Raw genomic sequence first — 57,671 nt, 5'->3', positions numbered from 1 at the left:
ACCTGAAATTCCTGCGTGGGCTTTCAGAAGATCGTGACCGCCGTCTGGTCGACATCTGGCCGCGCGACCATCAGCGGTTTACCGCATGGTACAACATTCTCAACGAAGCCTACGTCAAGGCGCGCTACTCGAAGCACTTCGAGATTTCAGGTGAAGCCCTTCAATGGCTCCAGGAGCGCACCGCGGAACTTCATGCCCTGATCGAGACGCTCTGCCGGGAGCACATCGAAAAGCTTCAGCAGGCCGTGAAAAACGGTAGTTGAGGCTAGGGTCAGGACCTATTAATTTCGTTTGAGATGTGATTCAGAGTCTCCATTGAAGGGGTTCTGATGGTGATTTGTTACTGCTAAGCGCGCGCCAAATGGCTCGCATATCTCCGCATTTCCACTGTCGCATGGGTTGCGCGGGTTGATGACCAGCGTGTCGTCAGTGGTATCGTCTATGTGATCCGCAATGGTCTGTAGTGGAAGGATGCGCCTTTGCAGTATGGGCCACTCGGCGTGTTCGACAGGATTTTTGCCGCTTTGGCCGGCAAAGGCCCCCAGCCTGAGCGCATCATGATAGACGCATCTGAAGGCCCACCGCATCGCGGCAAGCCTTCTAGGTCGTGAACCCATAAACGCGAACGGCTATCTGATTTTTGCGACGACGTACCGTCGATTCCAGATCGTCACCGACGTGTTAGCCGTTTAGGGCAACTTCCTGGGGACGACGGACGGTCTATTTCTTTTGATTGCCAGCGAAAGCGGCTGTCAAGCCAAGACCGATATACACGAAACCACTGACCCAGCGTTCAGCCTTTAAGTACGCGGGACTGCGCTTCAGCCACTTGCCGGCCGTGCCGGCGGCAAGTGCGTAGGAGCTGTCCGTCAGAACGCCAATCGCTGTGTAAACAAGCCCGAGAAAAGCGATCTGCATAGCCACATGGCCATGGTTGACCTCAACGAACTGCGGCAAGAAAGCCAGAAAGAACAGTGCTGTCTTCGGATTGAGGAGATTAACGATAAAGCCCTCACGAAAGAGGCGCATGCGGCTCCGTGTCGGTAAACCGCCCTCAACGTTGGGAATGTCCGAGGGGCCAAAAAGCTTTTTGAGGCCAAGCCAGATCAGATAGGCCGCGCCGGCATACTTCACGACGCTGAAGGCGAGCGCGGATGACGCCAGGAGCGCCGACAACCCCACAGCAGCGGCGACGACATGAACAAGCGTCGCCGTATGGATGCCAAGGATCGAAACGAGCCCGGCAGAACGACCCTGCTCGACCGAGCGCGCGAAGATGTAAAGAACTGCCGGTCCCGGCACAAGAAGCAGCACCAGCGTAGCGCTGACGAACAGGCTGAGATTCGTTGCGCTGGGAATTGCCAGATCCATGATTGTCTTGCCCCGTTTCATATTGCACGAACGATAGCATTGAGCTGCCTCCAATGCGAGGTCGTCTTTTGCTTTTACGCTTTCACACCGAGGTCTTTCAGGAAGTTCACCTTTTCAACGAGTCGTCGTCGTGGAAGCGAGACAATCCCATGATCTCTCGCGAGCTCGGCAAGGCCGTGGATGACATCGATCGCGTCGGTGGCGCACAGTGGCCAACGCTAGCGAACGGCCGGATACAGGCGCGGAAGCCACCGCTCGATGATATCGACCGGGAAACCGAGACGCACCTTGCCCTTTGAACTCGGGGACGTGAGCACGCCGCAGTCCAACAAACTGGACAACACGGTTCGGGCCTGGCGCTCTTGATATCCGGTCAAAGACTGTGCTTGCGAGCGCGCGAACTCTCCCGTCAGTATGGCCTCGCGCAACAGAGGCCAGCTGCCCTTGGGAAGGCGCTGCATCTGCACCTCCTCATTGCACCACACCTCGACGCGGTTCAAGAGCTCCTCAGGTTTGAGGAGCTCTTCCATGAACGTGACTTGATCGAGACAGCACGAGAGGAAGAAGGCCGTGAACTCGGCGAGGCCTGCCTCAGTGAGGTTGCCACGTCCATCCAGATCGCCGCGTCTTGGCTGATCAGCTTGGGAGAGCAGACGCTTATAGTCGGAGACATTTCTGGCAAGACCGCGAGACACAGACCAGAGCTCCGAGCCAATCCCAAGGTCGCGCAGCAACGCGTGGGAGAACAGGCGAGAGACACGTCCGTTGCCATCGAAAAATGGATGGATCCATGCGAGACGATGATGAGATGCCCCAACCCCAACGATCTTCTGGAGTTTAGACAGCATCTTGAACGAGTAGGCTTCAACGAACCTTGCGAGCAGCGGTTCAATCATCTCCGGTTCGGGAGCGATGTGTTCGCCGACTTTGACGTGCCGCGTTCGCAGCTGCCCCGGGACCATAATGATTTCTTCGCCGGTATCGGAATTGCGAACAAGAAGCAGGTCATCTGGCAGCCGGCGGCAGAACTCGCCGTGCAACCAGCAGATGCCGTCGAGCGACAGCACAGGGAAGGGCATTTCGCCCCTGTCGATAAGCTGCTGCACTTCGATATGGGCCCGGGCCTCGAGCTGAAGGTTGCGCTTCTCTGGTTCTCGAGCGAAATCGCCCGCCATGGCCCGATCGATATCGATTGGTAGCGTGTTGTGTCCCTCGATGAGATTTGAGTAATAGCAGTTCATCGAGCGCACGAGATCACCGACGGAAGCACGCATGATGGGATGAAGTCGCGCTGCGAACCGACTGGCAACTGACGTCAGTTCGATCGCCAGATCTTCAAGTTCCCGGCTGCTGTCCGGAAGCAGGGGCTCCATGCTTGCGAGCGTAACCATTTTTGCCGCTTTCTATGCCGCTATAATTCTGTTTTGGAACATAGCGATAGGGCAACATTTTGGCAATGCATTTGCCGGTCTTCTTGCCGATCGAGTTCTAGCCTTTATCTGCATGTTCTGTCGGGGAGCAAACCTAACTATCAGCGATCCGGGATAACGAACACTTCTTTTGCGGATGACAACGACCGATACAGCAACACAACGTACCTTAGATCAGTTTCAGCTTTGTGGCCAACGCAGTCGTCTGGGGAAGGGTGACGGTCTTAAGTTTCTGTCGAATCTTCTTCATGTGAAAATTGACAGTATGGTGCGTCATGTTCTCGAGCAGCGCTATCTCTTGCGTCGTTTTCCCTTCAGCGGCCCACTTGAGCACCATTGACTGCCGCCCCGTCAATTCGATGGCCGGCGCTCTGATCGATGCCGCCTTGGTGGCCTCCACACACATATGGAGTAACGCCACAGCGTTTGCAGTCAAAACGGGCTGCAGTTGGTATTTGTGGGGCAACGTTACATCACCGGTGAAAAGTGAGAGGGTGAAGAAACCGCTGAATGGCGCCATCACGGGCATGCATATGCCGGCCCTGATGCCCGCCTCGTCGGCACTCGAATAGAATGTCTGCTGGGGTCCGCGTGCGACTTTCCCCTTATGCTCAAGGTTAAAGACAAACGGTGCCATTATTTCACGGGCATGGGTCAGGACTGGATCGATCCTGTCGAAATGCTCCTGCCGATATATGTCCAGCCACTCCTCTGGGGCATTGGACAAGATGGAGTTTCCCAACCCGGGGTGACGGACAGTCACCACATGATAAAAGTCAAACCCCAGTTCCCGGGTCAGGTGATCAAGCAGTTCGGCCGTCGCCCGACTGGTTTTCATCATGGGTGTCGTATCGATCAATTTGCGTAGCCAAGCGTTCATCTCGCGTCTTATCCCACCGGCTCGAGCGGCACCTTTGCCATTGAGCGCCATTGGAGGGTCCCGAGATTCTCGATTTTCGCCGGCCTTTTGACATGGTCCAGGCGTCGGAACCTTTGTACTACGGCCGCTCCCGCAGCCTTGGGCAAAGAGGGTGTGTATAAGGGGTGTGCAATTCGAAGGACTGTTCGCATTTGCTGAAGGGTTTCGTCTGAAACGTCGAACACGCCGCAACACACCGGGACCCGGCCGTAACCGTCAGCACGGCCAATCTCCTCCACGATCAATCCCGCTCGCCGGTATACTCTTTCCATTGACGGCTCGTAATTCGACACAAGTGTTTTGATGCCATGCGCGAAGGAGCATTCGAACAAGGCCAGCAAAAGGAACCCAAACGCTCTTGATGGGCTGAGTGTCGGTTGAGACTCTTTGAGGAGGTCGACATCAAGGCACATTCGCGTCCCCTCCCATGCGACGGGAGACACCAGATTCTTTCCCGCCAACGTTCGCCTGAACACATCATGCAGCAATGTCGGCCCTGTCGTCGGCATGAGCCGCACCGTGCCATAGAGATGTCGCGCGTCCTTGTCACACCAGACCAGGTAGACGGCGCCCAAACCGTCATAAGCGTCCCGTTCAAGGCCGCGATGCACATCGACCTGCCAGCCAAGACAATCGTGAAAAACCCGCTTCCGCAATCGGAACGATTGCTCCAGCAGGCCCGCGTACCGGTGATATTGATAGGGTTGGATAAGAAGGAACACGAGCAAACCTCCGATCATGTGTCGGACAGAATGCACGTAAATCCCGGGTTGCCCATTGCTACGGATGGGCACAAACAATTGAGGTATTGCGCCGAAAGTTAAAGGTCTATGGCTGTTGTGCGACGGGGTGGAAGGCCAGGTTCGAGCTGCTGAATTAAATGTTGATCAGCCTGAACTTCATCGCCTGGATGGCGGCCGATGAAATAGTTGCGCATCCGAGCTTCAACCGGCCAGACTTGAGGTAGCTCCTTGCCGTATGCTCGGAAATACCGAGAATGAGTGCAATATCCTTGTGGTCTTTTCCGCGTGCCACCCACGACAGGCACTCCCGCTCACGGGCGCTGAGGCCCGGAACAGGGTCTTCTCCTCCATGAATCTCCGTGATCGCCTTCATATGAATCTGATATGCGATTTCGATCCAGTCCGACCGATTGCCTGCAACGAGTTTGTCCCAGCTTTTCGGGTCGTGTGCCGCATTGACGGAGAAAATTGCGCGCCGGCCGCCCCGGTCAGTAATGGGGATCGAATAACCGGACTTTCCGACGCCATGTTGCCAGGCGTCATCAAAGAACGCTCCAATTTCGGGCGTCATTTCGAATTCACGCCAGTCGAATGGAAGCTGCCGCAAAAAGCCCTGTTGCACAACAGGATCTACCTGGACATATCGCTTCAGGAAATACCGTGCGATCCATTCCGGACTGTAGGTTGACTGAACAAAGGGTGCGTCAAGGTCGCTGATCACGGTTGCGGTCAAATGGTAGGTGACGAAATCTACGTCGTAAATTTCCTGAACAGAAAAAAGGGCCTCATAGACTGTGGGGGCATCTGTGATTGCCTCGATGGCTTCAGCGAGATTCGCAGATACTGTTTTCATGCGGGAACCCTTTCCGATGTGAGGGGGAGGTGTCACGGCGCAGAACGAGAGCATCTCGCTCCCCACAGGCGCTCAGCGGACAACGTGCCGGCGTTTTCGACCTCCCCGCCTCATGTTCTTGCCGCTCTCTTTCGGTCGAATCCGTGGCCGGCTGTTAGCACGTCTCGACTTATTGTTCGGCTGTCCGCGCAACTTTGGCGGAATGACCGGTTCGAAACAGGCACCGTACCAACATTTTTCCAGCTTTGGTCAGCGCTTGCCGCTCGGTTGCCATACGTGGTGCGTTGAGAGTCGTTGCGATAGACCGTCGTGGTCCGGCACCAACATCGTTCCGATGCGGCGATGGAACCTCCAACCACGCCGCAGCTATGGCGTGGTAATTGGGATACCCATTACCCGTTGGTGGTGAAATCCGGTTGGGCAGTACAAATCGCCGTTCCGTACAGACGTCTATCGTAGTTTGGGTGATGCGATGATTATTCAATGACAACGCCACGCTTGCGATATCGGCGCCAAGCGCGGCGTATGAAGCCCTTCCTGACATCTTTCCTCTTCAATCTCTTCAAATGTCCATCCTTGCAATGATCGTCTTGTGCGCAACAGGCACAGGCAACCTGTGTCGGTGGCCATCGTCTCCCCGTTGGCAAAGCCAAATTTAAAACATGTCACATTACGTCATATTTGGCGACTACTACTTCTAGTAGTCGATTTCACAGCCAAATTGAGGGAAATTGATATATCGATCGTAGAGAAAATGGCTCAACGCAGGGAACAACCGCCTTGCGTTCAGGGGCTGCTGCCGGCGCAAAGGGCATTTCATGAAAAAATTGATCCTGATCGGTTCGGTTGATGCGGACTTCTTTCTCCTCCTTTCACACATTCTGGAAGTTGAGGGTTATCAGGCTCGAATGGCCAGAGGCGTCGAGGAGATGTCCCATCTTGCCGACGATCACCAGGTCAGGGCTGTACTGCTTGACTGCCGGCCTGATCCCTTTCCGGCGGTTGAGGTGTGTGCCAGGATCAAGGAGAATCATCGCACGGCGAGCGTTCCCGTGCTCGCAATCATTGGTGCGGGCGGCGAGGGGCAATATGTCGATATGCAGCGGGCCGGCGCAGAAGAGTGTTTCGTTCGGCCCTTTGCACCGATCAAGCTGCTTGAATACCTGCACAAGACTAAGCTCAGCCGGACCCTGCCTCGAGCGCGATCAGGTCAGCTATCCTACGGCGGCATCGAGATTGATTTCGAGCATCATCGCGTTTCAAGAAATGGTCTGAACATCCACCTGGGACCACTGGAATTTTCTGTCTTGTCCTGCCTGATGGAGCGACCGACCGAGATTTGCCGGCGCGCAGAACTGATAACTGCAGTGTGGCCCGGCCTGCATCATGTCGAAGAGCGCACTCTGAACGTCCATATAGGCCGATTGCGAAAGAGACTGAACCGGAACGGCCAACCCGACCTTATCCGCACCGTCCGGGGGGTCGGCTACATTCTGGAATCCCCTTCGCCTGAAGCTCCAGCCGCTTTTGGAGACGATCGCAATGTCTAATCGGCTCGACAGGATCATACGCGGCGCCTGCGTGATAACGGGAGATGGCGCCACATTTCATGAAAATGCATCCGTCGGTATCGGAGAGGGCAGAATTGTTTTCGTCCAGCCAGGAAATATATCCTTCAATCCTGATGAGGTCGACGTCATCGACGCTCACGGCCACACGGTTATCCCGGGCGTTATCAACGCGCATGCCCATGGCTGCGTCAGCGGCCCATCCATGCCGAGCGGGTCGTCTCCTATCGATAGCGACGTGATCGTCTGGAACAGGAACAGGCACCTCCTCGAGGGGACGACCACGTTATTGAATGTATGCGGTTTGGCGTTGCCTGATGAGGCATTTGCGGGCGATGCACATCCGCTTGATGTCCATATTTCCACAGCGCACACCCCCTCCAATATCGAAGCGGCCCTGGCGATCGATGGCGCCGGTCTATCCGAACGGCATCGACATGCATCCATCGACGAAGCTTTGTCGCAAGGAGCAAAAGCGCTTGGCGAGGTAGGCGGGGGACAGACACTTGGCGGAGGTGCGCAGGAATATCGGTTCATTCCCGAAGCAATGAAACGGGTGACGGGACGGGAAGTGTCGCCTCTGGTTTCACGTCAGTTGCGAAATGCCGTGGTTGGCCGATACCTTAGAGTTGAGGATGGAGTTCCCGACGGGGAATTGGAGGCGATTCTCGACGAAGCTGGTCTGTCCGATGTCTGCAGCGCGCAAACCTGCCGTCAGGTCATTCTTGCCTCCGTGATGCCGTCCGTCGCTCTCGCGCTGAGAGGCTTTGAGGAAGTGGCCCGAGAAGCCGCGCGTGTGGGCTTCCCGGTGATTTTTCATAATTCGGCGCCGTCAGTCGAACGCCTGATTGAAGTCGCTGAGAAATACCCCAACGCAAACATTGTCGCGGGTCATTCGAACCATCCGATGTTCCTCCCGGATGAATCCGTTTCGTTCGCGCGCGAGCTGCGAAGGCGCGGCGTCACCATCGATGTCTCAACGCTCGACAGCGTCCAGACCCGCTGGCGGAATAACCCGGCGAATTTCGACGCCCTGATCGAGGCGGGATGCGTCGATACGATTTCGACGGACTATGCCGGCGGCCATTGGGACGGCATCCTCGTGGCAATCCAGCGCATTGTTCGCAAAAAGCAGATGTCACCGGCTGCAGCTGTCGCTTTGGCCACCGGCAACGTCGCACGCGCCTTTCCTCAACTGGCAGGCGATCGCGGTTTGATCGAGAAGGGCAGGCGCGCGGATCTCGTAATCATCGATCATGTTAATCTGGGCCGCGTCCGCCACGTCATCATCCATGGCAAGGTTGTGGTCTGGAATGGAGCGATTGGTGGGAAGGGTTGGGGCGCTTCGGCGGCCGAGCGAGCGGCGCGATAATCACAGGTCGGCCGAAATCTCTTGCAGGAACGGCAGAGGGTCGCCGGATTTGAGATGATCAATCGCCCTGTCGAAAACGTCCTCGCGGACTGCACTTATTTTTCCTCTGCAAACCTGCCGAAACTTTTCCTTGAGTTCGTCCCAAAGCATCGGTCGGCCCGCATCGCCACGCGGCATCGCGGTGGTGGACGTTATATCGCCCGAAGGCGCGGTCAATGTCACCCGCGCCAACGTTTCTGCCGGAAATTTCTGGTCAATCTGATCATCAATCGTCAAGGTAACCGCGCCGGCAAGGGAACAGACTTCCCGGTCGTCGAGAAGCTGCTCATCGATGGGCGCGAGCGCACATGCGCCGTGCCGGACGGCCGCGGCCAGACAAAAAGGCAGACTGTACTGAGCCTCCACGAGGTTTTTCGGGCCGACCTTGTTTTGCAGTCGTCGAGCCCATTGGAACGTGTGGACCTCGATTGACAGCACGTCTTCCGGCTGGAGTCCCCGGCTTTGCATGAGGTCCAGCGTCGCGTCGATGGCTGGATGGATATAGCGGCAACAGGAATACGGCTTGAAATAGGTCCCCAGGATTTCCCAGATCATTCCAAGTCCGCTCTCGATACGATCCCTGTCAAAATGGGAAGCGTGATCGAGAATGTCTTCTGGACCCGTAAAACCTTTTTCGGCGAGTTCGAGTGCGGTGAGGCCAGTGAGAACACTCCACGGGATCCCCTCTTTCGCATGATTCCCGGTGAGCATCGAATAGCCGGAACTTCCATTTGCGGCCTGATTGGGCGCCCACACACCACTGATCGCCAAGGCATGGGCGAGATGATCCCGGCCTGTGCGACGGATACTGCCGGCTGCAGCGACAGCCCCGTAGCCGGCCCAGAGACCGCTTTGGCGACTTTTTATGTTTTCAGGATTTTGTGCGGCGGCGATCCGGATGGCGATCTCGTAGCCGGCCACGATCGCAGCGACGAGTTGGTCCGGGTCGATTGCACTGTCCGTATAGGCGGCCAGAACAGCGGGGATCACCGCAGCACCTGGATGTCCGCGCGCGGCACGATGACCATCATCGAAATCAAGGGCGCACACAGAAGCCGAATTGGCAAAGGCGGCGCCGGTGGTCGATAACCGACGGTCTGAAAACCAGAGAGGTGCGTTTCCGGGACCAAAAATTCGGGTTGCGACCAATCTGGCGCTGGTCGACCCGGTGGCAAATTTGCCGGCGAGGGCGCAGGTCGCGGCGTCGAAGAGGCAGCACAGTGCCTTGTTCCTGACCTCCACAGGCACGGCATCGAAAACACGGTCAGCAATGCATTCGGCGAGAAGCTTCGTCATATACATGGGAGCATCTCTCAGTGGGTCGCTTCTGCAACCGTCGCTTCGCCTGCGCTATCATTTGTGATGCCCGACAAGGTCTCATAGACATGGGCGGCCACATAAAGGTCCAGCATGGGCAGACCGACACAGGTGATGTGGACAGGTTTTTCCTGTCCGATTTCCGAAGGATCCATGATCGCCGTGATTGGACGGATGCCCAGCACGGATCCCAATTGCTCCAGCGTCGTCCCCTTTCGCGAGAAGTGAAGCGCAAGGCTTTGCGAACCACGGCGCGACACCATCGCCACGTCGTCACACAGAACACGACCGCACCGCAGCGCTCGTTCCAGATGGGCAGGGGGTGTTTCATCCCCACCCAGATGAAGCACGGTAGCGTCGCCTATCTCACTGGCCTCGAAAACGGGAGCCTTCGCGTTTGATGCAGTAATCACAAAATCGCATCGACCGAGATCGCGGTTGTCCCGAGCAGGCATGATATCGAAGGTTACCGTCTCTCCCAGTGATCTCGCGAGCCGTATGGCTGAGTCAACTGTCCGGCTACGGATAAGGACCTCGCGAACCCTCTCCCCGTGGCATCGATCAAGCGCCAGTATAATTTTCTCGGCAATTGGTCCTGCGCCGAACAGGAAGACAGACACGTCCCGACGGGGCGCCAGCAATCGCTCAAGAACAAGCGTCGCATAACTCGCCGTCCGGGCGGCGGATATGTCGGTTCCATCGAGCAGGCAAAGAGGAAGGAGGGTAAATTTGTCCATGAGGACAATCGTGGACCGTGAGCGTGGCAGTCCGAGCTGGCGATTGAGGGCGTTTGCACCGACGATTTTCACCGCCCCGTAGCGGCAGTTGACGCTAGAAAGACAGGACAGCTTCCAGCCGAGGCGCTCCTCCAGCAAACCTGCATCCTTGATCAAGGGGTGCCTGTCAATCTCCTCGGGCGTGATGGAAAGCACCGATTTCGTGCCGTAAGCGGAACCGCGGGCAATGTCGTCCCATGCTTTGCCGGCGACCGCATGGACGATCTTTCCATCAAGCAGAGCCCTGTCCCTGGCGATCTCTGCTGCGGAGTAACACGGTATGTCTGACAGGCTTGGACTGATAATTCCTCCACTCATGCGAGCTCCTCCTCGAACATCGAACGAGAGGATTCCAGCAGGAATCGGCGGGAAATAAAGCCAAGATTAGCTATCTTTTATGCAACAATATGCATTCCGGTTATATAGGACTATTCCCAGATTGAGGCGAGCCTCCTGGTGCGCGGATCGTATCGAGCAGAAACCGCAGGTCGTCTTTCAACTCAAGATGCTTGAGGAACTGGAGCATTTCCAGTCTTCCGTTTCCGTGCAAACGCCCCGCAGACAGGCGCAAAAACTTCTCCTCCAGAAACGAAGGCGCAAGCGGATTGGCAGCATCGCCCTTTGCAACCTCGACGGTGGTCTCTACGACGCCGCCGTCGAGCAGGTGAAGACGAACCCTTGCCGCGTGGTGGTGGTGCGATCGATCGGTCGACCTCGGAAGGAAGAGCCGGATTTTTGCCGTCAGCTCGCGCACTGTTCGATCTGTAAAACGCGATGGTGCGAACCATTCCGGACCGGCCGCATGCCCGAGCACCACCATCGCGATTGCAAAAGGTGCGCTGAACTGTGCCGCCCAGATATCGCGGGGTTCGGGATCATTGAATGGAGGACGGCAGACAATCTCAGAAGCGAAGACCTCGATCTCCCTCACGTCATGACCGGTCTCTTCAATGGCTCCGAGAGCGAAAGCCTCAACAGCAGCTTCGACGCTGCTCTGAATGATCCTGCAGCAGCTGAACGCCTTGAAGCCGACGTCTCGTATTTCGTAGCGCATATCGGGACCGATCTTCAGCCGAGACAGGTCGGCGCCGTCGGCGCCCGCCATGCGCCAGAAACCGGTGTCCCCTTCGAAAACGTCAAGCGGCCCCTCAAATCCTGCACGAGCAAGAAACGCTGCGTTGACACCGCCCATTGCTGCGGTCGCAAAATTGTTCTTCGCCATTGTCGGTGTGGTCCCGTAAACGGTCTTCATGACCGACGCAACAGGGGCATTGACAGCCGCGATTGCCAGAGCATGGGCCGCTTGCTGATGATCGAGTTTCAGCAGTTTCGCCGATGCGGCGGCTGCGCCGAATATTTGCCAGGTGCCGTGGCCATGGACTGTCTTGCGCGGCGTGTTGTGGACGAGCGACATGCCGATGCGGCATCCCACCTCATATCCGGCGACGATTGCAGCAATCAGGTCGCGCCCTGTGGAGCGCGAGCGGTTGGCAAGCGCGAGTGCGGCAGCAACCACTGTCGCCCCGGGATGCCCCTTCCAGTAGATGTCATCAAGGTCAAGGGCGTTGGCCAAAGTCGCGTAATGAAATGCCTGCCAGGCGGGATCCGGACAGGGCGCGTTAGTGAAACCTCCGGGGATATCCGCCGAAAGCCGTTCCAGGCCCGAAGCGACCGGGGTTTGATGGCCACCGAAAAAGCACCGACCGAGTCCATCAGGCAGAGCTTTGCTTTCTCTACCACGTCCGGCGGAAGGTTCTCAAAACTCGCATTCACGATGTACCCGGCGAGGGTCTGCGTTGCGGGGGTGGTCATGGGGCCCTCTCGACTATCAAAAGGAGGCAGGGAGATCTGTTTTGTTGCAGCAAGTCGAACATAGCCCATCGCAGGCAACATGTTCGACTGCCAAATGTTGAGCTGTTGGCCCCGATGTTTCAGCAAGACCTACCCGGGATGCTGCGTTCGGAAACTGCTGACGATGGTGCGCCATCGGAATAAGTCGGCGCACATCATGTATTCGCTGGCTGTCCAGCCGTGCTGCCGCAATGCCCGTTCCGTCCGAAGCGCGGGCGATGACTTGCCCCCAGGGATCGCAAACCAGTGAGTTGCCGAAACACTGTCGGGTCTCGCCATCGGCGGCAAGGTAACTGCCCCACTGGCCGCACGCGGCGAAATAGACCTGGAACTCGATGGCGCGGGCCCTGCACAGGACCTCCCAATGATCCTTTCCGGTCTGCATCGTGAAGGCAGCCGGCAGAATGACAAGATCGACCTTGTTCTCCGCAAGTTGATCAAAGAGGCGGGAGAACCGGAGATCGTAGCAGATAGCGGCTCCGATCCGGAAGCCGCCAGCCTCGTAGACGAGCAGGTCGTGCCCCGGTGCGACTGTGGCGGACTCCCGATAGGCTTTGCCGTCCGGAGCCACGATGTCGAAAAGATGAATTTTGCGGTAGCGGCCGACCTCCCTGCCGTCGGGGTCGAACACAACGGTGGTGTTGTATATTAGCTCTTCCCCAGGGATGCGCTCGAGCATGCTGCCGGCGTGGAGCCATAATCCGTGCCGGCAAGCAAATTCCTGTGCCATCCTGTAAGCCGCACCACCAGGCATGTAGTCTGCTGCCGCAAGCTTTTCCGCGGCAGTACCGCCCGACCAGTCGAAATGTTCCGGCAGGACGATCAGATCCGGCACCTCCTCTTTGACGGCCTTGAGCATCAGAGCCTGCGCCTGACGCAGATTTGCCCTGCGGTCCGGCTGGGAATTCATTTGAATGAGCGATATTTTCATTGGGATTGCCCCTCATCGTACGCGAAGATTGAATGGCCTGCCGCAAGATGGGCACGCAGCCGGGCGGACCGTTCTTGACGCTGCAGCGCAGCCTCACCCAGGCTGCGCATCCGTGAACGGTCTGCGACGAAAATCCCGGAGTTGTCGGCGAGCACCGCGAAACCGGGAAGGATCGCCGTGCCGGCGCAGGCGACAGGAACATTGATGGATCCACCAATCCGGAATGTTCGGTTCGTGGTTTTTGCCGAGACTCCGCGACACCAGACCGGCAGGCCTGATGCGACAATTTCCTCGACGTCAGTGCACGGGCCGTCCACGATAATGGCAGCGGCGCCGCGCGCCTTTGCCGCTGTCGCGACACCGCCGCCGACACAGGCGATGTCGTCTCCGTCGATCCTCGAGATGACGAGAACGTCTCCTGGCTGGAGGAGGTCGATCGCCTTGTAGATCACAACGCCGTCACGGCCCGGAGCCGCGACGGTAAGGGCTTGTCCGATGACCTTCGCGGAGCAGACCGGGCGGAGACTCGTGCTGAGAAAGCCGAGATGTTCGGTATGTCCGATGGTTGCGGTCTCAACATCCTGCAGCAGGGCGCAGAGGTCCGTGGGGAGAGGAGGCTCTCCCGTTTTTGTCCGATACTGTTCCATGGAATGAGGTCGCTTTGCTGCGTCTGAAATGATCAGACCGGGCGTTCGCCGGCGGTCGTGGTCCGATGCATGATCCGAATCGTGTTCGGATCGAAGGAATCCCGACGATGCATGGTGCAGCGATTATCCCACATCATGATGTCGCCTTTCGTCCATCGCTGGACAAAAAACTCTTTCGTATCCGTCGTGTGGCGCCACAGGCGTTTCAGCAGATCGTCGCTTTCATCAAGCGGCATGCCGACAATCCAGGCACCCTCGGCCGTTCCTCCAAGATAAAGCACTTTGCGCCCGGTTTCGGCATGGGTCCGCACCAGCGGGTGGACGATACCGCTCCACTCACGGAAATCGCTGGTCCTCGGCTCCTGCTTGCCGAGCCGCAGCTTGCCGGTCTTGTCGTAGACATTCTGGAAGAATATCTGCCGGCTGTCGATTTCCTTTCGCACGTCGTCCGGCAACGAGTCGTAGGCCTGATAGGTGGAGAGAAAATAGGTGTCTCCGCCTTCAGCCGGCACCTCCACCGCCCGCAAAATGGCGCCGGCTGGCGGACGTTCGTAGAACCATGTATCCGTATGCCAGGTCGCCTCGCTGTTGCCCATGGCCCCAGATGGCTTGCCGTCCTTCATGGTGTTGGCGATCACCAGGATTTCCTTGTGCGTCGGATGTCCGCCTTCCTGCAATTGCTTGGGGTGGATCACGAACTCCCCGAAATGACGGGAAAAGTCGACCTGTTGCTGGTCTGTTATATTGGCACTCCGGAAGCGAAGCACGCCATAGTGGAGCCAGTATTTGCGAACCTCTGCAATGTCCTGTTCGTCATAGTCGTTGAAGTCGAAGCCAACGATATCCGCACAAACGTTGCTTCCGTCCTGGACCGCTGAAATTCTTCGAGTATTGAGCATATGTCTGTTCCTTCCTTGGATAGTTTTTCTCTGCAAGGGAAGAGTAACGCGACCGATCACTCCGTCTCCAATATCAATTTGAGTTCATTGATATGGGTTGACGATCAATCCTAGCTATCGAGAAGCTGCACCGCGTCAGGATCAATGGAGAGAACGACCGATTGCCCAACGCTCAAGTCCGGCAGTCTCGTCGAGCGGACAAGCGACTTGAGCACTGTCCCATTTGGCAGGGTAACAAAGCATTCCCGGTAGGCGCCGAGATTGACGATCCGGTTCAGGTTCCCGTCGATCCTATTGACTGGTGAGGGCACTTCCTCTCCCACAGGCGTGAGACGAACGGCCTCGGGACGCAGGCAACAGTAGTGGACGGAGCCTGGATTTTCTGGCGCCGCCGCCGTCAGGGTAAGACCGTCTTCGAGCACGACAGTTGTCGATCCCCCTTCCGCTCTCAAGGACGCAACCGGCAGAAGATTCGACTTTCCGATAAAGTCGGCAACGAAACGCGATCGCGGATGATCATAGATATCATCGGGCTTGCCCTCCTGGGCCACGAGGCCGCCATGCATGACCACGATGCGATCGGACATGGCCATCGCTTCGTCCTGATCGTGGGTAACATAGATGAAGGTCATGCCGAGCTCTTCCTGTATCTCCTTGAGCTCGATACGCATGGCCTCGCGCAGTTTGAGGTCGAGATTGGACAGAGGTTCATCGAGAAGAAGAAGGGATGGTTTGGGCGCGATCGCCCGGGCAAGTGCCGTCCTTTGTTGCTGGCCGCCGGACAGTTCTTTCGGATACCTCTGTTCAAACCCCTCAAGATGCACGCGTCTCAGTGCCGATCGGACCTCGGTCTCGGTCTCGGCGCGCGGAGTACCCTTCATCTTGAGGCCGAAGGCGACATTCTCGGCGACCGTCATGTGCGGGAAGAGGGCGTAGTTCTGAAAAACCAGTCCAATTCCGCGCTTCTCCGGCGGAACACCCAACTGGCTCCGTCCCCTGATCCTGATGTCTCCACCCGAAGGATCGGAAAAGCCGGCGATCATGTTCAGGGTGGTTGTCTTTCCGCATCCGGACGGCCCCAGAATACTGACGAATTCTCCGGCCGGAATGGAAAGATCGATATTGTCGACGACCCGATTGGCTCCATAGCTCTTGGAAACCGCGATCAGTTCTATGTCCATTGTGCTCATTTGCTTCCACCATGTATCTGTGTCGAAAAACCGCCGATCCGCTCAAACAGGAAGACGGCTGCAAGAATAAAAAGGAGGGAGGCGACGTTGACCGCCGCCAACACCGGATCGAGGCTGTATTCAAGATGATTGATGACCGTGATGGGCAGTGTCGTCTCGCCAGGCCGGACAAGGAAGACCGACAAGGGAATGTTGTTGAAGGAGAGAATGAAGGCGAAGGTCATTCCTGAAAACAGACCTGGTTTGATCAAGGGCAGCAGGATGTAGCGGATCCGCTGCAGCCTGTTTGCGCCTAAAACACGGGCGGCAAGGTCAAGCCTCTTGTCGACATTAAACATCGCTCCTGCGATCATCCTCACGACGAATGGCAGGGTGAGGATGACGTGGGCCATGATCAGGCCCGGCGTGCCAAGGAGAGTGTAAAATCCGGTCGACGACAGGAACAGGACGAGTGCTACCCCCTTGACGATCTGCGGCACGGAGAGGGGAGACAACAGGAAGGACATGATTGCAGCATGGCCGGGGCACTTCTCGTAGGCGACGGCAAAAGCAGCGAGCAGCCCGAACAGCCCACTGAGAACCGTGACGATCAATGCGAGTTCGACACTCAGCAAAAATGGGTCAATCCAGCGACTGGACATGAGGGCGCCGTACCATTTTGTCGTCCAGAGCGATGGCGTAAAGACAATCCTCGCCGTCGGACTGACGGAAGCCACAAGCACGACCAGCAGCGGCAGCGTGATGAATGCGAGGATGAGTCCAAGCGAAATCCTGAACGTCATCGATAAAAACCTGTTCACGACCGTCTCCTACAGATGCAGTTTATTGTGGAGCCGCGCCTCAATGCGCGAGCCGATGAAGACAGCAATGAGCATTGCCACAAGCAACACATTCGCCATCACGGCCGCGAACGGCCAGTCGATGTAGAAAAGCACCTGCTCGTAGACCATCGTTGCCAGAACCTTGAAACCCGCGCCGCCAAGCAGCGCTGGTGTCGCGTAAGCGCTGGCCGCCATTGTGAAGGCAATAAGCAGGGAACTGACGATCCCCGGAACGGAAAGCGGCAGAACAATGTGGCGCAGCACGGCTGGCCGGGAAGCCCCCAGAACCTGCGCGGCCTTTTCAAGATTGGGGTTGATGCCTTGCAGGCTTGTCATCAGGGAGAGGACGCCGAAAGGTAGAACGACATGCGTCAGACCGGCGACGACGCCAAACATGCTTCTCGACAACGGCAGCGGTTCGGAGATCAACCCCGCCCACAGGAGCATCGAGTTTACAAAACCCCGGTCCTCTAGGATCACGAGCCATCCATAGGTGCGCAGGACAACACCGGCGAGTTCCGGGGCAATTGCAAGGGCGAAGACAACCATGCGCCATCGGGACGTCGCACGAGCCAGATAATAAGCAATCGGATAGGCCATGACAGTGACGCAAATCGCGACGAGTCCCGACATCAGCATCGTTCGCCCGAGACCCGCCATCATCAGATCGTCAGCAAAGAACCTTTGATAATTGGCTATAGTCCACTCCTGGCCGTCGCTCCCATGGAAACTCATTCCGATCATCATACCCATTGGCAGAGCGAAGAAGAGCAAAAGGACGGTTGAAGGGGGAACCAGCGAGGCATAGGGCCTGAGTGTAAATCCCCGATGGCGGCTTGGTTTGATTGGCGACTGGAGTTCGATTGTTGTCATGATTGCCCCCTTATCGCGCTACCGCGATCACTTCACGCTCCCAGCGCGCACCCCATTCGGGCAACTTGGCTGCAAGTTCTGAAAGGTCAGGAAGAAGAAGTGTCTTCAGATCTGCGTCGGTGGTGATTTGACGCGCGCGGACGGCGTCGGGAACCTCGATATCGGTGCGGGCGCTGCCGACGTTATAGCCGGTCACCCACGCTTCCTGGCTCGATTTTTCAAGAAAGAAATTGACGAACCTGTATGCCAACTCCTTGTTTCGAGCGCCAACCGGCACATTCAAGGTTGCGACGAGGGGGATGGTCCCTTCCGCCGGCCTCACATAGTCAACCGGCAGGCCGCTATCGACGAGGAGCTGTGCACGCCCGTTCCAAAACGGCATGGCCCAGACCTCGCTCTCCTTGATGTAATTTTCCATAATCGACGAGGACTGCTCGAAGCCCATCGATTGGCCGGCGAGCCTGCCCATGGCCTCGAAACCTGGGTCAACGTTGTCCATAAGATCGCCGCCATTCGCGACGGACATGATCTGCATGAGATATGCCGCCATGATGTTCTGGAAAGTTGGAAGGATCACCTTTCCCTTTAGTTCTTCATCAAAGAACGCCGACCAGGAGACGGGCGCTTTCGCGAGCTTGTCCTTGCGCCAGAGAAGAGAAAGATACTGGACCTCGTGGACGGCTCCGCAGGCTCCGGCGATGCCGCTGATCTCCGGATTCAGTTTCGCGATGTTCGGTACGGTTTCGGTTGAGAACTTTTCGAGAAGGTTATCGCGACACCCGTCGAGCGACTGAGAGGCAGTCATGACGACCACGTCAAAGCCTGGCCGGCCGCGTGTCGCCTTGATTTTCGCGTAATCTTGCGATGCGGACCCCACGGCGTCATAAATAACCTTCACATTGAACTCTTTTTCGAAGGGTTCAATGATCCGGCTGCGGATAATGTCTTCGTAGGGCCCGCCGTAGCTGTTGACGATCAACTGCTCGGAACTCGCCTCGTCGGCCATAGTCATTGTTACACTTAATGTAACAAACAGGATTTTCCATTTCATCGTTCACCCTCACGTTTGTCTGATTGACTGGCGTTTCGGAGACTTTGCGAGAGAATTGCGTCCCGGTTCCAATATTAGTTTTCGATAATTGATCGTATTCGACGAATAATAGAATTCCCGATATTGTTGGACTGAAGCAGGCGATCGACATCGCCGCGCCTGCCGTTTGCAGACAGGAGATCGGTTTCTTCAGGGAGGAACGGCCCCGGTTTGGAGGCTGTGGGTGACATGAGAGAAAAGACAGGCGAGGCCTTGCGAAGTTCGCAAAACACGCCGAACCAGAAACGGTACCGGGCCTCATCACCTTGGGTGCGCGCATCGATGGCGCACCACGCCGCGATTGTCGCAGCCTGCAGGCTATATTGATCGCGCAGCACCTCGAAGGCGACGGCAGCATGTATCCCGTCGCAAATATCGACGGGTGCAAAGGGCAGGGATGGCAATGCAGCAGATAGTTCCGACATGACGACTCTCCATTGAGAGTCCGGCCGAATTTGGAAACCGCTTGTGGCCGGACATTGCCTTGGCGACCTTCGCCGTCCGGATGCACATCGACTGTCATGTCAGTTCCAAGGATAGATCAATCTGCCGGCAGGGTGAAGCCAATTTTCGTCAACTGGTGCACCTGTGATCGATTATTGAAGCGAGGAGACGATCTCACCCATCGGGATGCATTTCAAATACATATTGGACGTATTTTTACTTTAAATTGGACGGAAGATAGTTTAATGATAGACGAATGATAGATCGACTACGAACCAATCGAACACTTATCGAGCGCAAAGCGTATTCCCTGGTTGAAACATCGCTATCGGATACGCGCGTCGTTCTTATCGCCGGCCCGAGACAGGCGGGGAAAACGACACTTGCGCGGCAATTTGAAGGCCCTGACCGGGCCTATCTCACTTTGGACGACGCGGGTACGCTGCAGGCTGCAAGGGCCGATCCCGTAGGTTTCATAAGAGGTGTCCACCGCGTTGTGATTGACGAGGTGCAGCGGGCTCCGGAACTGATGTTGGCGATCAAGGAAAGTGTTGATCGTGACGAAACGCCAGGACGTTTCTTGCTGACGGGTTCTGCAAATCTAACGGCCATCCCATCGATAGCCGACTCCCTGGCGGGTAGGATGGCAGTCATTCCGCTGCTACCTTTAGCGCAGGCGGAGATTCAATCTGCACCGGGCCGCCTTCTGGATCGGCTGTTTGCGGGAGAAGCGCCGGTTGTAGAGACGGCCGCCGCCATTGGAACGGATCTGATCGACATTGTTTTAAGAGGGGGATACCCTGAGGCAATACGCAGACCGACACCGGGTCGACGGACTGCCTGGCTTGAGGACTATGTTGCACTCATTCTGGACCGCGACGTGCGGGACATCGCCAATATTGATCAACTCGATCGGATGCCACGTCTTCTGAACATATTGGCCGAGCACGCCGGACAACTGGTCAACCATTCCAGCTTTGGTTCGTCGCTCGGGCTATCGAGTGTCACGACACAGAAATACGTTGCGATCCTTGAACGCTTGTTCCTGATAAAGACATTACCCCCGTGGTCTAACAATCGACTTAGCCGTTTAATCAAGACGCCGAAGCTACACTTCATTGACACGGGATTGCTGGCCAGCATGCGAGAAGACGAAGCCGAGCGGTTACGGCAGGATCGCTTACGCTTTGGCGCTCTGTTGGAGAGTTTTGTTGTGTCGGAGTTGATGAAATTGGCGTCCTGGAGCGAGCGGCGTGTTTCATTCTCTCACTACAGGACGAAGGATCAGGATGAAGTCGATGTCGTTATCGAAGATCGGCGTGGTCGTATTATCGGAATCGAGGTTAAGGCATCGGCGACGGTGAGGGCGCAAGATTTCCGTGGATTGCGCCAACTGCAGGAGGCTGTTGGTGACCGGTTCGTCAGGGGGCTGGTGTTGCACGATCATGATCGCGTGACGCCGTTTGGTGAAAAATTGCAGGCAGCTCCTATGTCGGTTTTGTGGACGATGTAGATCGCATAATCTATCTTATGGAACTTTTGGCCCGCAGCAGTACACGAATCAAAGCGTTGATCGTTGATATGTGCAGGCCATGGGTGTTAGCTGAAGGCAGGTTTCCTGGACCTACTCCGCGGCCAGACCATGTTGATGGTGGCACGGATATCCTCGCCAAGGCTCTCGATGGGCATGGCAATGTCGAGGTGCTGTTCATCATGAGCCATCTGGCTTCCGCCGATGAACTCGATGCGACGCAAAACGCCGAACAGCTAGCGGAGATACGGCGCATTGCGTACGAGTTCGCTGGCTTCGACATCTCCTTTGCCAATTCCGGCGGCGTGTTCCTGGGCGACGCTTACCACGGCGTCCTCGCCAGACCCGGGATCGCGCTTTACGGCGGCGCGCCGACGGGCGGGGAGCCGAACCCTATGGAGCCGGTCGTCAGTCTTGAGGTGGCGGTTGTGCAGACACGCACCGTGCCCGCGGGCACTAAGGTAGGCTATAGCGGCGTTCATGTGACCGAAGGCGAGGCTCGACTTGCGACGATCGCTGCTGGCTACGCCGACGGTCTTCCGCGCGCCTTGAGCGGACGCGGCGCGGTCTACCTTGACGACATCCGACTGCCGATCGTAGGCCGGGTTTCCATGGACAGCATCACCGTCGATGTCTCCGGCCTGCCTGACGGCGCCTTGACCCTCGGAAGCCTCGTTAGGTCATCGGCCAGCATCAATCGCTCGAAGACGTCGCGCGCGACGCAGGCACAATTTCGTACGAGATCTTGACCGGCCTCGGCCACCGCTATTTTCGGCACTATCGCTAAGAGCCTCGTCGGCTCCCATCCTATGGGGAAATCATGAAAGTTGTTGTTCTCGGCGCCGGCATCGTCGGCATCACCTCGGCCTATCAGCTTGCCAGGAGCGGACATGACGTGACGGTCATTGACCGTCAGCCAGGACCGGCGCTGGAAACGAGCTTTGCCAATGCCGGCGAAGTCTCGTTCGGCTATTGCTCGCCCTGGGCGGCACCCGGCATCCCAATGAAGGCAATGAAGTGGCTGTTCATGGAGCACGCGCCGCTGATCCTGCGCCCGAAAATCGATGCCGCCAGGATTGGCTGGATGATCAAGATGCTTTCGAATTGCACGTCGAAGCGCTATGCGATCAGCAAGAGCCGCATGTTGCGGCTCGCCGACTATAGCCGCGTTTCGCTTGCCGCACTGCGCGCAGAAACCGGCATTGCCTACGACGAGCGCATGCAGGGCACGCTGCAATTGTTCCGGACACAGGCCCAGCTCGACGCCTCGGGCAAGGACGTCGAGGCGCTTGCCGCCGATGGCATTCCCTATGAAGTCCTCGACCGCGATGGCTGCATCGGCGTCGAGCCGGCGCTGAAGCATGTGCGCGAAAAAATCGTCGGCGGCCTGCTGACGCCGAAGGACGAGACGGGCGACTGCTTCAAATTTACCGGCGCCTTGGCGAAGAAGGCCGACCCAGGCCATCAAGGCCGGCAACCTGCTGTTCGTATCCGGACAGTTGCCGATCGACCCGGCCACGGGCGAATTCAATTCCGACAACGCAGTCAAGCAGGCCGAGCAATGCCTGAAGAACATGGGCGCCATTGCTACGGCAGCGGGCACAGATCTCTCGAACACGGTCAAGACAACGGTGTTGTTGACCGACCTTGGCGATTTCGCGGAGGTGAACCGCGTCTACGCCGAGTTTTTCTCCGAGCCGTTCCCGGCGCGGGCCTGCTACGAGGTGAAAGCTCTGCCGAAAGGCGCCAAGGTGGAGATCGAAGCCGTCATCGCTGTCGGCTGAGTTGCCTGCACCATGACGCGGCATATAGCCGGAGCGGTCGAAGGGCCGCTCCGGTTCTGTCGTTTGACGGCAGAAAAAAACGGGCAAGGCCCATTTAAGGAGGAGGACGCCGTGACCCTTACGCAGGCGCTCAAAAAGCATATCAAGAACACCAACACCTTCGGCGATCTTGCAGCAGCCGCTGGCCCCGTCGAAACCGCCAGACGCTTCCCAGTCCACAATCCCTCGACCGGTGAATTGCTGGCGGGGTTGCCGGATATGCAGGTCTCGGATGTGGCGCTCGCAATAGACCGGGCTGATGACGCAAGAGAGCGTTGGGCGGGTCTGACCGCGCGCGAGCGTTCCGACATCCTGTGGCGATGGCACGAGTTGATCGTCGATCACATCGATGATCTCGCTGCTATTCTGACCTGCGAAATGGGCAAGCCGCTTGTCGAGGCGAAGTCGGAGATTTCCCATGCCGCGGCTTATGTCCAATGGTATGCGGAAGAGGCGAACCGCATCTACGGCGAGACGATCGCGGCGCCGTCTACCGACAGACGACTGCTGGTGATCAAGCAGCCGGTCGGCGTCGTCGGCGCCATCACGCCCTGGAATTTTCCGGCCTCGATGGTTGCGCGCAAGATTGCGCCGGCGCTGGCCGCCGGCTGCACTGTAGTCCTCAAGCCCGCAGAACAAACCCCGCTTGTCGCAGGCGCCATGTTCGCACTTGCCCGGATGGCCGGTTTTCCGGAAGGTGTTCTCAATCTGATCTATGCGTCGGACGGCGATGCCGTCGGCAAGGAGCTTTGCTCGAACCCGAAGGTTCGCAAGATCAGCTTCACCGGATCGAAGGAGGTCGGCCGGCTGCTCATGCGCCAACGCTCCGACCAGATCAAGCGGATCAGCTTCGAGCTTGGCGGCAACGCGCCCTTCATCGTATTCGACGCCGCTGTTGACGGTGCGATACAAGCGAAGTTTCGAAATGGTGGTCAGACTTGCGTGTCCGCCAATCGCATTTACGTGCAGGCCAGTGTCTATTACCTGTTCTCCGAGAGGTTCGCCGAATGCGTCAGGCGGCTGCAGGTTGGCGACGGGTTCAAACCGGACACCGCAATCGGTCCGCTGATCGACACTCACGCTCTGGCGAAGATTGAGGCGCATGTCGACGACGCGGTGAAAAAGGGAGCAATGGTTCGCTGCGGCGGTCGTCGGATCGGCGCGAAGGGGACATTTTTCGAGCCGACCGTCATCACCAATGTCGTCGGTTCGATGCGTATCGCGCAGGAAGAGACATTTGGCCCCTTAGCGCCGATCATCCGTTTCGAGGACCCGGAGCAGGTGATCCGAGAAGCCAACGACACCATCTATGGCCTCGCTGCCTATTTCTACGCCTCGAACCTCAAACGCGTCTGGCGGGCATGGTCGGCATCAATACCGGCCGCATGTCATCGGAGGCCGCACCCTTCGGAGGCATCAAGCAGTCCGGCATTGGCCGCGAAGGCTCGCGGCACGGTCTCGAGGACTATCTCAAAATGTAGTACCTCTGCATGGGCGGCCTCTAACGCTGGCTGCCGCCCTCCAACGTCGACGCCGGGTTCGCCGATGTTAAAATCTGGATCGCCTCAAAAAAAGAGGCTGCCATCGACCGATGTCCTACGGCAGCCAAGTCGCTTGGGAGGCGAATTAATAGCCGAGGCATCGATCGAATAATCGATGGCCCGGGCAGGCAGTTGATCAGATTCCTATCGCTTCATAGGCATCGGCGATCTGCCGGATCGACGCGACATAGGCGGCGGTCCGATAATCGCCAAGCTCCGGCTGCTATTCGATGAGGTCGGCGATGCGTGTCCAAGAGCTGCGCATGACGTCTTCCAGTCCAGAGCGAACCAGATCGATTTCTGCCCCGCCTTCGAGAAACTCGTCGCGGATATCGGCAGGAAATACCTTGCCGGTCATGCGCTCGAGCGCTGGCGCTTCAAGAACCGCTCTCAAAGCTAAAGCCGAAGACACCCATCACCCGCACTTGGCCTACCCTCTGCAACCCCGGCCAGCGCCGGGCAGGCCAAGCGCTGATCGCCGACAGGGGGGTGAAAATTGGATAAGTAAAAGGGGTCAATGTTCTGTGCCGATTGACACAGTGGAATTCTACCTTGGCCTATCGCCAGAGGAGGAGCGCACGGTCTTCCTTGGATTATCGTGTGACGGCCGGCCGATTAAAAGAAAATCGCGAGCGGTCTGATCCGTGGCACTGGAGGGAATGGATTGTCGAAAATTGGTATCGCTGGAGGATCCGGGTAGCTGGGCTTATGCATGGCGATAGGGCTGGGCGATGCTTGCGACGGGCGATCTCGTTTGGGGGCTCATTTCGTGCACCCCCGCAAGCGCCATGAGACTGGTAGCTAATATCCACGGCAGTGACCTCTCGGGTTTGAACGCCGTCGTCATCGGCCGCTCCAATCTCTTTAGTAAGCCGATGGCGCAGCTTCTCCTCAATTCCAACGCGACCGTGACGATGGCGCACTCACGGACACGCGACCTGCGCGCCATCTGCCGCAATGCGGACATCCTCGTCGCCGCAGTAGGGTGCCCCGAGATGGTGAAAGCCGATTGAGTGAAGCCTGGCGCGACTGTTATCGATGTGGGTATCAACCGCGTTGACGCGGCTGAGCGGGGGGCAGGTAAGACAAAGCTGTTGGGTGATGTTGACTTCGATGGTTGCTTGCCTGTTGCAGGCGCCATTACGCCTGTGCCCGGGGGCGTCGGTCCTATGACGATTGCCATGCTGATGGCGAATACCATGATCGCTGCCAATAATCAGGAAGGAACTATCAAAAATGCTGCGACGCGCTCCCGCAAAGGCTGAGCCGGTCGCTGGTAAATTTGGCACGGCTGATAACATAAGCTGCTTTCCTCCAGAGCCTGGTTTCGGCTTTCCAACGATTCAATGCAGCGTGGCGGGCTCGCTGCGTCCGGTCGGCCCCTCCTCGACGTGTACGAGGCAATCACCGATGACTTAGGCCTTGGATGTTACGCGAACTATTCCGGTACGCCGGGGGAATTAACGACCCACAGGCCACCAGTTGCGGAGATGCTGAAGGCGAGCAACGCTGCCGTTGTCTCTCACGCCGACCTGCACGACTTCAATCGTGTCATTGACGAGCACATCTTGCCGGAAGTGTTCGTCTCGCGCGACAAGGTCGTCGATTCCTGGCCGGGGCCTGCTCCCCGCAGCCTATATTGGTCTGCCCTATTGCGTGAGGACTGGACTGTGCATTACGAGTTTCTGACGATCGATCTCATGCCGTTTATGAGGCGCGCGAGCGAGCGGCTGAACGACCTTGCCGCAGCACGAGAGGTCCTCATATCATCGCCCTCGGTTTTGGCGGGGCGCCCGTCCTTCGAGGCACCCCGCATTCGGCCTACGATGTTGCGGCGTCAGTGACCGCCGCCATTCAACGGAGCGCATTCTCGAAACCTGGCGTAGTCTGAATGGAGAAAAGATCAGTCTCTTGACGATCTACGCCGGAGCTAATCCTCTGCGTAGGGGGCCGCGTATTGGGCAACCCTCCCGAAGGATCGGTTATCTCCTCACGGATCGTCGCGTCAACCGCCCCAGGAAGGCGGGATGTAGTTTCTGATTGATGAGTGCCTCAATCTTGAATTGGCAAAGATGGCGCTGGAAGGTTATGCCGAAACGAGCCATGTCGTCTGGACGAAACCCAGTGGCCCAAGGACTGGGAGCTCAACCGATAATTCTTGAGCGCGACTGGACTTTCGTAGCGAAGAACTCGTCGGTTTCGCGGATTGAGAGACAAGCCGGGCGCGAAGTAACAATGTGCTCACATCGCTATCCATGTCGGCATGCGTTTGCTACGAGAAGTTCGGACTTCGGGATGGGCTTACTGTAATAGAACCCCTGTGCCACAGCGCAGCCGCTTTCAGTCAAGAATTTTTCTTGTTCGACCGTCTCCACGCCCTCAGCGACCACATTTTGCCCTAGGCAGCGCGCAATCGAGAGAATTGCCTTCACCAGTTCCCGACTACGCTTGTCGGATCGATTGATGAATGACCGGTCGATCTTGAGGGTATCAATGGGAAAGTTGGCCAAATAGCTCAAAGATGAGTAGCCAGTGCCAAAATCATCGATCGCTATGGAAATTCCACTCGCATGCAATTGAGAGAGTGTCGTCGAAACGCCCTCGCAGTTGTGAAGCAGGAGGCTCTCAGTTATTTCGACCTCGATCCACTCCGCACGGCAACAGGTTTCCTGCAATATGTCCGCGATCGTTTGCGACAAATGCGGGCATTGAAACTGCTTGGGAGACAAATTTATCGCGATCTTGTGCGGGGGCAGTCCATCTGCATTCATGGCGGCAGCCGTCAGACACGCCTCATGCAGCACCCAGCGTCCGAGATCGATGATCAATCCGGTTTCTTCGGCGACACCTATGAATTCGCCCGGAGGGATCATTCCCATCTTCGGATGATGCCATCGAAGCAGGGCTTCTGAACCGATCACCTTTGCGTTGTCCAAAAGGACCTTTGGCTGATAATGGAGTTGAAGTTGCCCATGTTTCATCGCTAGGCGTAGATCTGATTCTAGCGCCAGGCGCTTTTCAGCCCCAATCGTGAGATCCCTTGAGTAGAAGCGGAACGTGCTACGCCCCGAACGCTTCGCCAGATACATTGCAGAATCCGCATATTTCACCAAATCGTCGGGAGCCTCGCCGTCATTTGGAAATACCGATATCCCGATGCTGCAGGATACAAAGAACTCCCTGTCGGAAAGCATGAAACGTTCTCCGAATGCGGCGAGCATTCCGCTGGCAATTTGAGCCAAATCGTCATTGTCCTTAACATTCGGAAGCAAGACAGCAAACTCATCGCCACCGAGTCTCGCCACTGTGTCGCTGGTACGGACGCCTTCTTTCAAGCGGGTCGCCACCTGCCGCAGCAACTCGTCACCGACAGGATGTCCCATAGTGTCATTGACTGCTTTGAAATGGTCCATGTCGACCAGCATCACCCCGGCTCGCTGGCCCGCCGAAGCCGCGTCCCCGATCATCTCGCGTAACCGTTCATTGAAAAGTGTCCGGTTAGGCAGGCCGGTCAGAGAATCGTAGAATGCCATCTGACGGATTTTCTTACGGGACGTGTCCAATTCGGTGATATCGCGGGCGACGCCGAGAATCCCCGTCAGCTTTCCCCCCGAAAATACCGGAACCTTACGAGTTTCCAAAAGCACTGGTCGGCCGTCCTCGTGAGCGGTGAACCGTTCCTCATTAATGAGAATACGGCCGGCTTGCATGGCCTCCTCATCCTTGTCGCGAAAAAACTGGGCGAGCTCGGCAGGAAACAGATCATAGTCCGTTTTCCCAACGATTTCCGCTTCTGCCTTACCGACCAATCCTTCGAAGGCATGATTGCACAGCAGATATTTGCCTGTTACGTCTTTCAGCCATACCATGTCCGGAATGGTCTGCAGGACACTTAGGAGGCGAGTCCGAGCTTCAATAGTCGTTCCCTCGGCGTGCTTTCGTTCGGTAATATCGCGAGATAACACAAGAAAAGTGACGGTTGAGTGATTGCTGCTGGGTCGCTTTGCCACCGACAGTTCAAACCAACGGGATTCGCCGTTTGGTAGGGCGATACGGACACACCGACCGTAGGAGGCGCCGGTTTCATCGGCTTCTTCAAGTGCCAGCATGGCGATGTCGGCCTGATCTGGAGGGAGCACATCGCGGACAAGCTTACCGAGCAGCACTTCTTTTCGCTGCGCTAGGAACTCCTGGTTCCTTGCCCAGACCTGCAGGTAGCGACCGTCGGCATCTACCTCGAACAGAACGTCGGGAATGGCGGCGATAATTCCCTCTGCGAATTCAAGAGCCTCTTTGAGATCATGCTCCGCACGTTTTCGCTCTGTGATGTCCAACATTGCGCCAACCAAGCCGATCCTGTTACCGGCGACATCAGTGATCGCTGTTTTGCTGAGTAAAAGATCAACTACGCCACCATCTTCCGCGGTGGCCTTTGCTTCATATTGCTGAACACCGCCATTGGCAAAAAGCGCCTCGTCCAACGCGGCATACGCCTCGGCTATGGGTGCGGGTACCAAATCGAAAACGGTTTTTCCGATAATTTCTGCTCTTGAGCGACCGGAGAAGCTTTCAAACGCCCTGTTGCAACCAAGGTGTACCCCATCTCTGTTCTTGAAGAAGACGGGTAACGGGATCGCATCGAGTACGACGGCACTGGACATCTCTTCGGCGTTGAATGGCATGTCGACGTTTGTCTCATGATGCCGGGGGGCCGCCCGAAAAGACTTCTCAAAGGGTTGCCCCAGACTAGCGACATCCCCGTCGTGACCGTGCGATGGCCGGACAATGGAGGCCTCCGAAAATGGCGATGCCGTGCCCGTGGCAAGCGGAGGACTGGCATTGACCGCATTGCGTAAGGCGTGACGCCTCTGGATGTTTTGAGCATCAGTCGCCATCTGCGTTTCTACAGGCTGTCCGAGCCGGGATGTTAGTTCCGATTGACGTATCTGTGTCACGTGCCAGTCCTCTTGTAACGTGGCTGAACAATCATGCGTCAAGCCAGGGTTTTGTTAGGACCGCACAAGTCATTTGGCGGAGTATCATGCCGCTACCCCACCGGGATATCGCTCTCGTTCACAATCCGCAAAGATGCGTATTTACTGTGGTCGCCGCCGCCGCCCCTAAGATTTAGAGCGCTTGCCAATCATCGTTCGAAGGCGCGAGCGCCAGGTTACCGCGGCGCATCGGATAGTTTCCGCAGTCAACCCTTGTCTGACCGGCCGGGAACCTCTGTCCAAGTTCGCCCGTCACCGTCTGTGGCTGGAAATCCGCGCTCTTCTCTTCGAAGTGGAAATGTTTCAACAGCGCGGCAAGGCTTTGGCTCTCTTGGGCGAGGTGTGATCCTGCAGAATTCATCTCCGCGACCATGCTCGCATTTTCTTGAGTGGCATGGTCCATATGATTAACCGCGCCGTTGATCTCACGCAGGCCCGATGATTGTTCCTGGGAGGCTGTTGCGATTGCGTCCATATGGAGATTTACATCCTGGACAAGCTCTTCAATCGTTCTCAGACCCGATCCGGTTTCGCTCACGAGCCTTACGCCCTCGTCGACGGCCAGAGCTGAATTGCCGATGAGATCCTTGATTTCTTTCGCCGCTTTCGCTGAGCGCTGTGCAAGCTCCCTGACCTCCTGGGCAACAACCGCAAAGCCTTTTCCCGCGTCGCCAGCACGCGCTGCTTCGACGCCGGCGTTCAGCGCCAGGAGGTTCGTTTGGAAGGCGATCGCGTCGATGACGCTAATGATCTGCGCAATCTGTTTAGAGGAGTTTTCAATGCGGTTCATGGCTTCGATAGCGTTGCGCGCAACGCGACCGGACATTTCCGCATGATCTCGCATCTGCCGGACGGCTCCGCGCGCCTCAGCCGTCCTCGTTGTCGTCGATACAACGTTGGCGGTTATTTCCTCCAATGCGGCTGCAGTTTCCTCGAGCGAAGCCGCCTGCTGCTCGGTGCGTCTTGAAAGATTTTCAGATGCGGCCGAGACGTCCGAGCTGCCATTCGTGACCGTTTCGACTGAATGGCCGACGGTAACAAGCGCGTCCCGGAGCTGGCGAATGGATGCGTTGAAGTCCCTGCGCAAGCTTTCGAACTGTGGCGCTAACGGCTCGTCGATCTCATAAATCAGGTCTCCATCCGCCATCCGCTTCAACCCGGTTGCCAATGCCGTCGTCGCTCGGACGAGGCGCTCTTCTGCTTCTTCTTCAGCCCTTGTCTGAATATCCAACTTCTCTTGGTCAGAACGAACGCGCTCGGCTTCCGCGGATGTTTCCAGGTGATTTTTTTGCATGGCCACGCCGCGGAAAAACTCGAGGCAACGCGCCATGTCGCCGATCTCGTCGCGTCGGATCGTCAAGGGCACCGGCGCCGATGTATCGCCTTCTGCGAGTGCCTTCATCCGGCTTGTCAGTGTTCGAATGGAGCTTGAAATTTTCCGAACGACGGAAATGCACAGAATGAGTACCGTCGACATGATCAGAAGTGTGGCGCCGGAGTAGCCGATAAAGGCATTGCGAAGATCGGCGTATCGCTGAGATGCCATCTCGTCCAACTTGTCGCCGGTGCGCATAATCAGTTCGGTCAACAAAGCGGCCCGCTGTTGGGTCATTTCATTCCATCGATCCAACGTTTCGGTGGGGAACGAAACGCCCGGCAGGTTCGCGTAAACCTGATTGCGAACGTCTGCGATGAACTTGCCTGGGGCGCTGGCCTCGAAGTCGTCATACGATTTGACGAGATCGGCAGGGAGAAATTCGTGCATGGTGGGCACATAAAGCTGCTTTAGGTTTTTCGATTGTAAGAGGGACGAAAATAGATCGACGGACATCGCTGAATTCTTGATGTAGGCTCGGCCGGGCCTGATCTCCAGCAAACTTGCTTCCGTGATCTGCATCAACGCATGAAAACCGGTAATTTGACGTGCCAAGTCCAAGTCATTGACAGTCGCCCCAGTGCGACGGACGAGCTCCAAGCCCGCAACGGCAGCTGGGCGCAAGGCAACGGCTCCCTCCGCCTCGCCAGCCGTCCCGTCATCGACGCGCTGGCGGAAGCTGTCGATATTCTCTCGCCGTTCACGAATGATCTGTACTGCCCGCTCTATGGCTGGATCGTCGAATGCCTTTTTCCAAGAGTCGTAAGCGGAAAAGACCGCTGTAAAAGCGCTGTCCGATGCGGCTCGTCTTGCCCGGCGGACGTCGGCGCCTGCAAACGCTTCGGCCGCTACAGCCTGGGCCAGGAATCCGCCTTCCCGCCCAAGTTGCTGCGTTGTTTGCGCGCTTCGAAACGTAGAGTATTCGTGATAATAGCCCAGTGATGTCGATACTCCTATGAGTAAGAACGCCGTCAACGGGATAATTGCCAAAATCATTAAAAGTAGAGATAGCGGCAGTCTCGACATATGTACCTCATGGACTAAAAATTACACCGGCTTCCATTAGCGATGCGGTCCAGAACATTGTGATATCGACCGCTATGTGTTAGATGAGCGCGGCACACTTACCAGATGATTAACCCCTGTACTCGTTTGGAACTACGTTGCGCAGATCGGAACATCGTTGCGTTTAGGGGATAATCTGCGCGACAGATATTGGGCCCAGCCAGTTGCTGGAGAGTTCTATTGCTATCACGCTTTAAACACGGTCGAGTGCGCCGCCTGATCGGCAATCCGCTTATGATATACGCAATGTTTCCGAGGGAAGTACTCCATAGCGCTTGCGATAGTCCGCAGAAAACCTGCCTCTATGCACGAAGCCCCATTTCAGAGCGACCTCGGTGACCGAGAGGCCCGGCTCACCTGTCATCAACTCCTCATGCACTGATTCCAACCGTAGGTGCTGCAGAAATGCCTGAGGGGTCGTATTTCGGAAGTTGCGGAAACCGTTCTGAAGAGTGCGTCGGCTAACACCACAAGCCGTTGCGATTTCCTCAAGAGAAAGCGGCCGAGCAATATTGGCACGCATGTAGTCGATCGCTCGCTTAATCGCCTTGGGTAAGGGTGGTTCAGCAACGCGGCATAACTCAGGTGAGTAGCGATGCTGCGCAGCTTCGATCAAAAGCTCCATCGTCGTTTCGGTGAGGTGATTAAGTGCTATTGGTGATTGATGGAGGATTCCGTCTCGTAGTCCAGCATAAAGCACTGGTACCAGTTGCACCAAAAGAGAGCCGAACCCGACCGACAGATCGATTTCTGGTGAGAAATCGAGGCTGCCTCTTATCGGCGTATTGAGCCGACGTCCTAAGCGGCGCGTCAATTCATCATGGGCGATCCTGAGGCCCAAATGTTTTCTGGGCCCAATGAACTGGGTTGCACTCGCCGACATGCTGTTCACAAAAACGCCACGCCTTCCCTCCGACGGGATTTGTCTGCCGTCCACGGTAACGATCGATCGCCCATGGAGTGGAAGCATGATGATGTTTGCCTCCGCCGGTCCCAAGTGCTGTATCTTGAGGTCGCCCTCGTAATGCGCAGCAATAACTGCAATCGGGCCGTTGGCGATCGCATGTATATCGTAGGCGATCGTCTTATCGCCCTCTACATGCGCTGGTGATTGCGGGGAAAGCCTGGAAAGCGCTTCCGCGAGCTCCTCGCTGCAAGTGCCTTTGAGCGAGAAATGGTCAATCTTAGATGGGGACACTCTCAACTCTCCACATCATCACTTCCTTCCCGAAACGGTATCCAAGCATGAGGTCCGCCTATCGCCATCGACGGGCGAACAGGACAATTGAGGGGTTGCAGCCGGTCCTCGCCGTCACTTCGACAAGAATCTTAGACTTAAGGGCAAATAGGCGAGCCCATGGCGCCGTTCTGTTTTTTTAGTGCTGCGCTGGAGCCGAAGCGCTACATCCAGCATGAACTCTCGTTTTACAGCGTGGTAGGATTGAAGCTTGTTGTTGGCGAAGGTACGACCAAATTATTCTGCCCACAGGCGGATCGTCTGGTGCGAGACAATGACCCAGGACCGGCCAGCATGTCCTCGATCACCCGCAGGCGCAAAAGCAACGCGGAAAGAAAGCCATACCGCGTGGGCAATAATTTCAACAGGAAAGCGGCGGGGTGATAAAGCGGATCACGGTTTGTCATGCCCAATCATCGCACAGCAAACCCAAGGTCCGTTTCCCCCGTTGGCACCTGCGAAACGCGCTTTTCGTGTGCTGTATCGGAGACTGCCAACGCAGGAGTTCCGCTCTCCCGCTGGGGGCATGTAGAACGTCTACTTGCCAGATACGAAACATTCGACAGCGCCGCCGCCGCGGCTGCGTCCTCTTCTTGAGGGCCGTTTTCATCGATCTCGCGGCAATAACCGATCAGGGCTTCGATGGTCACCATAAGAAGGTCGTGGCGCGCGGCGAATTCGCTGAGCTCGGGAAGACGCGCCATAGTGCCGTCGTCGTTGGCGATTTCACAGATGACACCCGCTGGCTCGAGCCCGGCGAGCCGCGCGAAATCCACTGCGGCTTCCGTATGGCCGGGGCGCCCGAGTACACCCGACGGGTTTGCCCGAAGAGGGAATATATGGCCTGGCCTTGACAGGTCTGCCGGCAATGTCGCTAGGTCGGTAAGCGCCCTGATGGTCTTGGCGCGGTCTTCTGCGGAAATCCCGGTCGATACCCCTTTTATCAGGTCCACTGAGACCGTGAATGCTGTCTGCATGGAGTCCGAGTTGCGCTCCACCATAAGCGGGATATCCAGTTCGTCCAGCCGGTCCCCGGTCATCGGCACGCAGATCAGGCCGCGCGCATAACGCATCATGAAGGCAACATGATCGTTCGTCACCTTGTCCGCGGCAACTAGGATGTCGCCTTCGTTTTCCCGGTCTTCGTCGTCCACGACGATGATCATCTCTCCGGCGGCGATTGCTTTAACCGCGCTCTCGATGGAAGCAAACTTCATGTTTTTCTCCTTGAACTAACCATGGCCAGAGTACGTGCGAGTTGGCGGTCGACCCGCTCGCGAAGTTCCGCAGATGGTTGCGAATCCGGGGAGTCGCCGTCCATCGCATAAATGAAGTCACCGCAAACCTCGGCTTTGAAAAAGCCCATCAATGAGCGCAGGTGCGCCTTGACATGCTCGCCATGGGCCTCGGCCTTACCCGTTGCGAATATCAAAACAGGTTTGCCCTGCAGGGCTGTCATTTCGAAGAGGTCGAAAAGATGCTTGAGAAGGCCGGTTATCGCGACAATCTTCATTTGGCCGGCCCTCCGATCAGATCTGGTTGCGGATATGCGGGGTACGAGCGTAGACGGCCACCATCGGCACGATTAGCAGACCCACGATCGCCTGTTGCGCGGCAAAGCTCAGGCCAAGCCCGACGAGCAAGGACGTCAATACCGTCAATACGAGTACGCCGAGAACGGTTGCCCCGTATCCGCCTGCGCCACCGAGCAATGAGGTGCCGCCGATCACGACGGCCGCAACGGTTGTGAAGAGATATGGGTCTCCGACGCCAACGAAGCCGCCGCCGGAAAACCCGAGCAGCAATACGCCCGTCAGTGCCGACATCGCCCCACTGATACCGTGAATGCTGGTCCAGACCTTGGTTTCAGAAATGCCAAGCCGTGCCGCTGCAGTCCTGCTGCCGCCGACGGCGTAGATGGAGCGGCCGAACCATGTGTTATACAAAGCCCAGATGGTGACTAGCGTGACGAGGAGCCACACCAGCACCACGGGCGGCAGGGGCAACCCGAAGGTCTTGCCGTTGAACGCGGCGATATTGCGGAGCCAGTCCGGTACGGGGGCGAAAACCGTTCCGCCGTAGACGGAACCGATGGAGGTGTAGAGTTGTACCGCACCTACAAATGCGAAGCCGACCCCTAGCGACATGATGAGAGCCTGGCCCTGCAGCCTGAAGCTCAAAAAGCCGTTGGCAAGCCCGATTGCTGCTCCCAGGAGAACGACCACTATCACGGCCAGCCAGGCAGGCATCCCGGTAACCAACAGGCTTGGGAAGAGAATGTTCGCTCCCCCGATGACATAGGGAATGGAGAGATCGAGCGCGCCGACCATGGCACATAGCGTCTGTCCCAACGATGCAAGCCCCAGAAATGCGGCAAGCAGCAATATCGAACGCGCGTTACGGGGCGAGATGAACCCCGGAACGAGGATCGTACCCAGCACGAGAAGTGCGGCAAGCAGAGTAAAGCCGATTACGATGCTGCGCTGCAGCTTTACCGATCGTCCTGTGATTTTGCTCATCGTCTGTTCCGTTGCAAGTGAAGTCATTACCAGTCCTCCCTAGAAAGCCGTGCGCCGGGCCGTCATGAACACATTGACGAGGAGCGATGCCACGAGGATCAGGCCGAAAGCCATTTGTGTCACGAACCCCGTTACGCTTCCGAAGCTGAAGGCGGAAAGCAGGTAGGAGATGAGGAACATGTTCAGCGCACCAAGCGTCGATCCCAAAGCCCCCCCTCTCCCGCCAGCCAGATTTGCGCCACCGAGCACCAGGGCGGTAACCGCCTGGAGCGTGTAGCTGCTTCCCTGGGTAGGATCGCCCGAAGAGATCAATGCCGTATAGCTGAGCGCCGCCAGGCCGACGAACACGCCGCCGAGGAGATGAGCGCAGATGCGTACGGTGTCGACTTTCACTCCACTCGTGTAGGCCATCCGTTCGTCAGCGCCTGTCATGCGCAGGTGGGAGTAAAAGGTGGTCCGGCGCATAACTGCCCAAAGAGCCAACGCCGCCAGGACGATAATGAGCACAGGAGAGACGATTGTGGTTCCTGCTCCCCACGTCATCATCCATTCCGGCGCAACGCCGCCCGGCCTTGACATGACCATGAGGTTCAAGCCTGAAAGGACGAGGAAGCTGGAAAGCGTGACGATGATGGGAGCGACCCGGACGTAGATGATGATGAGCGCCTGCAGCAACTGGTACAGTGCGCCGACTGTCACGACCCAGCAAATAACCGCGAGTGGCGATGTGTAACCACTTGCCGAAAGCCAGCCGATCAGGGTGACGTTCACGAAACCCATCAAAGGGCCAACGGAAAGGTCGACCGAACCGCGGCCTGCCATCACGATCGGTGTCAGAGCCAGCGTCGTGAGGATCAAAGGTGCTGCGACAATGATTGCTCCGCCCATTCCGGTTGCGGTAAACAGCCGCGGCGAGAGCAAGGCTGCGGCGACGAGCAACACTGCGAAAAGAACAAGCGGTACGGTCAGAGACCTGTCGAGCGTAGGAAATCCAAAACGTTGCGACATCAGTGTGCCTTTCTCTCTTTGGAGAACTCGATGGTGTCGGCCACCGAGCGCCCGAACATTGCAGCGAGAATGGTTTCTTCGTTGATGTCGGGGCCGTCCAGGGAGCGATGGATGCTTCCTTTGTGAAAGACATCGACGCGATCGGCGAAACCAAGAAACTCCTCGATCTCACTCGAAAGGTAGATTACAGAGCCGCCACCTTCGACAAACAGCCGAAGCTCGCGATACAGGTCGCGTTTGGTGTTAAGGTCGACGCCCCGAGCAGGATCGTTGAGAACGATCACTTTGGGATCATTGGCGAAAGCACGACCGATCAGGACCTTCTGCTGGTTACCACCAGAAAGGGACGTAATCCGGTTATCCGGGTGACCGATCTTGACGCGGAGCCGCTCGACCTCCCGGGCGAACGTCTGCTTTAGCTTTTTGCGCCTGATGACACCGAATGGCCCCAGGTTCTTTTGATAGATACCGATGGCAAGGTTCTCGAAAATGCTCTGCTGCGGGAAAATACCTTCCCGCTTCCGGTCTCCGGATACATACACAATGCCCTTGTTCGCGGCGTCGTCGAGCGTGCTGACTTTGACGAGACCGGTGCGTTCCCTATTCAGGATCCGGACCTCTCCTCCAAACGGCGAGATAATCCTTGCGACCAGTCGAACGAAGGCGTCCTGGCCTTGGCCGTCCAGTCCCGCAACGCCCACGATAGATCCCTGCGGCAGGACGAAGTCGAACGGTTGCGATGCCTCCTGTGGGCGTGCGCCATGGACAGAAAGGGCCTCCTTGCGATCACCCGGCAGGCCCGCTGCAGACGTTGAAGCAGCCGCGGAAATCTGGCGGTCTTGAGGGGTCATCATGCGCAGGAGATTGGCCTCGGTGATCTCGAATTTCTCAAGAACACCGACAGTGAAACCATCTCTCAGTATTGTCGCCCGATCCGCGATCCGGACGAGCTCGGCGATGCGGTGCGTAACGATGATGACCGCGCACCCCTCGGATCGGAGCCGATCGATCTCTTCGTAGAGGCGGACGGTCGCGTCGAGATCAAGTGCAGCCGAGGACTCGTCCAGGATCAAGACCTTGGGTTTCCTCAGGACGGCCCGGGCGATAACGATCCATTGCTTGATGCTGAGCGGAAGGTCACCAACGTTCTGCCGAAGATCAACCGGCTTTCCCACCAGGCGGTCCAGAAGGCTTTGCGCAACGCTTTCACGTTCCCTGGAGAGTTTCCGAAGCGAAAACAGGTCCTCGCTTCCCACGAAAAGGTTGTCGAGGACACTTGCCTCATCCGCGACAAGGACTTCCTGGAAGATCGTAGCGAGACCAACCTCCTTGGCATCGACTGGCGAGGTAATGGACTTGCCAAGGATCAGGACAGATCCTGCATCGGCAGCGATAACGCCGGACATGATCTTCGCCATGGTGCTCTTGCCGCTGCCATTCTCGCCAACGATCGCGTGCACCTCTCCTGCCCTGGCGACAAAGTCGCATTTCTTCAAAGCCTTCGTTTCGCCAAACGATTTGGCAACGGCCGTCATGCTAACGGCGACGTCATTCGTCATACCGATCCTCCCTCTAGGCAGCAGCAAATCGCCCCAGAACATCCGATGGCCGAGCCTCCTGCTGAATTGTGACTGCCGTCTTTGAACGCTCCGAGAACTCGCTCGATGAATTATAAAATGACAGATTGTCTGCTAATCTGTCAATAGTGTCGACATGCCGATATCGGGATGTCGGGTTGATTTCGATGAAACCGGTTGGTCGCTCGACGCCCGCAACGTTGCAAAAGCATGTTGTCACACACCTGACGTCGGTCAGAGGTTCTCGATCGGAGTTCCGCCCGATCGGAAGCGATCTGGCGACCATCGCGATCAGGACAGGACCAAAGCACTGTTGAGGGTGTCCGGTAATCTGATGAAGGCAACCATTTCGATTGGCGGCGTACGTAACGTCCCAACCTCGGCGCGTCGAACGCGGCAAGTGCCATTCGATCATCCAGCCCTTCGCCGCTGGGGGCGGGCAGATCGAACTCATGGTCGATCAGCCCTTGGCGCGTGCAACCGTGTAAGGATCACGGGAACTCTTCGAAGTTTTCCTTCGCGGGGTCGTGAGCAAGCCACGGCCTGGCATGGGATAGCCAGACGTTGGACATAGGAACTGAACCAGGATCAGTGTCAAAAGTGCCTGCCCGCAGCACCTTCATCTCCGGGTTGGCAGGCCGTTCGGCATAAACGTGCGAACCACACCGCGAGCAGAACCACCTCAGTTTTCCAGGGGTCGACTCAAAGCTGTGAAGGACGTCCTCGCCGGAAGTCAGCTTGAAATTCTCACTCTTCACCTTGGCGGCAGTGTTATGATCGGCCGAATGGGACTTTCTGCACGTCTGGCAGAAGCAGTTCCACATTGGGCCATCCAGTTCCGACACTTCGTACTGGACCGCTTTGCATTGGCAAGATCCGAGGATCGGCATCTTCAAAATCCTTTCGTCGTTTTATCGAGTTGTGGCGGTCGCGCGGTTGGAGAAAGCCACCGCTTCAGGTTCCGTGCAGCCTGCCTGATCCTGTCTTCATTCTCCACGAAAGCCAGCCGTACGTATTCGTCACCCATCTCGCCGAAACCGATACCCGGCGAAATCGCGACCTGTGCCTTCTCGAGCACGAGTTTCGAAAACTCCAGCGAGCCAAGGTATCGGAAATCCGGGGGTATCTTCGCCCATGCGAACATCGTCGCCGCAGGAGCTGGAACGTCGAACCCGGCATCGGCAAAGGTCTTCACCAGTGTATCTCTGCGCGTCCTGTAGATGTCTCTTGCCCGCGCGGCGTCCTCCCCGTCCGAGTTTAGGGCATGAGCGGCGGCGACCTGTATCGGCGTAAATGCTCCATAGTCCAGGTACGATTTCACGCGCGTCAACGCTTGGATGAGACGTTCGTTACCCACCGCAAACCCAACGCGCCAGCCGGGCATAGAGAATGTCTTCGACATCGAGGAGAACTCGACGGCCACGTCGATTGCGCCGGGGACTTCGAGAACAGACGGCGGTGGCGGACCCTCGAAATAGATTTCAGCGTAGGCGATATCCGACAGAACGATGAGATCGTGCTTCTTTGCGAAGGCGATGACGTCCTTGTAGAAGTCAAGCGTCGCGACGCGAGCGGTGGGGTTCGACGGATAGCTTATGATGAGCGCCAAAGGCTTCGGTACCGAATGCCGCACCGCCATTTCGAGAGCTTGGAAGAAGGTCTCATCCGGCTCGACGGGTACCGACCTTATCACGCCCCCTGCCATGAGAAATCCGAACGTATGAATCGGATAGGAAGGGTTCGGGCAGAGAATGACATCCCCGGGGGCGGTTATGGCCTGTGCCATGTTCGCAAACCCCTCCTTGGACCCGAGCGTCGCAACAATCTGGGTATCCGGATCAAGCTTCACATTAAACCGGCGGGCGTAATACGCAGCCTTTGCGCGGCGAAGACCGATAATGCCTTTGGAAGCCGAATAGCGGTGCGTGCGCGGATGCTGCACCGCTTCGCATAGCTTGTCCACAACCCAGCTTGGCGTGGGAAGATCGGGATTGCCCATTCCAAGATCGATGATGTCGACTCCGGCCGCGCGCGCGCTGGACTTGAGACGGTTCACCTGGTCGAAGACGTAAGGGGGCAAACGCTGTATCTTGTGGAATTCCAATTTCTGGTTCCTTATCGTAGCCCTCCGCGCCGACGGATGAAGCCGGCGCGGAGGTCGCTGGACAACTTGGGAGGTCGTCGATTACTTCTTCGGCCGCCAGGCCAGCGGATCTTCCGGGCGCTCGAAGTACTGTGCTGCTACGTCCGCGGGCCACCATGCATCGCCCTTGGGCTCGATCCACGCCGTAGAGTTCGGATCGCAATCTTCCGGAATTGCTTCCTTCACATCGTCGATCGTGTAGGGAAGAGACGGTCGCAGGATCGACTGGATCTTCGGCCCCTGGCCTTGGAGTGTCCTCATCATCACGTCCCACACTAGGCGAGCATCGGCCCGCGGCGGCCAGAAATGGAAGCTCTTGCTGATAAAGTCGGGATTCTTACGCCAGTAGCACGCCGCTGACGCCTCCCCGCCGAGGACGATTGGCATCATGTCGCGCCCGGACTGCTGAACCGCGTTGACGACACCGTTCTCCGACGCCGATTGGACCAGGATACCTGCGATTTCAGTAGGGTTCGTCGCGAGGAATTTCTGGACTTCGACCTGTGCGACCTGATCGGTCCACTTGCCAGCTACATCGCCCACGAGGGTGATGTCCTTATACTCGTCGAACGCTTTCTTGGCACCGACGTTGAAGCTGTCGGACGATGCGAAGCCCGGGATGCCCGAAACCGTCAGCACGTTGCCCTTGCCACCAATTTCCTCCGCCAGCCATTTCGCGGCCGTGTAGCCGCCTTGGGTGTTGTTTTCGGTCGCATTGATCGCGTAGGGCGATGTCACGTAGCCCGAAAAGGAGAAAACTGGAACGCCCTTGGAATGCGCGTATTCGATGGTCTGGTTGATGGCCGTGACGTTCGAGCAGCAGATGATGATGGCATCGACCCCGTCATCGACCATCTGGCGCATCTGTTGGATTTGCGTGGCGTCCTTCAGGTCGGACTGCGTGACGACAAGGTCAGATACCAGTCCGGCGTCCTTGTATTTCGGAAGCAGAACATCGGTCATTTCAGTGAGGATCTGGGCACGCCACGTGTTGCCAGCATAAGTGGACGCGTAGCCGATTTTCCACGGCGGCGGCCGCTTGGCAACAAAATCCTTGAGTGGCGTACCGCCGAGGGGAATCGCCGGGTCCACGAGCTGGTAAAGCTGCTTCTGGTCCGGTGGTAGCGAGTCTAAGCCGTCCGCGAATGCGGCGGTGGTCATCAGGCCCAGCCCGGTGATCACGCTCAATGCGGTGTAAACCTTCTTCAGCATGTGTAGGGTCTCCTCCCCTCTGCGCATCCGCTACAGCAGTCGACGCCATTCGCGTCGAGCCACGGAATTGGTGAAACGTGTTTCGATTTCGGATTGCTGGCGGACGGCTTACGCCGCCCGCGGAATGGTCAGTTCCTGAGGCCCGCCTGTTTCAGCAGGGGCATGACGCGGTCGTTGAAAAACGGCAGCTCTTCGTTGTAGTCGACCATTGTGAGAAGCGCGCCATCGACGCCCGTGTTGCTCAATGCGACGAGCTTGTCGGCGACCTGTTCCGGCGTTCCGACGATCGGGTAGCCGCCCCAGCCAGCGATAAAGCGCTCCTTGAACTTCTGGTACATCTCCTCGGAGTGGTTCTGTGACTGAACCTGGAGAACCTCGCAGATGTTTTCGCAGGCTTCCCAATCGCCCTTCTGGTTCACATAGTAGTCGTAGTAGTCCCGGGCTTCCTTTTCGGTCTCGCGAACGACGACCGGGCACGCTGTGAAGGTTCCCAGTTCGCGCTTGTATTCCTCGCGGGCCAACTCCTTGACCTTCTTCACCCAGGCTGCGCCCGATTCCATGTCCTGCATGAAGCCGAAATTGAAGTCGCAGAACTTGGCGGTGAAGTGTAGGCCCTTGCCCGAGGAACCGGCACAGATGAGAACAGGGCGACCCGTCTCCTTGTTGTAGGGCTTCGGCTCGCTGAACGCGTCCTTCACCTTGAGGAACTGGCCGTCATAGGTGACGCCGTTCTTCTTCCACAGGGTGTCAACGATCTCCATCCATTCCGTGGCATATTCGTAGCGGGTATCGTGTTCCATCATCGGAACGCCGAACATCTCCATTTCCGGGGTAAACCAACCCGTCACCAGGTTGAGGCCGTATCGGCCCTTCGAAATATTGTCGATCGTCGTCGCCATCTTCGTCGCGACGATCGGGTTAAGGGTCGGGATATGCGTCGTCGAGAAAAACTGCAGATTCGTGGTCACGGCAGCCAGGGCCGCGGCCCAGGTAAACGTGTCCATGTTCACGCCGTTGAAGTTCGTCGGCCCGCCGAAACCGCGCCACCGGGCGATCGGCACCATGCATTCCCATCCGGCCGCTTCGAGCTGTTTGGCAATTTTGACATTGTGTTCGAAAGTCGGTTCGAACGTTGATTCCGCGGTGGTAATGGCGCAAGCACTCGAACAATTTGTCCCAAATACGCCAAGTTTCAGCTTGTTGCCGTTAAACATCGGGTTTCCGGCGGCGCGGAAATCATCGCTGGTCGTCATATTGAAGTCTCCTCCACAGAGTTGCTCTGTTCCCGGCCCGAAGGCCGGGGTACCCGATTAGATGCCCATATCCTCGAAGACTTCCTGCGCGACGCGGAAACTGTCGATCGCCGCCGGCACGCCGCAATAGATCGCGACCTGAAGGAAGACTTCGCGAAGCTCATCCTTGCTGAGGCCGTTATTGATCGCGCCGCGAACGTGCAGCTTCAGCTCGTGGGGACGGTTAAGGGCGGAAATCATGCCAAGATTGAGAAGGCTGCGCGAACGGCGGTCGAGGCCCGGCCTGTTCCAGACCTCGTTCCAGCAATACTCGGTGACAAGCTCCTGCATCGGCCAGTTGAACTCGGTCGCCTTGTTTACCGAAGCGTCGACATATGCACCGCCGAGAACCTCCCGACGGGTCTGCAGACCCTTTTCGAACCGTTCACTGACGGGACGCCCATTCACTTGCGATTTCACATCTGTTGCAATAGTCACGGATCAAACTCCTCATTATCGGCCTAAAAGGCATTTGGTGGATGTCGTAGGCCGAAAATGCTCGGCCAAACGTTTCAGGCGGCAGCGTCGATCAGCGCTGCCGATCTGACCAATTTCCCGTCCTCGTAGAGGAGCGGGGCAATATTCTCGATAAACCGGGCCTCGACCACTCCCCCTAGAACGACATCATGGGTGCCGACGGTAACGGCGGAGTTGAGGCTGCAAACGAATGCGGCCTGGGCGTCTCCAAGCACCGGAACTCCGCCAGCCGTGATCCACTCACCATGCGAAAACCTCTCTTCTCCCTTCAGTTTTCCACTGAACAGCGGGACCAAAGGCGCATGGCTAAGATGCAGCATGTTGACCGCGAATTTACCGGCCAGCTTGAGCGGGCCGCTGATCGAAGCAGATTGGTTGATGCAAACCAGGAGGGTCGGCGGGTCAGCCGTCACCGATTGGACGGCAGTTGCAGCCATGCCGTAACGGGCACCCTCCCACTCCGTCGTGATCAGGCAAATTGTCGATGTGAACCGGCGTAAAGCGGTCTTGAACGCCGCTTGCGCTGCTACTTCAGCACCATCCATAGTTCCCTCCCCAAGTCAATCGTGACCAAAGATAAGCAGATTCTCAGACAATCTGTCAACATATTTATTCGTCATTGACAGATTGTCTGCAAAAATGTTTTCTCCAAACAGAGAAAGAGGAGACGATTATGGATCTAGAATCAAAAGTCTGTGTGGTGACCGGTGCTGGCAGCGGGATCGGGCGCGCAACAGCTGAACTGTTTGCACGCCAGGGCGCTAAGGTTGGCGTCGTCGATGTCAACATTGATGCCGCGCGAGACGTCGCCCGAGACATCGGGACAGATGCGATCCCGTTAAAAGCCGACGTATCTTCGTCCGCCGAAGTCGAGGCGTTGGTCAGGTCGGTTAAGGAAAAATGGGGGCGTATTGACGTTCTCGTCAACAATGCGGGGTTCGGAATGACGGGAAACGTCACGACCATCGCGGAGTCCGACTGGGACCGGATCATGGCGGTGAACGTGAAGGGGATCTTCCTCTGCTCGAAATACGTGGTTCCGATCATGGCGGAACAGGGCAGCGGATCGATTATTAACACGACTTCATACACCGCTGTGTCAGCCATAGCTAACCGTACGGCCTACGTGGCGTCGAAAGGCGCAATCTCGGCACTCACGAGAGCCATGGCGCTGGACCACGCAAAAGATGGGATCCGCGTCAACGCTGTCGCCCCGGGAACGATCGACTCGCCCTACTTCACCAAGATTTTCGCCGAAGCGGCAGACCCGCAAGCCCTGCGGGAAGACTTCAACGCCCGCGCAGCCCTGCACCGGATGGGCAACCCGGAAGAGATCGCGGAGGCGATGCTTTTTCTCGCTTCGGACCGCTCGCGGTTTGCGACCGGAAGCATTCTCACCGTCGACGGAGGGTCGTCGATCGGGAATCACCTGGTGCGCTAAAGCAAATAGGTACTGATGGGTGCCTCCTTGACCCACGGGAGGCACGTTTACTGTGGCACTACGTGTCGGAAACACAAAGACCGGCGGTGGGAAAAGAATAGAGATCACGCGCAAGGCTGCGTGATCATATTCTGCGATGAGACGCGCTACGGCGCTTTATAGACGTATCGCCGCACCTGATCCTTCAGCCAGATATCGCAGGATTTTTTTCAATTCCATACCAAGATTTCTCTGGAGCGCGTGAGAGATAGCGCCTGCGATGCCGGGTATGTCATCGCCGGGATGCCAATTGCAAAGCTTCGGCGTACGCCGTCCACGTTCCCAATTGATCGCCCGGCGTGCTGCACCGAGCGACCAGTCGGCCCGCTTAGCGCGCGGCTTGCCGTACGAACTCAAGCCCTTTTTCAAGATAGCTTCGGAAGGAGTTCGGGTGTTCGCACATGGGGAAGTGACCGAGACCGTTCATGACGAGGTGGAGGCATCCCGGAATAAGTTCGGCGAGCTTGGCACCGTCGGCCGGAGTGGCTGAGTAGTCATAGTCGCCCGAGAGCAGCACCACCGGGGTGCGCGACGGGTCAATACAGGGAGCTGTCACTGCTCCATCGAACTCGTCGCTGTAGAAGGAAAGATCGCCTGGGTAAATTCCGGGTGCTCCCTGCGAATAGATCCAGCTTGACCTCCTGCGCTCCCCTGCGGGGCTGAGTGGGCTCATGATCCCTCTGACATACGCCGAGTTATGAAGTGAGCCGTGTACATTTACGTTATGTTGATATGGGTTTCGGCGCCCCTTGGAGCGGAAAGGTGGTTCGATCGCCACGATTCCGAGGACATGCTCCGGCCGTTCCGCGGCGAGAACAAGCGACATTGCCGCGCCCATGGAACCGCCCGCGACAATCGCCTTTTCGCGAACCACCTGTTCGAGTATGGCCGTGCACCATTTCAGGTAGAGCGATGCTGTGAGCTTGTAGGGTGCTCCGTCCCATGTCAGCGGCGGCATGGACCGACCGTGGAATGGTAGGTCAACCGCGACCAGCCTGTAGTTTTTCACAAACTCGGTGTCCGCCAGCTGAGGCATGAACTGGCGGCTATCCGCTCCGGCGGTGTGAAGAAACAGGACCGGCACCCCCTCGCCTGCTTCTTCGTAATATATTTCATGGGGGACGTCATCGATATCGACGACGGCATACTGCCCCCGGATTTGACGCAGGTCGCGTTGCGCACGCGTCGCTTTCATCTCGGGGGACGTGACGACGAGCTCGAACACCCGTTCCAGAGCCGGGCGTGCTTTCGCGAGGGCGAGTGGTGAGCCGGCGATCTCGAAGAGAGGGTTTGCAAGCTGCAACGCCGTGAAGGAGTGAAAGGTCGCCGGCGGCGGCGTCATCAGAACCTGCTCCCAAGCGTCCGCAGTGGCCCTAACTGTCACTTGGGGGTCATCGCTTTCCCCCGAGATCGCCGCGCCGCCTTCAGCGAAATTGAGGGCGATCACCTGATCGCCGACGTAGAACGTGATGTCCATTGTCAGGTCCGGAGTGAGCCGGGGCAATTCCGGATCCCCAAGAGCCTCCGCTATGCGGGACCGCAATTCATTAAAAGTGCCCAAAGCAACCTCCCTGTTCGAACGAGCGCTAGGCCGCCCGCGTCGGCAGCGCTATGACTTCGAATAAGCAGATTATCAGACAATCTGTCAATACCCGCTGTTGCTGTTTCTTCAATCGCCGTCGTTTTCGGAGGTTTTGCGCAGGTAATCCAACGCGACCTTGGCCGCCATATCGATGTGGTACTTGCAAGCTGCGGCGGCTTTCGCTCCGTTTCGGTCGGTAATGGCCGCAGCGATTTCCTTTATCTCTTCCACACTGTGGTTCAACCGCCCCGGCTGCGTCATCGACGTCATGCGCAGTAGTGTCACCCTATTGTGGAGCGATGTCAGCATTTGCTTGACGAAGACATTTCCACTTCCTTGCATAAGGCAGTCGTAAAACGCGGTTTTCGCTTTGATGAGCCTGCTCCCGCCACCGTTTGCCGCGGCTTCGGCGAACTCGGCAACCGCCTCATTGAGTGTATGGATATCCTGGGCGGTTCCGTTTTCAGCGAATTCCTTTCCGGCGTAGCTCTCGAGCAAAGCCCTGACGCTGTAGAGCTGAGCGGCTTCTTCATACGTGATGGTGCTGACGACGGGACCGCGGTGCGGGTAGCTGGTAATGAGGCCCTCGGCCTCGAGTTGTCGAAGCGCCTCGCGGATCGATGTCCGTCCGACACCGATCGACTCGCACAATTCTCGCTCAACGAGGCGCTGACCCGGCTTGAAACGACCGCTTGATATCGCCTGCCGCAGTTTATCTTCTACCTGAGTGCGCAAAGTGGCACTCTGCCGTGCAATCTGTAAATCCATATCACCCATCGGATCCAAAAGTCCGTTTTACCAAGGCCGGAACCGGCCGCGCAAGTCATGGTATTATATGGTGGGTTATCCCGATGAGACAACCCGATTGTCTGACAAAAACGAAGAACACTCTAGCCTAGTCTCTTACCGGACACTCCAAGCGTCACCATTACCGTAGAACCTTAGCAAAAGCGAGATCGGATGACAGCGGTGGAAAACTTGTCAGGACTGCGGGATCGTGGCCCGGTACGAGTATTCCGGACGGTCCCGAAAGCTCGCGGAGAGTTCGGTATCCCTCCAGTACCTCCGGGTAATCGGCGAAAAGTGGAAAGACGTCGTCGTGCTCCAGATAGCGTTGAAAATGGAGTGCGTCCGATGCGATGACGACGACGTTATCACCATCATCCAGCCTCACGACCTGAAGGCCCCTGGAATGACCGCCGACGAGATGGATAGTGAGCCCCTCCACAATCTCGCCGTTCCCGTCGTGGAAGCGCACCCTGCCGGAAAACGTCAAGCGGACCGCATCGACGACGGCGTCCACAGAAAAGGGACGCCGAAGACGGTCATGGCACATGCATCGTCCTGTACCGTAGGCCATTTCCCGATCCTGCAAGTGGAACAGGGCTTCAGGGAAGTCCGCAAGGTTTCCCGCGTGATCATAGTGAAGATGCGTGATAACAACGTCGGTAATGGACGATGCGGAAATCCCGAGCTGGCGAAGTGCTTCGACCGGATGGATCAACATGGTCCTCCCGCGCCTTTGGGCCTCCTGCGGGCTAAATCCGGTGTCAACCAGGATAAGGCGTTCCCCATGGCGGATCAACCAAACAAAATACTCGATCCTGCCTTGGGCGTCGTGGGGATCTCCTGCTTCCAAGCCGAGTTCGCCAACGGGCCGAACCGCAGTGCCGTAATGTATTGCCAGGACTTTCCAGTCGGTCAAATTCGCGCTCCTTTCATGGCTCAGGGAATCAGCAGATGCCGGATCACCTCGCCACGGTCCAACCGGTCGAAGGCCTCGTTGATTTCCTCAAGCGGGCCCGTGCTGGACAGCAGTCTTTCCACGGGCAGCCGACCTTTTAGGAACAGGTCGATATAACGGGGAACATCGCGCGAAGGCACGCAGGATCCCATGTAGCTGCCTTTGATAATGCGTTCTTCCCCGACAAGAGGAAGTGGCGAAATCTCGAATTTGGTGTTTACATTGGCCAGACCCGCCGTGGCTGTCGTGCCACCGCGCCGCGTAATGCCATAAGCGGTTTCGAACGCTTTGCTCGACCCCGCCATTTCAATGGCGTAGTCCACTCCCCCGCGTGTCGCTTCCTTGACCTCGCCGACCACATCCGGCGAGGTTGCCAAGAAGGTACGCGTCGCGCCCAGCGACCTAGCCAGCTCAAGCTTTTCTGGCATCAAATCGATGGCAACGATCTCGCCTGCCCCGCTGGCCACCGCTCCGAGGACCGCCGACAAGCCCACGCCTCCCAAGCCGATGACGGCGACCGACTGTCCCGGCTTCACGCCACATGTGTTCACGACGGCACCGACGCCTGTCATAACGGCGCATCCGAACAGAGCCGCCATCGTGACGTCCACGTCTTTGGTGACCTTGACGACCGAGTGCGCCGACACGACCGCGTATTCCGAAAACGCCGATACGCCGCTGTGATGATTGATATCGTAGCCGCGAAGACGGATGTGCTTGCTACCGTTCAACAATGTCCCGGCGGCGTTTGCGCGATAGCCAGGTTCACAGAGGCTAGCGCGTCCTCCCGCGCAGTAATCGCAGTGTCCGCAGATCGGCAGGAACGACATCACGACGTGATCGCCGACCTTCACGGTATCGACACCGGGTCCGATTTCTTCGACAATGCCGGATGCTTCATGCCCCAACGCGACAGGGAGCGGGCGGGGCCGATCACCATTTATCGCCGACAGGTCGGAATGGCACACACCAGCGGCCTTGATTTTGACCAGGACCTCAAGATTGCCAGGAGGCATCAGATCGACGGTCTCGACACTGAGAGGTCGCGAACTTGCATACGGCTTGGGAAGCCCTGACTCTCGGAGAATGACTGATTTCATCTGCATTGTCGTGTATTCCTATCGCGAGAGCATCTGCATCGGGGCGGGTACGTAGCGGAAGCCTTCCCGCTCCCGAGCGACGTTGCCGAGCCCGGGCCACGCAAAGTGATAGGACATCACGGGTATGCGGTCTGTCGCGAGCATATCCAGCACCCGGGTGCGCGAGCGGGCCGAAAGCTTGGGATCGGTGTCGTACTTGAACTCCATCCACGGGCGTTCCATCAGCAGGATATGATGATGGGTCAGATCGCCGAGGAAGCAGAGCCGATCGCGTCCCGACTGCATGAGAAAGCAGAAGTGGCCCAAGGTGTGGCCTGGAGCGTGCAGCGCCTGCACGCCCGGCAGGAACTCCTGACCGTCCACGAAATGCGTTATCCGATCACGGTGTGGAAGAAGGTTTCTCCGGGCATTTTCGACCTGAGCCGCGAAACCGGCATCAAGCTTGCTTCCGTCGGTCCAGTCATCGAAGTCGCTTTCGCTTATGAAGATCTCCGCGTTGGGGAAATTAAGCTTGCCGTCCTGATCGCAAAGTCCGCCGGTGTGGTCGATGTGTGCGTGGGACAACACCACTGCATCGATTTCCAAGGGGTCAATGCCTGCCTCCTGCATGCTTTTCAGTAAGCGGCCGGTCGTCGGCCCGAAAATCTTCGACGTTCCCATCCCGGTGTCGAACAGGATGGTCTTTCCGTGGATTTTGACCAACGGGATGTTCTGCTCGAGGGTTACCGACGAACTGGACAAGAAATTTCTGTCGAGCATTTCCGTCACCGTGGCCGCATCGACACCGAGGAAATTCTCCCGTGGGTCGCCTAACTCCAACGGTCCGTCCGAAAGCACCGTTACTTCGCCGGTTCCGAACTTGAACGGATAGAAATAGGGCAACTTAGTCTGATGCGCTTGGTCATTGAGCACGCCGCATATTCTCCCAGATTGGCTACATCATTTGACAGATTGTATGAAAATCTGTCAAGAGAGTATTGATGATTGTCTGTCGTCAGGAAACCACCGCAAGGATGTGACCTCTCGGTTTGCCGATGTTGAACTGTTCGATCTGCTGCATCAGCCGCTGGGTCTCCTTTGTGAGCTCCTGAGTGGCGGCGTGGGCTTGCTCGGCGATGGCAGCGTTTCGCTGGGTGCTGTCATCGATCTCGCCGACGGCCTGGTTCACTTCGATAAGCGAAGCCGCCTGGTCCCTGCTTGCCGCAGCGATAAGCTCAACCCTTTCGGAAATTCCGGCAACATTCGACGATATCGCAATGAGCACCCTGCCCGCCTCGTTCACCAATCGCGATCCCGAGGCGACTTCCTCGCTCGATCTTGCGATGAGTTCCTTGATTTCCTGGGCGGCTAGGGCCGACCGCTGGGCAAGCTCCCTCACTTCCTGGGCGACGACAGCGAAGCCCTGTCCCGCTTCCCCAGCTCTCGCGGCCTCGACACCAGCATTGAGTGCCAGGAGATTGGTCTGGAATGCTATCTCGTCAATAACGCCGATGATTTGCGAAATGCGGCCGGAAGCCGCTTCTATACGGCCCATAGCGTCGACCGCGTTCGTGACCACTGAAGCAGACGCATCCGCGGCCTGCTTGGTTTCCTTTACAAGCCGGGCTGCGGCTTGCGCCTGCTCTGTCGACAAACGCACCGTCGCGGTGAGTTGGTGAACCGCAGCCGCGGTCTCTTCCAACGACGCGGCTTGACGCTCGCTGCGGCGGGAGAGATCGTCGGCGCCACTGCTGAGGTTGTCTGCATTTTGCCGAATGAGCACGATGTTGCCGCGAAGTTCCGACATGGTCGCCTGCAAGCGCAGCAACGAATTGTTGAAGTCTTTTCTCAACTGTTCCAGCCGCCCAGAGAACGGTTGATCGATCATGCTCGAAACATCACCGTTGGATAACCTCTCCAGCCCAGCGGCAAGACTGTCGACGGCGTCGCCGATCTGTTTGTCGATCTCGACTTTCTCCGCCTCGTTGTGCCGACGTTCAGCTTCGGAAGCCGATCGTTGACGATCCGCGTCGTTCTCGATCTCGATTTTCCTTACGGCATTCTCCCTAAAGACACAGAGCGCCCGGGCCATTTCTCCGAGTTCATCAGCGCGCTCAGAACCACCGATCTCGAAGTCAAGGTCTCCTTGCGCCAAACGCCGCATGTCGTCGGTCAACCGAACGACGGGTTTCTTGAAAGTCGCAATCATCCCGAAGCCCGCGAGAAGCGCGACGAGGACGCCTGCAAATGTCGTGATGAGGCCAATGCCATTCGCGTAAGCCGTCTCTTCAATGGCCCTTGCGCGCTGGGCCTCGGCAAACGTCGTGAGGTGGCCCCATATGGTGTTCAATTGGTCTGTCGTTTGCCTATATTGCGCACGCCTCACTTCCGAGATCTCGACGAGCTTCGCACTGTCTTGCGTCATACCCTCTACCGCCGGCGGGACCGTATTCTGGACTGCCTTGAAAAGATCGAGGTCGGAAGCGGCACTCCAGATGTCCAATATCTCCCTCTTCGTTCTGTCGAAGTTTTCGATGAGCTGCGCGCGGTTTTGTTCGGTAGGGTCGGCTATGAAGCGTGCAAGGTTTATCCTGATGAGATAGCTGGAGTCCGAAAGTCTTCGGCTGCCGTCCAAGGCGCTGCTGATCTTGGCCAAACGTTGGTCGAGACCTGCGAACTCCACGATTGCTTTCTTTGTTTGCTGGTTCGCTACCGCGTTAATCGCGGCGGAGATTTCCTTGAACGCGGACATTGTGGTGTCGAGGCCTACGGCGTTGTCCGATGCGGCGCCCTGCGACAGAAGTTGTGTTACGCTTTTTACCGCGCCGTCGACCGAGCTCGACAGTTTTGTGGCGTCCGACGGCAAGGAAGCCCGCAGATTTCGGGCGCTCCGACGCAACTCGCCCACTTTAGTGCGCAAATATTCGAGTTTCAGCTCGGTCATTCCGGCGGATTGGTAGCCCGCGGCAAAATCAAAGAAGAAGGTTGCATAGCCTGTCACCCTGTCGGCATCGCGCAACATCGATTTGGCGGCGCCCTCGGACTGTTCGCCGGACTTCCTTAACTCGTCAGCCAGGCGGAGCATTTCATTCTGCGACCAAACCAGCGATTCAGAATGATCGGCGATCGAGGTTATCAGTTGCTCTTCGCTTTCATGGACGCGCCAGAGAGAGCCAAAATTGTCCACCACGTCCCGCATGATCGCGTTTGCCGACAGAAGGCCTTCGCTTTCCCCCGTAGCTCCGGCATTCGCCACTAAAGCCTGCAGATGCGATTGCTGGGCGAACAGGTCAGCCTTCACGCGATCGCGCCCTTCTTCCGATGCCTCATCAAGAAACTCTCTCATCGAGGCGGAGACGTCACGGAAACCCGAGAGCACCTGCATCACCTGGCTCGAGGTTTCCAGGCGGCTTTGTAGGAGACCCGCGGCGTAGTGCCCCAAAAACCCGACCGCGCAAATGCTGATTATGAAAGGCAGTACGAAAATGATTACTTTGGTCTGTAGCCGGAAACGGGACAACAGCCTGTCCATTGTGCTCGATCCTTGTCCATAGGCGGTGAAGAAAATTCATCAATCGGGATCCGCCTCCGATGGAAGCATCGAATCATCACTGACAACACGAAGCTGCGCGACTAAGGATTGTCTGTCAACAGATTGTCTGATAAAGCATGCTGAGGTTTGTCAAAATTGTCTCACGAACTTGTAGAGGAATAGCTCCCTAACAAAACCGGCGCTGCTGCAGCCGGCACAACTTTCACTGCTGACATCGATCGAACCGCGATGTTCTTGTTTTCAGTGGGAAGCGGTGACCGCCTCTCGGCGAGGTGAAGGCTGCTAATATGTCGTCGTTCTCGCGACGGCGGGACGCGACGCCTTGGTTAATTAACGGGCCGTCCTTTTCACGGATGGACGGCTCCACGGATGGCGCCCAGAGCACCAGCTTCCTCGATATTGATCTCGAGATGTCGATCTGGGAACGGTAAGTGTTGAGATTGAGGAGGCAGAGAAGATGACTGATACGAAAGCATTGCTCGACAAGATGACCTTGGCCGAGCAGGTCTCGCTACTTTCCGGCGATACGTTCTGGTCCTTACCTCCCATCGACCGCCTAGGGATAGGAAGATTGCGCTTGACCGACGGCCCCAACGGCGCCCGCGGGGCGGGGTCTTTTGTGGGAGGTGTGACTGCAGCGGCTTTCCCGGTAGGCATCGCCATCGGAGCGAGTTGGAACCCGGACCTGGCCAAGGAAATCGGCAGTGCGCTAGGTGACGAGGTTCTTTCAAAAGGTGCCCACGTCTCGTTAGCCCCCACAGTTAACATCCAGCGCAGCGTCACAAACGGCCGCAACTTTGAGTGCTTCTCTGAGGATCCGATACTGACGGCGGAACTTGCCGTCAGCTATATCGAAGGTCTGCAGTCCAACAAAGTCGGTGCCACGATAAAACATTTCGCCGGCAACGAGTCCGAGATCGAACGTACAACCATCTCTTCAGATATCGATGAACGCACTCTGCGCGAAGTCTACCTAATACCCTTTGAGGCGGCGGTGAAGCGGGCAAAGGTCTGGGCCGTGATGTCGTCGTATAATAAGCTAAACGGTACTTACACGGCGGAAAGCCACTGGCTGTTGAACGAGGTTCTGCGCGGTGACTGGGGTTTTGACGGCGTGGTGATGTCGGACTGGTTCGGCTCGCGTTCGACCGCACCCACCGTGAATGCGGGGCTGGATCTGGAAATGCCTGGCCCGACCCGCGACCGCGGCCCCAAGCTTCTGGCTGCGGTCGAAGGCGGCGAGGTAAGTGTCGAGACAATCCGCGCCTGTGTGCGCAATGTTCTGACCCTGATGGAACGCACCGGCGCTGTCAACGATCATCGCGAGTTTAAGGAATACGCCATTGATCGACCGAAACACAGGGCACTGATCAGGCGCGCGGGAGCGGAAAGCGCGGTTCTGCTACAGAACGACGGCATCCTGCCATTGGCTCAGCAAGGTACGGTCGCCATCATCGGCCCCAATGCGAAGGTCGCGCAGGTCATGGGAGGCGGCTCGGCACAGTTGAACCCGCACTATGTCGTCAGTCCGTGGCGGGGGCTGGTGGAAGCACTGGGCGAGGAGAACCTGGTCTACGCTCAGGGGTGCAGCAATGACCGGTTTCAGCCGTTGATCGAAAACCCGACAACCTTCGAGTTTTTCCAGGGAAGGGAACTTGCCGGCGAGCCGGTGAAGGTTGTCGAGGAACCGTCGAGCCTCGGTGTCTGGTTGCCCCCCGTAGCCGAGGGCCTGGTCGATCCGCACAGCTTTTCGGCTCGGATGCGCACCCACTTCACGGCCTCGGAGGCCGGCGTCCATCTTGTTGGGCTAACCTCGGCCGGGCTTGGCCGGGTCTATGTGGACGGCAAGCTTGTGGTGGATGCTTGGGCTTCCTGGACACGTGGTACCACATTCTTCGAGGAAGGCTGCGAGGAGGTGGTGGGTGAAATCACGCTCGAAGCCGGCCGTACTTGCGAGGTCGTCGCCGAGTACACTCGGCACGATCACGTCAACCTCTATATCGCCGCTATCCGGGTAGGAATAGGCCGGTTTTCGGCCGAAGCGGAGATTACCGAGGCGGCAGCGGTCGCCGCGAAGGCTGATCATGCAGTAGTCTTCGTGGGCAGAACGGGTGACTGGGATACCGAGGGCTCCGATCTTCGCAGCATTGCACTTCCGGGTCTGCAAGACCACCTTGTTGAGGCGGTAATTGCGGCCAATCCGAACACGATTGTCGTACTACAAACCGGTGGACCGGTGGAAATGCCCTGGCTTTCCGGTGCGCGTGCGGTACTGCAATGCTGGTATCCCGGACAGGAGGCTGGCAACGCGATCGCCGATGTGCTCCTCGGCAAGGCCGAGCCGTCGGGCCGACTGGCGCAAACCTTCCCAGCGCGCTGGGCCGACAATCCCACGCATACCGAGGATGATGCGGTCTATCCAGGCAAGGATGGCCATGTGCGATATGACGAAGGTGCGTTTGTCGGTTATCGGCACTATGATCGCCACGGCATTAAGCCGCTGTTCCCCTTCGGTCATGGTCTCGGGTATTCAAGCTTTGCAATGTCGGACCTTACGGTGGAGCTACCGGATGCTGCTGGCGCGGTGACAGTAACATTGGGATTAACCAACATCGGCGAGCGTCCGGGTTCGGCAGTGGTGCAAATCTATGTCGGGGACGTCGAAGCATCTGTACCCAAACCGATGAAAGAACTGAAGGCCTTCTCGAAAAGCGCCCTGGAACCCGGTGAGAAACGAAAAATGAGTTTCGTTCTCGACGCCCGAACATTTGCCTTCTTCGACACGACCGAGCGGCGCTGGCGCGTAGAGGCAGGGGAATTTGCAGTAATGGCTGGGTTCTCGGCCACCGACATCCGTTTGAGTGTAACCGTCACGCAAGAGGGCGCTGTCTTGGCGCTCTAATTGTGCCGCAAATCAATGGCTACGTTGGGCAGTGGTTGAGTTCCAAAGAATGCAGTTTGGCGGTGAAGCTCAGCGAGAATAGCCCCTAGATTTGTAGGTAAGCGCGAATTTCTCCCCACCTTCTGCAATTGAGTGAGTTTTGGCATGTGGTGTCCACTTAAGAGAGGTGGACACCAAGTTATGGATGAAGGTCAAAAACTGGCGGTACGACTGGTCGGTCGGAACGGAAGACGCCGCTTCGATCAAGGGTCGAAGGATCACCTTGTTGCAGCCTGCCTTGAGCCCGGCGCATCGGTATCGAAACTTGCGCGAGAACATGGGGTCAATGCGAACCTCGTTTGGAAATGGATCAGGAAGCAAACCCAGGCCCATCCGTTATCTCCGTCTTCGACATCTGCGTTTATCCCCGTTCAGGTCGCCGCCCCCGGCAGGGAGTTCGACATTGAAATGCCTGCCGCGGATCGCGAAGAGCGATTGCCGGGAATGGTCAGGAACGGCCCGCTTTCCTCTCCAGCAAAGGTTAGCGCGTCCCTGCCCAACGGTGTGAAACTGACGCTGGAGTGCAATGATCTCAGCGGATTGACGGCGATAATCGGAGCGTTGGGTCATGTTCAGACTGGGCGCTGATCTCAAGGTCTACCTGCATGGGGAGCCGATCGACTTCCGGGCTGGCATCAACAGCCTTGCGGTCCTGGTCCAGGAGACGATGGCGCTGGACCCGTTTGCCCCTGCGGTATTTGCCTTCTGCAATCGCCGGCGTGACCGAGCGAAGCTGCTGTTCTTCGATCGGTCGGGCTTTGTGCTGATCCTGAAACGGTTGACGGAAGACAAGTTCCGGTGGCCGCGCCGAGAGGTGGCGGTGGTTACACTGACGACCGAGCAACTACACTGGATTCTCGATGGGATCGATATCGATGCGATGATCCGCCATCCTGTGCGGCAATATCAGATCGCTGGCTGAGGTGGCGTGTTGATCTGTTGACGCGGCGACGCGGTTCAGATTCAAAACTGGGATGACCCGAGCCGGCGAACCTGATGTTGCAGCGCTGATGGCGCAGTTGGCGGCAAATGCTGCCGAAATCGCTGCGCTCAAAGCCGAGAAGGAAGCGCTGTCACGGCGGGTCGTCAAGCTGGAAGAAGAACTGGCGCTCGCAAGGTTGCATCGGTTTGCACCCCGCAGCGAAAAGCACGTCGATCGCCTCTTCAACGAAGCCGAAGAGGCCGCAGAAGAGAATCCTGATCATGGCGACGACGTCGCCGATCTCCCGGATACAGGCCTGCCGCCTGTCGATAACGCCGCGGGTAAAAAGCGGGGCCGCAGACCTCTGCCAGAAGACCTGCCCCGCGAGCGTATCGAATACGACCTTCCCGACGATCAGAAAGCTTGCCCTTGTTGCAATGGCCAAATGCATCGCATGGGCGAGGCCGTTACCGAGCAGCTCCATATCGAGGTCAAGGCAAAGGTCCTGCAGAATGTGCGGTTCAAGTATGCTTGCCGCCATTGTGACCGTACTGGCATCAACACGCCTGTCGTGATCGCATCGATGCCGCCGCAACCATTGCCGGGCAGTATCGCCACCGTCTCGACGCTGGCCTTCGCACTCGTCTACAAATACGTCGATGGCACACCGCTCTACCGCGTGGCTCAGACATTCGAGCGGGCCGGCGTTCCGATTAGCCGAGGCGCTCTCGCTCACTGGGTGATCGGTTCCAGCGAAAGGCATCTGCATCGCATCTATGATGCCCTGAGAATGCGGCTCAGGTTGCAGCCCCTCATTCATGGCGACGAGACGACGGTTCAGGTCCTGAAGGAAAAAACAAGGAAGCCACCAGCACGTCTTACATGTGGGCGTACCGCAGCAGCGAGGACAGTGACGAGCCGATCGTGCTTCTCGACTACCGGCCCGGCCGCGGTCAGATTCACCCGCAGACCTTTCTCGGCGACTATCGCGGCATATTGGTGAGCGATGGCTACGCAGCCTGGCGCACATTGCATGGTGCCACCCATGTCGGATGCATGGCTCATTCCCGGCGGCGCTTTGTCGAGGCCCTCAAAACCCGAAAGAATGGAGGCGGACCGCCGGAACAGGCGCTCCGGTTCTTCGAGCAGCTCTACCGGATTGAAAAGCAGGCGCGAGACAACAAGCCCGAAGCCGGTGAAACGCAGGCCGATTGCATTCGCCGTTTCCGGCAACAGCACAGCTTGCCTGTCCTGAGCGCACTCAAGTCATGGCTCGACAATATCGCGCCAAAGGTCGTGCCGGATACCAAGCTAGGCGATGCCGTCTCATACACCTTGAACCAATGGGATTATCTGATGCGCTACATCAGCGACGGCAGGATGCCGATCGATAACAACATTCTGGAACGCGACATCAGAGTATTTGCGACTGGAAGAAAATC

At 57.4% G+C, this 57,671-nt stretch carries 47 protein-coding genes and 6 pseudogenes (2 of these 53 cut by a window edge); 16 read left to right on the top strand and 37 right to left on the bottom strand.

Annotation, left to right across the window (positions count from 1 at the left end):
- Positions 1 to 263 carry the end of a nucleotidyltransferase and HEPN domain-containing protein gene (locus EM858_RS17235; RefSeq protein ID WP_127757395.1) on the top strand. Its footprint begins 652 nt before the window's first position, so the window shows 263 of its 915 coding nt (coding positions 653-915); its start codon lies beyond the left edge, outside the window; the stop codon is at positions 261 to 263.
- Positions 264 to 720: 457 nt separating this feature from the next.
- On the opposite strand, the gene EM858_RS17230 is transcribed toward EM858_RS17235, so the two are convergent.
- From EM858_RS17230 to EM858_RS17210, 5 genes are all read right to left on the bottom strand, one after another.
- Positions 721 to 1,371, bottom strand: coding sequence for a LysE family translocator (locus EM858_RS17230; RefSeq protein ID WP_127757394.1), 651 nt, complete (start codon positions 1,369 to 1,371; stop codon positions 721 to 723).
- A gap of 218 nt (positions 1,372 to 1,589) precedes the next feature.
- Entirely contained in the window at positions 1,590 to 2,762 is a 1,173-nt protein-coding gene (locus EM858_RS17225) for a Fic family protein (RefSeq protein WP_127757393.1), read from the bottom strand.
- A 208-nt stretch (positions 2,763 to 2,970) separates the two neighbouring features.
- Positions 2,971 to 3,732, bottom strand: coding sequence for an autoinducer binding domain-containing protein (locus EM858_RS17220; RefSeq protein WP_245483011.1), 762 nt, complete (start codon positions 3,730 to 3,732; stop codon positions 2,971 to 2,973).
- The gene (locus tag EM858_RS17215; RefSeq protein ID WP_127757392.1) at positions 3,690 to 4,442 is read right to left on the bottom strand and encodes an acyl-homoserine-lactone synthase; all 753 of its coding nucleotides are present in this window, start codon (positions 4,440 to 4,442) and stop codon (positions 3,690 to 3,692) included. The genes EM858_RS17220 and EM858_RS17215 overlap by 43 nt, the downstream gene beginning before the upstream one ends.
- A 154-nt stretch (positions 4,443 to 4,596) precedes the next feature.
- Positions 4,597 to 5,316, bottom strand: coding sequence for a LuxR family transcriptional regulator (locus EM858_RS17210; protein ID WP_127757391.1), 720 nt, complete (start codon positions 5,314 to 5,316; stop codon positions 4,597 to 4,599).
- 818 nt (positions 5,317 to 6,134) lie between these two features.
- On the opposite strand from EM858_RS17210, the gene EM858_RS17205 reads away from it, so the two are divergent.
- Positions 6,135 to 6,866: a response regulator transcription factor gene (locus EM858_RS17205; protein WP_127757390.1), complete on the top strand. Its 732-nt coding sequence runs from the start codon at positions 6,135 to 6,137 to the stop codon at positions 6,864 to 6,866.
- Positions 6,859 to 8,256 carry an amidohydrolase family protein gene (locus EM858_RS17200; RefSeq protein ID WP_127757389.1) on the top strand — a complete coding sequence of 466 codons (1,398 nt, stop codon included), beginning with the start codon at positions 6,859 to 6,861 and terminating at the stop codon, positions 8,254 to 8,256. The genes EM858_RS17205 and EM858_RS17200 overlap by 8 nt, the downstream gene beginning before the upstream one ends.
- Here the strand turns inward: EM858_RS17200 and EM858_RS17195 are convergent, their stop codons facing one another.
- The 11 genes from EM858_RS17195 to EM858_RS17145 all read right to left on the bottom strand — a co-directional run bounded on the left by EM858_RS17195 (position 8,257) and on the right by EM858_RS17145 (position 19,115).
- Positions 8,257 to 9,597, bottom strand: a complete 1,341-nt coding sequence (locus tag EM858_RS17195; RefSeq protein WP_127757388.1) for an MmgE/PrpD family protein — start codon at positions 9,595 to 9,597, stop codon at positions 8,257 to 8,259.
- Between the two features lie 11 nt (positions 9,598 to 9,608).
- Positions 9,609 to 10,706, bottom strand: coding sequence for an ornithine cyclodeaminase (locus tag EM858_RS17190; protein WP_127757387.1), 1,098 nt, complete (start codon positions 10,704 to 10,706; stop codon positions 9,609 to 9,611).
- A gap of 100 nt (positions 10,707 to 10,806) precedes the next feature.
- Positions 10,807 to 11,961, bottom strand: a complete 1,155-nt coding sequence (locus EM858_RS17185; protein WP_245483010.1) for an MmgE/PrpD family protein — start codon at positions 11,959 to 11,961, stop codon at positions 10,807 to 10,809.
- Between the two features lie 255 nt (positions 11,962 to 12,216).
- Positions 12,217 to 13,170: a carbon-nitrogen hydrolase family protein gene (locus EM858_RS17180; RefSeq protein WP_127757386.1), complete on the bottom strand. Its 954-nt coding sequence runs from the start codon at positions 13,168 to 13,170 to the stop codon at positions 12,217 to 12,219.
- Positions 13,167 to 13,817: an RraA family protein gene (locus EM858_RS17175; RefSeq protein WP_127757385.1), complete on the bottom strand. Its 651-nt coding sequence runs from the start codon at positions 13,815 to 13,817 to the stop codon at positions 13,167 to 13,169. Before EM858_RS17175 ends, EM858_RS17180 begins: the two co-directional genes overlap by 4 nt.
- 32 nt (positions 13,818 to 13,849) lie before the next feature.
- Positions 13,850 to 14,716: a TauD/TfdA family dioxygenase gene (locus tag EM858_RS17170; RefSeq protein WP_127757461.1), complete on the bottom strand. Its 867-nt coding sequence runs from the start codon at positions 14,714 to 14,716 to the stop codon at positions 13,850 to 13,852.
- Positions 14,717 to 14,826: 110 nt separating this feature from the next.
- Positions 14,827 to 15,906 (bottom strand): ABC transporter ATP-binding protein, encoded by a 1,080-nt coding sequence (locus EM858_RS17165; RefSeq protein WP_205649553.1) that lies wholly within the window; start codon positions 15,904 to 15,906, stop codon positions 14,827 to 14,829.
- The gene (locus tag EM858_RS17160) at positions 15,903 to 16,706 is read right to left on the bottom strand and encodes an ABC transporter permease (RefSeq protein WP_127757384.1); all 804 of its coding nucleotides are present in this window, start codon (positions 16,704 to 16,706) and stop codon (positions 15,903 to 15,905) included. The genes EM858_RS17165 and EM858_RS17160 overlap by 4 nt, the downstream gene beginning before the upstream one ends.
- A gap of 9 nt (positions 16,707 to 16,715) precedes the next feature.
- Positions 16,716 to 17,600: an ABC transporter permease gene (locus EM858_RS17155; protein ID WP_127757383.1), complete on the bottom strand. Its 885-nt coding sequence runs from the start codon at positions 17,598 to 17,600 to the stop codon at positions 16,716 to 16,718.
- Positions 17,601 to 17,610: 10 nt separating this feature from the next.
- Entirely contained in the window at positions 17,611 to 18,612 is a 1,002-nt protein-coding gene (locus EM858_RS17150; RefSeq protein WP_245483022.1) for an ABC transporter substrate-binding protein, read from the bottom strand.
- A 113-nt stretch (positions 18,613 to 18,725) separates the two neighbouring features.
- Positions 18,726 to 19,115, bottom strand: a complete 390-nt coding sequence (locus tag EM858_RS17145) for a hypothetical protein (RefSeq protein WP_127757381.1) — start codon at positions 19,113 to 19,115, stop codon at positions 18,726 to 18,728.
- Between the two features lie 275 nt (positions 19,116 to 19,390).
- On the opposite strand from EM858_RS17145, the gene EM858_RS17140 reads away from it, so the two are divergent.
- From EM858_RS17140 to EM858_RS17120, 5 genes and pseudogenes are all read left to right on the top strand, one after another.
- A complete protein-coding gene (locus EM858_RS17140; RefSeq protein ID WP_127757380.1) occupies positions 19,391 to 20,647 on the top strand; it encodes an ATP-binding protein in 1,257 nt (418 codons plus the stop codon).
- A gap of 179 nt (positions 20,648 to 20,826) precedes the next feature.
- Positions 20,827 to 21,452: pseudogene (locus EM858_RS17135) on the top strand (alanine racemase C-terminal domain-containing protein); the annotation flags it as partial.
- A 33-nt stretch (positions 21,453 to 21,485) separates the two neighbouring features.
- A pseudogene (locus tag EM858_RS17130) lies at positions 21,486 to 22,121 on the top strand (FAD-dependent oxidoreductase); the annotation flags it as partial.
- Positions 22,122 to 22,128: 7 nt separating this feature from the next.
- Positions 22,129 to 22,449, top strand: coding sequence for a Rid family detoxifying hydrolase (locus EM858_RS17125; RefSeq protein WP_127757459.1), 321 nt, complete (start codon positions 22,129 to 22,131; stop codon positions 22,447 to 22,449).
- 111 nt (positions 22,450 to 22,560) lie between these two features.
- On the top strand, positions 22,561 to 24,141 hold the full coding sequence (locus tag EM858_RS17120; protein WP_348628179.1) for an NAD-dependent succinate-semialdehyde dehydrogenase: 1,581 nt from the start codon (positions 22,561 to 22,563) through the stop codon (positions 24,139 to 24,141).
- A 24-nt stretch (positions 24,142 to 24,165) separates the two neighbouring features.
- Here the strand turns inward: EM858_RS17120 and EM858_RS17115 are convergent.
- Positions 24,166 to 24,399: pseudogene (locus EM858_RS17115) on the bottom strand (glutamate dehydrogenase); the annotation flags it as partial.
- 364 nt (positions 24,400 to 24,763) lie between these two features.
- On the opposite strand from EM858_RS17115, the pseudogene EM858_RS17110 reads away from it, so the two are divergent.
- Together EM858_RS17110 and EM858_RS27430 are read left to right on the top strand one after the other, a co-directional pair.
- Positions 24,764 to 25,294 (top strand): annotated as a pseudogene (locus EM858_RS17110) (bifunctional methylenetetrahydrofolate dehydrogenase/methenyltetrahydrofolate cyclohydrolase); the annotation flags it as partial.
- 225 nt (positions 25,295 to 25,519) lie between these two features.
- Entirely contained in the window at positions 25,520 to 25,873 is a 354-nt protein-coding gene (locus tag EM858_RS27430; RefSeq protein ID WP_245483008.1) for a hypothetical protein, read from the top strand.
- Positions 25,874 to 26,278: 405 nt separating this feature from the next.
- Here EM858_RS27430 and EM858_RS17100 read toward each other — a convergent pair whose 3' ends face one another.
- The 3 genes from EM858_RS17100 to EM858_RS17090 all read right to left on the bottom strand — a co-directional run bounded on the left by EM858_RS17100 (position 26,279) and on the right by EM858_RS17090 (position 32,661).
- Complete coding sequence (locus EM858_RS17100) at positions 26,279 to 28,924, bottom strand: bifunctional diguanylate cyclase/phosphodiesterase (protein ID WP_127757379.1); 2,646 nt, start codon at positions 28,922 to 28,924, stop codon at positions 26,279 to 26,281.
- Between the two features lie 232 nt (positions 28,925 to 29,156).
- Complete coding sequence (locus EM858_RS17095; protein WP_127757378.1) at positions 29,157 to 31,424, bottom strand: methyl-accepting chemotaxis protein; 2,268 nt, start codon at positions 31,422 to 31,424, stop codon at positions 29,157 to 29,159.
- A 271-nt stretch (positions 31,425 to 31,695) separates the two neighbouring features.
- Positions 31,696 to 32,661, bottom strand: coding sequence for an AraC family transcriptional regulator (locus EM858_RS17090; RefSeq protein WP_127757377.1), 966 nt, complete (start codon positions 32,659 to 32,661; stop codon positions 31,696 to 31,698).
- Positions 32,662 to 32,820: 159 nt separating this feature from the next.
- Between EM858_RS17090 and EM858_RS17085 the strand changes: the two genes are divergently transcribed.
- Positions 32,821 to 33,084 carry a hypothetical protein gene (locus tag EM858_RS17085; RefSeq protein WP_127757376.1) on the top strand — a complete coding sequence of 88 codons (264 nt, stop codon included), beginning with the start codon at positions 32,821 to 32,823 and terminating at the stop codon, positions 33,082 to 33,084.
- Between the two features lie 29 nt (positions 33,085 to 33,113).
- Here EM858_RS17085 and ribB read toward each other — a convergent pair whose 3' ends face one another.
- The 11 genes from ribB to EM858_RS17030 form a co-directional block, all read right to left on the bottom strand.
- Positions 33,114 to 33,917: a 3,4-dihydroxy-2-butanone-4-phosphate synthase gene (ribB, locus tag EM858_RS17080; protein WP_127757375.1), complete on the bottom strand. Its 804-nt coding sequence runs from the start codon at positions 33,915 to 33,917 to the stop codon at positions 33,114 to 33,116.
- The gene (locus EM858_RS17075; protein ID WP_245483007.1) at positions 33,914 to 34,213 is read right to left on the bottom strand and encodes an NAD(P)H-dependent oxidoreductase; all 300 of its coding nucleotides are present in this window, start codon (positions 34,211 to 34,213) and stop codon (positions 33,914 to 33,916) included. The genes ribB and EM858_RS17075 overlap by 4 nt, the downstream gene beginning before the upstream one ends.
- Positions 34,214 to 34,229: 16 nt before the next feature.
- Complete coding sequence (locus EM858_RS17070) at positions 34,230 to 35,219, bottom strand: ABC transporter permease (protein ID WP_246666514.1); 990 nt, start codon at positions 35,217 to 35,219, stop codon at positions 34,230 to 34,232.
- A gap of 39 nt (positions 35,220 to 35,258) precedes the next feature.
- Complete coding sequence (locus tag EM858_RS17065) at positions 35,259 to 36,227, bottom strand: ABC transporter permease (protein ID WP_127757373.1); 969 nt, start codon at positions 36,225 to 36,227, stop codon at positions 35,259 to 35,261.
- Complete coding sequence (locus EM858_RS17060; RefSeq protein ID WP_127757372.1) at positions 36,227 to 37,786, bottom strand: sugar ABC transporter ATP-binding protein; 1,560 nt, start codon at positions 37,784 to 37,786, stop codon at positions 36,227 to 36,229. The genes EM858_RS17065 and EM858_RS17060 overlap by 1 nt, the downstream gene beginning before the upstream one ends.
- Before the next feature lie 509 nt (positions 37,787 to 38,295).
- Complete coding sequence (locus EM858_RS17055) at positions 38,296 to 38,628, bottom strand: GFA family protein (protein ID WP_245483021.1); 333 nt, start codon at positions 38,626 to 38,628, stop codon at positions 38,296 to 38,298.
- 68 nt (positions 38,629 to 38,696) lie between these two features.
- Positions 38,697 to 39,923 carry an LL-diaminopimelate aminotransferase gene (locus EM858_RS17050; protein WP_205649557.1) on the bottom strand — a complete coding sequence of 409 codons (1,227 nt, stop codon included), beginning with the start codon at positions 39,921 to 39,923 and terminating at the stop codon, positions 38,697 to 38,699.
- A gap of 66 nt (positions 39,924 to 39,989) precedes the next feature.
- Positions 39,990 to 41,159 (bottom strand): ABC transporter substrate-binding protein, encoded by a 1,170-nt coding sequence (locus EM858_RS17045; protein ID WP_127757369.1) that lies wholly within the window; start codon positions 41,157 to 41,159, stop codon positions 39,990 to 39,992.
- A gap of 128 nt (positions 41,160 to 41,287) precedes the next feature.
- Positions 41,288 to 42,412 carry an LLM class flavin-dependent oxidoreductase gene (locus tag EM858_RS17040; protein WP_127757368.1) on the bottom strand — a complete coding sequence of 375 codons (1,125 nt, stop codon included), beginning with the start codon at positions 42,410 to 42,412 and terminating at the stop codon, positions 41,288 to 41,290.
- A gap of 57 nt (positions 42,413 to 42,469) precedes the next feature.
- A complete protein-coding gene (locus EM858_RS17035; protein WP_170985387.1) occupies positions 42,470 to 42,889 on the bottom strand; it encodes a carboxymuconolactone decarboxylase family protein in 420 nt (139 codons plus the stop codon).
- A 74-nt stretch (positions 42,890 to 42,963) separates the two neighbouring features.
- Complete coding sequence (locus EM858_RS17030) at positions 42,964 to 43,473, bottom strand: flavin reductase family protein (protein ID WP_127757367.1); 510 nt, start codon at positions 43,471 to 43,473, stop codon at positions 42,964 to 42,966.
- Positions 43,474 to 43,601: 128 nt separating this feature from the next.
- Here EM858_RS17030 and EM858_RS17025 point away from each other — a divergent pair, with 128 nt between their 5' ends.
- A complete protein-coding gene (locus tag EM858_RS17025; protein ID WP_127757366.1) occupies positions 43,602 to 44,369 on the top strand; it encodes an SDR family oxidoreductase in 768 nt (255 codons plus the stop codon).
- Between the two features lie 367 nt (positions 44,370 to 44,736).
- On the opposite strand, the gene EM858_RS17020 is transcribed toward EM858_RS17025, so the two are convergent.
- The 6 genes from EM858_RS17020 to EM858_RS16995 all read right to left on the bottom strand — a co-directional run bounded on the left by EM858_RS17020 (position 44,737) and on the right by EM858_RS16995 (position 52,345).
- Positions 44,737 to 45,969 (bottom strand): alpha/beta hydrolase, encoded by a 1,233-nt coding sequence (locus EM858_RS17020; protein ID WP_127757365.1) that lies wholly within the window; start codon positions 45,967 to 45,969, stop codon positions 44,737 to 44,739.
- Positions 45,970 to 46,077: 108 nt separating this feature from the next.
- Positions 46,078 to 46,767 (bottom strand): GntR family transcriptional regulator, encoded by a 690-nt coding sequence (locus tag EM858_RS17015; RefSeq protein WP_127757364.1) that lies wholly within the window; start codon positions 46,765 to 46,767, stop codon positions 46,078 to 46,080.
- 151 nt (positions 46,768 to 46,918) lie between these two features.
- A complete protein-coding gene (locus EM858_RS17010; RefSeq protein ID WP_127757363.1) occupies positions 46,919 to 47,695 on the bottom strand; it encodes an N-acyl homoserine lactonase family protein in 777 nt (258 codons plus the stop codon).
- Between the two features lie 20 nt (positions 47,696 to 47,715).
- Entirely contained in the window at positions 47,716 to 48,840 is a 1,125-nt protein-coding gene (locus EM858_RS17005) for a zinc-dependent alcohol dehydrogenase family protein (RefSeq protein WP_127757362.1), read from the bottom strand.
- 12 nt (positions 48,841 to 48,852) lie between these two features.
- A complete protein-coding gene (locus tag EM858_RS17000) occupies positions 48,853 to 49,746 on the bottom strand; it encodes an MBL fold metallo-hydrolase (protein WP_127757361.1) in 894 nt (297 codons plus the stop codon).
- An 82-nt stretch (positions 49,747 to 49,828) separates the two neighbouring features.
- Positions 49,829 to 52,345, bottom strand: a complete 2,517-nt coding sequence (locus tag EM858_RS16995; RefSeq protein ID WP_127757360.1) for a HAMP domain-containing methyl-accepting chemotaxis protein — start codon at positions 52,343 to 52,345, stop codon at positions 49,829 to 49,831.
- Between the two features lie 478 nt (positions 52,346 to 52,823).
- Between EM858_RS16995 and EM858_RS16990 the strand changes: the two genes are divergently transcribed.
- The 4 genes and pseudogenes from EM858_RS16990 to EM858_RS16975 form a co-directional block, all read left to right on the top strand.
- Complete coding sequence (locus EM858_RS16990) at positions 52,824 to 55,268, top strand: glycoside hydrolase family 3 C-terminal domain-containing protein (protein WP_127757359.1); 2,445 nt, start codon at positions 52,824 to 52,826, stop codon at positions 55,266 to 55,268.
- A gap of 276 nt (positions 55,269 to 55,544) precedes the next feature.
- Positions 55,545 to 55,634: pseudogene (locus EM858_RS27425) on the top strand (transposase); the annotation flags it as partial.
- Between the two features lie 241 nt (positions 55,635 to 55,875).
- Positions 55,876 to 56,229: an IS66 family insertion sequence element accessory protein TnpB gene (gene tnpB / locus EM858_RS16980; RefSeq protein WP_127757357.1), complete on the top strand. Its 354-nt coding sequence runs from the start codon at positions 55,876 to 55,878 to the stop codon at positions 56,227 to 56,229.
- 52 nt (positions 56,230 to 56,281) lie between these two features.
- A pseudogene (locus tag EM858_RS16975) lies at positions 56,282 to 57,671 on the top strand (IS66 family transposase) (it continues 196 nt past the right edge of the window).

It is taken from the genome of Agrobacterium sp. CNPSo 2736, assembly GCF_004005385.1.
GTDB classification, from domain to species: Bacteria; Pseudomonadota; Alphaproteobacteria; order Rhizobiales; family Rhizobiaceae; genus Agrobacterium; species Agrobacterium leguminum.
The sequence above is the reverse complement of the archived record's forward strand: the minus strand, read 5'-3'. Positions and strand labels throughout refer to the sequence as shown.

What these genes read in the sequence shown, in the direction of transcription:
- EM858_RS17230 (WP_127757394.1), bottom strand. Translation starts at nt 1,371, where the DNA reads ATGGATCTGGCAATTCCCAGCGCAACGAATCTCAGCCTGTTCGTCAGC.
- EM858_RS17225 (WP_127757393.1), bottom strand. Translation starts at nt 2,762, where the DNA reads ATGGTTACGCTCGCAAGCATGGAGCCCCTGCTTCCGGACAGCAGCCGG.
- EM858_RS17220 (WP_245483011.1), bottom strand. Translation starts at nt 3,732, where the DNA reads ATGGCGCTCAATGGCAAAGGTGCCGCTCGAGCCGGTGGGATAAGACGC.
- EM858_RS17210 (WP_127757391.1), bottom strand. Translation starts at nt 5,316, where the DNA reads ATGAAAACAGTATCTGCGAATCTCGCTGAAGCCATCGAGGCAATCACA.
- EM858_RS17205 (WP_127757390.1), top strand. Translation starts at nt 6,135, where the DNA reads ATGAAAAAATTGATCCTGATCGGTTCGGTTGATGCGGACTTCTTTCTC.
- EM858_RS17200 (WP_127757389.1), top strand. Translation starts at nt 6,859, where the DNA reads ATGTCTAATCGGCTCGACAGGATCATACGCGGCGCCTGCGTGATAACG.
- EM858_RS17195 (WP_127757388.1), bottom strand. Translation starts at nt 9,597, where the DNA reads ATGTATATGACGAAGCTTCTCGCCGAATGCATTGCTGACCGTGTTTTC.
- EM858_RS17190 (WP_127757387.1), bottom strand. Translation starts at nt 10,706, where the DNA reads ATGAGTGGAGGAATTATCAGTCCAAGCCTGTCAGACATACCGTGTTAC.
- EM858_RS17180 (WP_127757386.1), bottom strand. Translation starts at nt 13,170, where the DNA reads ATGAAAATATCGCTCATTCAAATGAATTCCCAGCCGGACCGCAGGGCA.
- EM858_RS17175 (WP_127757385.1), bottom strand. Translation starts at nt 13,817, where the DNA reads ATGGAACAGTATCGGACAAAAACGGGAGAGCCTCCTCTCCCCACGGAC.
- EM858_RS17170 (WP_127757461.1), bottom strand. Translation starts at nt 14,716, where the DNA reads ATGCTCAATACTCGAAGAATTTCAGCGGTCCAGGACGGAAGCAACGTT.
- EM858_RS17165 (WP_205649553.1), bottom strand. Translation starts at nt 15,906, where the DNA reads ATGAGCACAATGGACATAGAACTGATCGCGGTTTCCAAGAGCTATGGA.
- EM858_RS17155 (WP_127757383.1), bottom strand. Translation starts at nt 17,600, where the DNA reads ATGACAACAATCGAACTCCAGTCGCCAATCAAACCAAGCCGCCATCGG.
- EM858_RS17150 (WP_245483022.1), bottom strand. Translation starts at nt 18,612, where the DNA reads ATGACTATGGCCGACGAGGCGAGTTCCGAGCAGTTGATCGTCAACAGC.
- EM858_RS17145 (WP_127757381.1), bottom strand. Translation starts at nt 19,115, where the DNA reads ATGTCGGAACTATCTGCTGCATTGCCATCCCTGCCCTTTGCACCCGTC.
- EM858_RS17140 (WP_127757380.1), top strand. Translation starts at nt 19,391, where the DNA reads ATGATAGATCGACTACGAACCAATCGAACACTTATCGAGCGCAAAGCG.
- EM858_RS27430 (WP_245483008.1), top strand. Translation starts at nt 25,520, where the DNA reads ATGCTGAAGGCGAGCAACGCTGCCGTTGTCTCTCACGCCGACCTGCAC.
- EM858_RS17100 (WP_127757379.1), bottom strand. Translation starts at nt 28,924, where the DNA reads ATGGCGACTGATGCTCAAAACATCCAGAGGCGTCACGCCTTACGCAAT.
- EM858_RS17095 (WP_127757378.1), bottom strand. Translation starts at nt 31,424, where the DNA reads ATGTCGAGACTGCCGCTATCTCTACTTTTAATGATTTTGGCAATTATC.
- EM858_RS17085 (WP_127757376.1), top strand. Translation starts at nt 32,821, where the DNA reads ATGGCGCCGTTCTGTTTTTTTAGTGCTGCGCTGGAGCCGAAGCGCTAC.
- ribB (WP_127757375.1), bottom strand. Translation starts at nt 33,917, where the DNA reads ATGAAGTTTGCTTCCATCGAGAGCGCGGTTAAAGCAATCGCCGCCGGA.
- EM858_RS17075 (WP_245483007.1), bottom strand. Translation starts at nt 34,213, where the DNA reads ATGAAGATTGTCGCGATAACCGGCCTTCTCAAGCATCTTTTCGACCTC.
- EM858_RS17070 (WP_246666514.1), bottom strand. Translation starts at nt 35,219, where the DNA reads ATGAGCAAAATCACAGGACGATCGGTAAAGCTGCAGCGCAGCATCGTA.
- EM858_RS17065 (WP_127757373.1), bottom strand. Translation starts at nt 36,227, where the DNA reads ATGTCGCAACGTTTTGGATTTCCTACGCTCGACAGGTCTCTGACCGTA.
- EM858_RS17060 (WP_127757372.1), bottom strand. Translation starts at nt 37,786, where the DNA reads ATGACGAATGACGTCGCCGTTAGCATGACGGCCGTTGCCAAATCGTTT.
- EM858_RS17055 (WP_245483021.1), bottom strand. Translation starts at nt 38,628, where the DNA reads ATGTGGAACTGCTTCTGCCAGACGTGCAGAAAGTCCCATTCGGCCGAT.
- EM858_RS17045 (WP_127757369.1), bottom strand. Translation starts at nt 41,159, where the DNA reads ATGCTGAAGAAGGTTTACACCGCATTGAGCGTGATCACCGGGCTGGGC.
- EM858_RS17040 (WP_127757368.1), bottom strand. Translation starts at nt 42,412, where the DNA reads ATGACGACCAGCGATGATTTCCGCGCCGCCGGAAACCCGATGTTTAAC.
- EM858_RS17030 (WP_127757367.1), bottom strand. Translation starts at nt 43,473, where the DNA reads ATGGATGGTGCTGAAGTAGCAGCGCAAGCGGCGTTCAAGACCGCTTTA.
- EM858_RS17025 (WP_127757366.1), top strand. Translation starts at nt 43,602, where the DNA reads ATGGATCTAGAATCAAAAGTCTGTGTGGTGACCGGTGCTGGCAGCGGG.
- EM858_RS17015 (WP_127757364.1), bottom strand. Translation starts at nt 46,767, where the DNA reads ATGGGTGATATGGATTTACAGATTGCACGGCAGAGTGCCACTTTGCGC.
- EM858_RS17005 (WP_127757362.1), bottom strand. Translation starts at nt 48,840, where the DNA reads ATGCAGATGAAATCAGTCATTCTCCGAGAGTCAGGGCTTCCCAAGCCG.
- EM858_RS16995 (WP_127757360.1), bottom strand. Translation starts at nt 52,345, where the DNA reads ATGGACAGGCTGTTGTCCCGTTTCCGGCTACAGACCAAAGTAATCATT.
- EM858_RS16990 (WP_127757359.1), top strand. Translation starts at nt 52,824, where the DNA reads ATGACTGATACGAAAGCATTGCTCGACAAGATGACCTTGGCCGAGCAG.
- tnpB (WP_127757357.1), top strand. Translation starts at nt 55,876, where the DNA reads ATGTTCAGACTGGGCGCTGATCTCAAGGTCTACCTGCATGGGGAGCCG.